53 protein-coding genes (2 of these 53 running past the window's edge) are annotated in these 56394 nt (G+C 64.1%); 20 read left to right on the top strand and 33 right to left on the bottom strand.

The genetic code is table 11. The annotated features are described in order from the left end of the window. From nuoC to AC05QJ_RS21545, 13 genes are all read right to left on the bottom strand, one after another. Positions 1-574: the 5' end (the start) of an NADH-quinone oxidoreductase subunit C/D gene (gene nuoC / locus AC05QJ_RS21605; RefSeq protein ID WP_476743314.1), read on the bottom strand. Its footprint begins 1208 nt before the window's first position; 574 of the gene's 1782 nt are visible here — the first part of the coding sequence; it begins with the start codon at positions 572-574; its stop codon lies beyond the left edge, outside the window. Between the two features lie 77 nt (positions 575-651). Beyond that, positions 652-1329, bottom strand: coding sequence for an NADH-quinone oxidoreductase subunit B (locus tag AC05QJ_RS21600; protein WP_476743313.1), 678 nt, complete (start codon positions 1327-1329; stop codon positions 652-654). Positions 1330-1339: 10 nt separating this feature from the next. Then, a complete protein-coding gene (locus AC05QJ_RS21595) occupies positions 1340-1753 on the bottom strand; it encodes an NADH-quinone oxidoreductase subunit A (RefSeq protein WP_009400986.1) in 414 nt (137 codons plus the stop codon). A gap of 355 nt (positions 1754-2108) precedes the next feature. After that, on the bottom strand, positions 2109-2774 hold the full coding sequence (locus AC05QJ_RS21590; protein WP_476743312.1) for a lysoplasmalogenase: 666 nt from the start codon (positions 2772-2774) through the stop codon (positions 2109-2111). Between the two features lie 149 nt (positions 2775-2923). After that, positions 2924-4249, bottom strand: coding sequence for an isocitrate lyase (gene aceA / locus AC05QJ_RS21585; RefSeq protein ID WP_476743311.1), 1326 nt, complete (start codon positions 4247-4249; stop codon positions 2924-2926). A gap of 523 nt (positions 4250-4772) precedes the next feature. Further along, complete coding sequence (locus tag AC05QJ_RS21580) at positions 4773-5537, bottom strand: secretin N-terminal domain-containing protein (protein WP_476743310.1); 765 nt, start codon at positions 5535-5537, stop codon at positions 4773-4775. A gap of 134 nt (positions 5538-5671) precedes the next feature. Further along, positions 5672-6103, bottom strand: coding sequence for a GNAT family N-acetyltransferase (locus AC05QJ_RS21575; RefSeq protein ID WP_476743309.1), 432 nt, complete (start codon positions 6101-6103; stop codon positions 5672-5674). Next, positions 6096-7262 (bottom strand): ribosomal protein uL16 3-hydroxylase, encoded by a 1167-nt coding sequence (locus AC05QJ_RS21570; RefSeq protein ID WP_476743308.1) that lies wholly within the window; start codon positions 7260-7262, stop codon positions 6096-6098. The genes AC05QJ_RS21575 and AC05QJ_RS21570 overlap by 8 nt, the downstream gene beginning before the upstream one ends. Before the next feature lie 82 nt (positions 7263-7344). Further along, positions 7345-8715 (bottom strand): adenylosuccinate lyase, encoded by a 1371-nt coding sequence (gene purB / locus AC05QJ_RS21565; protein ID WP_476743307.1) that lies wholly within the window; start codon positions 8713-8715, stop codon positions 7345-7347. Positions 8716-8861: 146 nt separating this feature from the next. Further along, on the bottom strand, positions 8862-9482 hold the full coding sequence (gene hflD / locus AC05QJ_RS21560; protein WP_476743306.1) for a high frequency lysogenization protein HflD: 621 nt from the start codon (positions 9480-9482) through the stop codon (positions 8862-8864). After that, entirely contained in the window at positions 9479-10603 is a 1125-nt protein-coding gene (mnmA, locus tag AC05QJ_RS21555) for a tRNA 2-thiouridine(34) synthase MnmA (RefSeq protein WP_476743305.1), read from the bottom strand. The genes hflD and mnmA overlap by 4 nt, the downstream gene beginning before the upstream one ends. A 69-nt stretch (positions 10604-10672) precedes the next feature. After that, positions 10673-11113 carry an NUDIX hydrolase gene (locus AC05QJ_RS21550; RefSeq protein WP_476743304.1) on the bottom strand — a complete coding sequence of 147 codons (441 nt, stop codon included), beginning with the start codon at positions 11111-11113 and terminating at the stop codon, positions 10673-10675. A 139-nt stretch (positions 11114-11252) separates the two neighbouring features. Beyond that, positions 11253-13478 carry an NADP-dependent isocitrate dehydrogenase gene (locus AC05QJ_RS21545; RefSeq protein ID WP_476743303.1) on the bottom strand — a complete coding sequence of 742 codons (2226 nt, stop codon included), beginning with the start codon at positions 13476-13478 and terminating at the stop codon, positions 11253-11255. Between the two features lie 418 nt (positions 13479-13896). Here AC05QJ_RS21545 and icd point away from each other — a divergent pair, with 418 nt between their 5' ends. After that, positions 13897-15153 (top strand): NADP-dependent isocitrate dehydrogenase, encoded by a 1257-nt coding sequence (icd, locus tag AC05QJ_RS21540; RefSeq protein WP_476743302.1) that lies wholly within the window; start codon positions 13897-13899, stop codon positions 15151-15153. A gap of 66 nt (positions 15154-15219) precedes the next feature. Here the strand turns inward: icd and cspD are convergent, their stop codons facing one another. Continuing rightward, positions 15220-15471: a cold shock domain-containing protein CspD gene (cspD, locus tag AC05QJ_RS21535; protein ID WP_476743301.1), complete on the bottom strand. Its 252-nt coding sequence runs from the start codon at positions 15469-15471 to the stop codon at positions 15220-15222. Between the two features lie 230 nt (positions 15472-15701). On the opposite strand from cspD, the gene clpS reads away from it, so the two are divergent. Beyond that, entirely contained in the window at positions 15702-16064 is a 363-nt protein-coding gene (gene clpS, locus AC05QJ_RS21530; protein ID WP_009400967.1) for an ATP-dependent Clp protease adapter ClpS, read from the top strand. Between the two features lie 30 nt (positions 16065-16094). Beyond that, complete coding sequence (gene clpA / locus AC05QJ_RS21525) at positions 16095-18365, top strand: ATP-dependent Clp protease ATP-binding subunit ClpA (protein WP_476743300.1); 2271 nt, start codon at positions 16095-16097, stop codon at positions 18363-18365. Positions 18366-18455: 90 nt separating this feature from the next. On the opposite strand, the gene infA is transcribed toward clpA, so the two are convergent. From infA to aat, 3 genes are all read right to left on the bottom strand, one after another. After that, entirely contained in the window at positions 18456-18674 is a 219-nt protein-coding gene (gene infA, locus AC05QJ_RS21520) for a translation initiation factor IF-1 (protein ID WP_002553999.1), read from the bottom strand. A 102-nt stretch (positions 18675-18776) separates the two neighbouring features. Beyond that, a complete protein-coding gene (locus tag AC05QJ_RS21515; RefSeq protein WP_476743299.1) occupies positions 18777-19484 on the bottom strand; it encodes an arginyltransferase in 708 nt (235 codons plus the stop codon). A gap of 55 nt (positions 19485-19539) precedes the next feature. Then, the gene (aat, locus tag AC05QJ_RS21510; RefSeq protein ID WP_476747984.1) at positions 19540-20235 is read right to left on the bottom strand and encodes a leucyl/phenylalanyl-tRNA--protein transferase; all 696 of its coding nucleotides are present in this window, start codon (positions 20233-20235) and stop codon (positions 19540-19542) included. Positions 20236-20602: 367 nt separating this feature from the next. On the opposite strand from aat, the gene ftsK reads away from it, so the two are divergent. The 6 genes from ftsK (at position 20603) to cysG (ending at position 28106) form a co-directional block, all read left to right on the top strand. Next, on the top strand, positions 20603-23008 hold the full coding sequence (ftsK, locus tag AC05QJ_RS21505) for a DNA translocase FtsK (RefSeq protein ID WP_476743298.1): 2406 nt from the start codon (positions 20603-20605) through the stop codon (positions 23006-23008). 63 nt (positions 23009-23071) lie between these two features. After that, a complete protein-coding gene (lolA, locus tag AC05QJ_RS21500) occupies positions 23072-23695 on the top strand; it encodes an outer membrane lipoprotein periplasmic chaperone LolA (protein ID WP_476743297.1) in 624 nt (207 codons plus the stop codon). An 18-nt stretch (positions 23696-23713) separates the two neighbouring features. Further along, positions 23714-25039 carry a replication-associated recombination protein A gene (locus AC05QJ_RS21495; protein ID WP_476743296.1) on the top strand — a complete coding sequence of 442 codons (1326 nt, stop codon included), beginning with the start codon at positions 23714-23716 and terminating at the stop codon, positions 25037-25039. Continuing rightward, entirely contained in the window at positions 25036-25410 is a 375-nt protein-coding gene (gene crcB, locus AC05QJ_RS21490; protein WP_476743295.1) for a fluoride efflux transporter CrcB, read from the top strand. The genes AC05QJ_RS21495 and crcB overlap by 4 nt, the downstream gene beginning before the upstream one ends. Before the next feature lie 29 nt (positions 25411-25439). Then, complete coding sequence (gene serS, locus AC05QJ_RS21485) at positions 25440-26720, top strand: serine--tRNA ligase (RefSeq protein WP_476743294.1); 1281 nt, start codon at positions 25440-25442, stop codon at positions 26718-26720. Continuing rightward, positions 26721-28106 (top strand): siroheme synthase CysG, encoded by a 1386-nt coding sequence (gene cysG / locus AC05QJ_RS21480; protein WP_476743293.1) that lies wholly within the window; start codon positions 26721-26723, stop codon positions 28104-28106. It abuts the gene before it with no gap. 119 nt (positions 28107-28225) lie between these two features. On the opposite strand, the gene AC05QJ_RS21475 is transcribed toward cysG, so the two are convergent. From AC05QJ_RS21475 to AC05QJ_RS21445, 7 genes are all read right to left on the bottom strand, one after another. Beyond that, positions 28226-29194, bottom strand: coding sequence for a glutathione S-transferase family protein (locus AC05QJ_RS21475; RefSeq protein WP_476743292.1), 969 nt, complete (start codon positions 29192-29194; stop codon positions 28226-28228). 113 nt (positions 29195-29307) lie between these two features. Then, complete coding sequence (locus AC05QJ_RS21470; RefSeq protein WP_476743291.1) at positions 29308-30303, bottom strand: glycosyl transferase family protein; 996 nt, start codon at positions 30301-30303, stop codon at positions 29308-29310. Continuing rightward, the gene (locus tag AC05QJ_RS21465; RefSeq protein WP_476743290.1) at positions 30300-30635 is read right to left on the bottom strand and encodes a TusE/DsrC/DsvC family sulfur relay protein; all 336 of its coding nucleotides are present in this window, start codon (positions 30633-30635) and stop codon (positions 30300-30302) included. The genes AC05QJ_RS21470 and AC05QJ_RS21465 overlap by 4 nt, the downstream gene beginning before the upstream one ends. After that, the gene (tusB, locus tag AC05QJ_RS21460; protein WP_476743289.1) at positions 30632-30922 is read right to left on the bottom strand and encodes a sulfurtransferase complex subunit TusB; all 291 of its coding nucleotides are present in this window, start codon (positions 30920-30922) and stop codon (positions 30632-30634) included. Before tusB ends, AC05QJ_RS21465 begins: the two co-directional genes overlap by 4 nt. Further along, positions 30922-31281, bottom strand: coding sequence for a sulfurtransferase complex subunit TusC (gene tusC, locus AC05QJ_RS21455; protein ID WP_476743288.1), 360 nt, complete (start codon positions 31279-31281; stop codon positions 30922-30924). The genes tusB and tusC overlap by 1 nt, the downstream gene beginning before the upstream one ends. Before the next feature lies 1 nt (position 31282). After that, a complete protein-coding gene (tusD, locus tag AC05QJ_RS21450) occupies positions 31283-31675 on the bottom strand; it encodes a sulfurtransferase complex subunit TusD (protein ID WP_476743287.1) in 393 nt (130 codons plus the stop codon). 89 nt (positions 31676-31764) lie between these two features. Beyond that, complete coding sequence (locus AC05QJ_RS21445; RefSeq protein WP_476743286.1) at positions 31765-33144, bottom strand: nucleobase:cation symporter-2 family protein; 1380 nt, start codon at positions 33142-33144, stop codon at positions 31765-31767. Between the two features lie 276 nt (positions 33145-33420). Here AC05QJ_RS21445 and atzF point away from each other — a divergent pair, with 276 nt between their 5' ends. The 4 genes from atzF to AC05QJ_RS21425 all read left to right on the top strand — a co-directional run bounded on the left by atzF (position 33421) and on the right by AC05QJ_RS21425 (position 40568). Next, a complete protein-coding gene (gene atzF, locus AC05QJ_RS21440; RefSeq protein ID WP_476743285.1) occupies positions 33421-35241 on the top strand; it encodes an allophanate hydrolase in 1821 nt (606 codons plus the stop codon). Positions 35242-35253: 12 nt separating this feature from the next. Then, positions 35254-38880 (top strand): urea carboxylase, encoded by a 3627-nt coding sequence (gene uca, locus AC05QJ_RS21435; RefSeq protein ID WP_476743284.1) that lies wholly within the window; start codon positions 35254-35256, stop codon positions 38878-38880. Between the two features lie 12 nt (positions 38881-38892). Then, entirely contained in the window at positions 38893-39618 is a 726-nt protein-coding gene (locus tag AC05QJ_RS21430) for a GntR family transcriptional regulator (protein WP_476743283.1), read from the top strand. 158 nt (positions 39619-39776) lie between these two features. After that, positions 39777-40568: a hypothetical protein gene (locus AC05QJ_RS21425; RefSeq protein WP_476743282.1), complete on the top strand. Its 792-nt coding sequence runs from the start codon at positions 39777-39779 to the stop codon at positions 40566-40568. 77 nt (positions 40569-40645) lie between these two features. Here the strand turns inward: AC05QJ_RS21425 and AC05QJ_RS21420 are convergent, their stop codons facing one another. Continuing rightward, positions 40646-42223, bottom strand: a complete 1578-nt coding sequence (locus AC05QJ_RS21420; RefSeq protein WP_476743281.1) for a hypothetical protein — start codon at positions 42221-42223, stop codon at positions 40646-40648. A gap of 178 nt (positions 42224-42401) precedes the next feature. Between AC05QJ_RS21420 and AC05QJ_RS21415 the strand changes: the two genes are divergently transcribed. The 5 genes from AC05QJ_RS21415 to AC05QJ_RS21395 all read left to right on the top strand — a co-directional run bounded on the left by AC05QJ_RS21415 (position 42402) and on the right by AC05QJ_RS21395 (position 45242). Next, on the top strand, positions 42402-42758 hold the full coding sequence (locus AC05QJ_RS21415) for a metalloregulator ArsR/SmtB family transcription factor (protein WP_476743280.1): 357 nt from the start codon (positions 42402-42404) through the stop codon (positions 42756-42758). Then, positions 42755-43225, top strand: coding sequence for an arsenate reductase ArsC (locus AC05QJ_RS21410; RefSeq protein ID WP_476743279.1), 471 nt, complete (start codon positions 42755-42757; stop codon positions 43223-43225). Before AC05QJ_RS21415 ends, AC05QJ_RS21410 begins: the two co-directional genes overlap by 4 nt. Before the next feature lie 22 nt (positions 43226-43247). Further along, the gene (gene arsH / locus AC05QJ_RS21405; RefSeq protein ID WP_476743278.1) at positions 43248-43961 is read left to right on the top strand and encodes an arsenical resistance protein ArsH; all 714 of its coding nucleotides are present in this window, start codon (positions 43248-43250) and stop codon (positions 43959-43961) included. Positions 43962-44008: 47 nt separating this feature from the next. Then, a complete protein-coding gene (locus tag AC05QJ_RS21400; RefSeq protein ID WP_476743277.1) occupies positions 44009-44488 on the top strand; it encodes an isochorismatase family protein in 480 nt (159 codons plus the stop codon). Between the two features lie 73 nt (positions 44489-44561). After that, positions 44562-45242 (top strand): phytanoyl-CoA dioxygenase family protein, encoded by a 681-nt coding sequence (locus AC05QJ_RS21395; protein ID WP_476743276.1) that lies wholly within the window; start codon positions 44562-44564, stop codon positions 45240-45242. Positions 45243-45499: 257 nt separating this feature from the next. Here AC05QJ_RS21395 and AC05QJ_RS21390 read toward each other — a convergent pair whose 3' ends face one another. The 8 genes from AC05QJ_RS21390 to AC05QJ_RS21355 form a co-directional block, all read right to left on the bottom strand. After that, positions 45500-46525: an HlyD family secretion protein gene (locus AC05QJ_RS21390; RefSeq protein ID WP_476743275.1), complete on the bottom strand. Its 1026-nt coding sequence runs from the start codon at positions 46523-46525 to the stop codon at positions 45500-45502. Then, complete coding sequence (locus AC05QJ_RS21385; protein ID WP_476743274.1) at positions 46522-48606, bottom strand: TolC family protein; 2085 nt, start codon at positions 48604-48606, stop codon at positions 46522-46524. Before AC05QJ_RS21385 ends, AC05QJ_RS21390 begins: the two co-directional genes overlap by 4 nt. A 14-nt stretch (positions 48607-48620) precedes the next feature. Further along, the gene (locus AC05QJ_RS21380; protein WP_476743273.1) at positions 48621-49949 is read right to left on the bottom strand and encodes a glycosyltransferase family 2 protein; all 1329 of its coding nucleotides are present in this window, start codon (positions 49947-49949) and stop codon (positions 48621-48623) included. Then, entirely contained in the window at positions 49949-51316 is a 1368-nt protein-coding gene (locus tag AC05QJ_RS21375; protein ID WP_476743272.1) for a TackOD1 domain-containing metal-binding protein, read from the bottom strand. The genes AC05QJ_RS21380 and AC05QJ_RS21375 overlap by 1 nt, the downstream gene beginning before the upstream one ends. A gap of 176 nt (positions 51317-51492) precedes the next feature. Next, positions 51493-51984, bottom strand: coding sequence for a hypothetical protein (locus tag AC05QJ_RS21370; RefSeq protein WP_476743271.1), 492 nt, complete (start codon positions 51982-51984; stop codon positions 51493-51495). A 289-nt stretch (positions 51985-52273) separates the two neighbouring features. Further along, complete coding sequence (locus tag AC05QJ_RS21365; RefSeq protein ID WP_476743270.1) at positions 52274-53500, bottom strand: MFS transporter; 1227 nt, start codon at positions 53498-53500, stop codon at positions 52274-52276. A 238-nt stretch (positions 53501-53738) separates the two neighbouring features. Further along, positions 53739-54509, bottom strand: a complete 771-nt coding sequence (locus AC05QJ_RS21360) for a class II aldolase/adducin family protein (RefSeq protein WP_476743269.1) — start codon at positions 54507-54509, stop codon at positions 53739-53741. Between the two features lie 22 nt (positions 54510-54531). Further along, the gene (locus AC05QJ_RS21355) at positions 54532-55371 is read right to left on the bottom strand and encodes a TauD/TfdA dioxygenase family protein (RefSeq protein ID WP_476743268.1); all 840 of its coding nucleotides are present in this window, start codon (positions 55369-55371) and stop codon (positions 54532-54534) included. Positions 55372-55582: 211 nt separating this feature from the next. Here AC05QJ_RS21355 and AC05QJ_RS21350 point away from each other — a divergent pair, with 211 nt between their 5' ends. Together AC05QJ_RS21350 and AC05QJ_RS21345 are read left to right on the top strand one after the other, a co-directional pair. Next, positions 55583-56263: a TetR/AcrR family transcriptional regulator gene (locus AC05QJ_RS21350; protein ID WP_476743267.1), complete on the top strand. Its 681-nt coding sequence runs from the start codon at positions 55583-55585 to the stop codon at positions 56261-56263. 103 nt (positions 56264-56366) lie between these two features. After that, positions 56367-56394, top strand: partial view of a sigma-70 family RNA polymerase sigma factor gene (locus AC05QJ_RS21345; RefSeq protein ID WP_476743266.1) — the start only. Its footprint extends 476 nt past the window's final position; only the first 28 of its 504 coding nucleotides appear in the window; the start codon lies at positions 56367-56369; its stop codon lies off the right edge, out of view.

The following is a 56394-nucleotide window of genomic DNA, read 5'->3' as shown; positions in this document are numbered from 1 at the left end:
GCGCGGCTTCTTCCTCGAGCTGCTGCTTGGCGAGGTTCAGGGTGAACGGGTCGAATTCGGTGGCGCGGGCCGGGAAGTCCTTGCGCAGCGGGTGACCTTCCCAGGTCGGTGGCATCATGATGCGGGTCAGGTGCGGGTGGCCGGGGAAGTCGATGCCGAACATGTCCCAGACTTCGCGCTCGTACCAGTTGGCATTCGGCCAGATACCGGTGACGGTCGGGACGCTCAGGTCGGTTTCGCTCAGGGACACCTTGATCATCACGTCGCTGTTCCGTTCCACTGAGAGCAGGTGGTAGAACACGGTGAAATCGGCGCCCGGCAGGCCGCGACGCTGGGTGCGCAGGCGTTCGTCCACGCCGTGCAGGTCGTACAGCATGCTGTACGGCTTGGGCAGGTTGCGCAGGAAGGTGAGCACTTCGATCAGGCGGGCGCGGGCAACCCACAGCACCGGCATGCCGGTACGGGTTTCCTGGGCGGTGAACGCCTCGGCGCCAAAACGATTGTTCAGTTCGACGACCACATCCTGGTCGTCAGCCTTGTAAGGCGGAATATAAATAGCGGTGTCCGCTGTCATGGTCTCGGTCGCTTTCGGTCAACGTAGAGAATGAAGCCAGGCCGCCGGTTCGCGTGAACGGGCGGCAGGTCGCTGGATCAGACTTCGTCGGGGCTGCGCAGGCTGGTCACCTGCATGCGCTGTTCACGACGCAGGTCTTTCTGGGCCGGCATCTCGGCGCGGTACACGCCTTGATCACCAACAACCCAGGAAAGCGGGCGTCGCTCCTGGCCAATCGATTCCTGCAACAGCATCAGGCCTTGCAGGAATGCTTCAGGGCGAGGCGGGCAGCCAGGCACGTAGACATCCACGGGGAGGAACTTGTCGACCCCTTGAACGACCGAGTAAATGTCGTACATGCCACCGGAGTTGGCACACGAACCCATGGAAATGACCCACTTGGGTTCCAGCATCTGCTCGTATAGACGCTGGATGATGGGCGCCATCTTGATGAAGCAGGTGCCAGCGACGACCATGAAGTCGGCCTGGCGCGGTGATGCCCGGATCACTTCGGCGCCGAAACGGGCGATGTCGTGCGGCGCGGTGAACGCCGTGGTCATCTCCACGTAGCAGCAGGAAAGGCCGAAGTTGTAGGGCCACAGGGAGTTCTTGCGACCCCAGTTGACCGCGCCACTGAGCACATCTTCGAGCTTGCCCATGAAGATGTTCTTGTGGACCTGGTCCTCTAGCAGCGAATCGGAGACGGTTTCCCGATCTCCGATGGGATACTGCTCGTTGGGCGCATCCGGATCGATTCTGGTGAGATTGTATTGCATTGCCAAAGCCTCATTGTTTCAGCTTCGCTTGCCGCTTGCGGCGACCCACGGGAGCCCAATCGAGCGCCCCGACCCGCCAAAGGTAGACAAGACCTGCCAACAGAATTGCTATGAAAACGAGTGCTTCGACGAATCCGGTCCAGCCGCTTTCGCGGACGGACACAGACCATGCAAAGAGAAAGAGGGCTTCGATATCGAAGATCACGAACAGCATCGCGACCAGATAGAATTTTGCCGACAGGCGCAGACGGGCGCCGCCGGTAGGCAGCATGCCGGATTCGAACGGTTCGTTCTTGCTGCGACCCCACGCCTTGCTACCGAGCAGGCTGGACAGGCCGAGCATGAAGGCGCAGAGGCCGACGACACCCAAAAGGAAGATGGCAAAGCCCCAGTTGTGGGCGATGAGTCCAGTCGAATCGGGCATGCTGAAAATCCTTAACAGAGGATGTGGTCTCTGAGCTTGAAAAGAAGTAGAGCAGTGACGATATGTCGCAGCGGAATCTATCGCGCTGATTTTATGGGTAAACCTGGTGCAAGTAAAATTTCTGCAGCAAATTTATTCGTAGCATTAAGAACAAAAGTCTTTCGTAACTCCCTGAAAGCCTTGTATTTCGGGCATTCCTGCCACTTTCATTAATTATGTTTCTTGTCAGGCGTAATGATTTGCAAGTTTCGAAATGATAATTGATATCATTTGGCGCCTGGCTGTTATTCCTACTGTTCAAGTCAACTACAAAGTTCATGACAGTTTGCCCGCAAGTTATTGGCAGTCCCCCGTTCTAGACGCTTTTCCCGGCGCTTGCCGCGCGCTGGGTCAATGCTTCGGCAGATAGACGCCCCGCCAGCACCGAGCCGGCGATCGCCCACTGTCCCAGCCAGTAGAACAGGATGATCAGGTAGGGGGCCGCCGCGAAGGGGCTGACGAAGCGATCGATGCCGATGAGGCTGTCCGACAGCACGAAGCTGGCTGCACCGAAAGCTGCCAGACCGCCGCAGGCGAGGGCGCGCCAGAGCATGGTGGTGATTGCCAGTGCATACAACGCGACCGGCACCAGTAGCTCGTCCAGGCCGTTCCAGGCCAGCAGGGCGAACAGTCCTGCCCCGCAGGTGATCGCGAGGAGCAGCGCTCCAGGCGCGGTTTCACGGGGCCTGCCCAGGTAGGCCCACAGGTACGCCAGATGCGCGCACAGGAACGCAGCCAGGCCGACCACGAGCTGGTCGCCTGGCCAGGCCAGTGCGATGTCGCCAATGAGGGAAAGGCCGAGTCCGATCATGATGCGCCGGCGGTAGGGTGTCGCCGGTGCGCTGCTCAGCCACAGAATCAAGGCCAGCACCGGAACCGGCTTGCTCGCCAGCGCCAGCCACAGGTCATCGCTGGCGGTCGCATATAAATAGAAGGCGCCACCCAGCAGGGCGACGGCAAGCAGCGTGATGGAGCGGGGCATGGCCGATCCTTGGTTGTTCGAACTGCACCCAAGCATAGCCGACGCCGGGGTATTGGCCATGGCATCGCAAAAGGCGGACAGAACAAGGCCCGGAACCCCATCACAGGTTCCGGGCCTTGGTGTTACCCGAATGTCACTAGCCGATCAGATCAGTGGAACTGCTCTTCTTCGGTGGAGCCGGTTAGTGCGGTGACCGAAGACTTGCCACCCTGGATCACGGTGGTCATGTCGTCGAAGTAGCCGGTGCCGACTTCCTGCTGGTGAGCGACGAAGGTGTAGCCTTTCGAAGCGTCAGCGAATTCCTGCTCCTGCAGTTTCACGTAGGCGGTCATGTCGTTGCGGGCGTAGTCGTGCGCCAGGTTGAACATGCCGTGCCACATGTTGTGGATGCCCGCCAGGGTGATGAACTGGTGCTTGTAGCCCATGGCCGACAGTTCGCGCTGGAACTTGGCGATGGTGGCGTCGTCCAGGTTCTTCTTCCAGTTGAAGGAAGGCGAGCAGTTGTAGGACAGGATCTGGTCCGGGTATTCCTTCTTGATCGCCTCGGCGAAGCGGCGGGCTTCGTCCAGGTCTGGTTTGGCAGTCTCGCACCAGATCAGGTCGGCGTATGGCGCGTAGGCCAGGCCGCGGGCAATGGCTTGATCCAGGCCGGCGCGCACTTTGTAGAAGCCTTCCGGGGTGCGGTCGCCGACCACGAATGGCTGGTCGTACGGGTCGCAGTCGCTGGTCAGCAGGTCAGCGGCGTTGGCGTCGGTACGGGCCAGGATGATGGTCGGTACGCCGGCAACGTCGGCTGCCAGACGGGCAGCGGTCAGCTTCTGTACGGCTTCCTGGGTCGGAACCAGTACCTTGCCGCCCATGTGGCCGCATTTCTTCACCGAGGCCAGCTGGTCTTCGAAGTGAACGCCGGCGGCGCCTGCTTCGATCATGTTCTTCATCAGTTCGTAGGCGTTCAGTACGCCGCCGAAACCGGCCTCGGCGTCAGCCACGATGGGCGCGAAGTAGTCGACGTAGCCTTCGTCGCCCGGGTTCTTGCCGGCTTTCCACTGGATCTGGTCGGCGCGACGGAACGAGTTGTTGATGCGCTTGACCACGGTTGGAACCGAGTCCACCGGGTACAGCGACTGGTCTGGGTACATGGACTCGGCCGAGTTGTTGTCGGCAGCCACTTGCCAGCCGGACAGGTAGATAGCCTGGATGCCGGCCTTGACCTGTTGAACAGCCTGGCCGCCGGTCAGGGCGCCCATGCAGTTGACGAAATCTTTTTCAGGGCGGAAAGCCGGGTGGGCACCCTGGGTGACCAGTTTCCACAGCTTTTCGGCACCGAGGCGAGCCAGGGTGTGTTCTGGCTGGATCGAGCCACGCAGACGCACGACATCAGCGGCGGTGTAGGTACGGGTCACGCCTTTCCAGCGCGGGTTTTCGGCCCAGTCTTTTTCGAGGGCTGCAATTTGCTGTTCGCGTGTCAGTGCCATGGAAATAAACCTCGTCGCATAGGTCTTGAAAAATGTTCGCTCTGTCGGCTGCGCTGTTTCGTACAGGGGCAGCACCGAATGCTCGCTGGTCAGAGACGCTGGCGATGAAGTCTGGTCTGGGATGGCGAAAGTGCAACGTTGAACGATGGGGCTCGAAGAGGAAGTGAGCCGGTCAGGCAGGCTGCCGGGCAGGTTGGCTCGTGGTTGCCGTACTGCGTCGACCTTGCTGTGCCGTGTACCGTTTGATGCGCTTCCGTCCCTCGGGACAACTTCGTTCCAGTCGCAATCTCGTCAAACCGCCTTGTGGGCTGTACAGACACGGAACGGCTTCGGGGGTAGGTCGAAGCGCGTCCCGAAGGCCCTTGCCAGGGCCCCTGATTAGCGGGAGCGGGGCCATCATGCCTCTGCGAAATGAGGTCGTCAAATGTTTTGTAGTGGTTTTTTCACTTCACTACATCTTTGGTCTAATACGACTCGTCAGTCAGTTTCAAGGCCGTTGGTCGAGGCCTTGAATTCTCTGGGTTCAGTCCAATTCGTCGACTTTGACCCGCAATGTCATGTTTTCACCCCGCTGAGTGCCGTAGGTGATGGCCGAAACAGAGCGGTCGGCCTGACTTTGGCCATTGACACCCGCCAAGGTAATCCATTCGCCGAGCTTGCCGGTGACCTTCGTGTCGGTACTTTGTACTTTCACTACATCGGGCCGTTCCTGGCTCATGCGGTCGTTGTTGGTGCTGATGTTCAGGTGAACCGTATCACCCGAGACGCTCGCGGTGACGTAGAAACCCTGGGTGACGTTGCGGTATTCGGTCTGGCTCTGCAGGCGGCCGTAGCTGTCGGTCTGGCTGCTGGTGATGGGGATGCTCTGGCCCACCTGGATCAGGGCTGGCGTGCCTTCACTGGCCTGGATCTGTTGCAGGCCGCCTTCACGATTGGCGGTTCCGTAGCGAATGACCCGGCCGTTGCCACGGTTGTCCTGGAAATTGCTGTCGTTATTGTCGACGCTGATCAGCAGGCGTTTGGGAGCGGTGTCCAGATCGCGAAGAAGGATGCGAAGTTCGTCGATCTTGCCGGGTTCGGCCTTGACAATCAGCTTGTTCTCGAACGCACTGACCGTGCCGTCCTTGCCCAGAAATGCTTGTGCGGTGGGAAGAATCTCGGCGCTGGTACGGTGGTTGAGGGGCAGGACTTCCGTGGCGGCCAGCGCGGAAAGGCTGAACGACAGAAGCAGGGAGGCGAGCAGGGGGCGTAGCGGCATGTCCATGATCTCCGCGGGTGGAGTGGACATGATGGCAAAGATTGTTTGCAGTCGGGAGGATTTGCGGTGGTTTTGTGGCCCTCATCGCCGGCAACGCCGGCTCCCACAGGATGGACTGCGGTGCACGCGATCCCTGTGGGAGCCGGCATTGCCGGCGATTGGGGTCACAACGGTTTCGAGTCCCGCACCATGTCTACATGAGGAATCCCGGCTTCGAGAAACTCCTCGCTGACCACGCGGAACCCCAGGCGCTCGTAGAACGCTGTGGCATGGACCTGGGCCGTCAGCATCTGCTGGCTCAGATCGCGGTTCTGCGCCTCGACGATTGCTGCCTGCATCAGCGCATCGCCGACTTTCAGGCCGCGCCAGTCCTTGAGGACCGACACCCGGCCAATCTGGCCATCTTGCAGCAGGCGGGCGGTGCCGATGGCGTAGTCATCTTCCATGGCCAGGAAGTGGATGGCGTCGTTGTCGTCCGAATCCCATTCCAGTTCAGGCGGAACGTTCTGCTCGGCGATGAACACGGCTTCGCGAATCCGGCGGATATCAGCGTTGTCCTTGTGCCAATCGGCGAGACGAACCTTGATCTTATTCATTGGCAAACCCCAGGCTTCCTTGCTTGACCAGCTGGCACACCAGTTCCAGGCCGACTTCGTCACCCAGCCATTCTGCCAGATTCTCTGCGTGCAGGGCGTCGGCGGAGCAGATCAGCTTGAGCAGCTCGCGCAGATGGCCCGGCAGCAGACGGCTCTGGCCGCTGGCGAACAGCAGCAGGTTGTCGTCGACTTCCGACCAGGCCATGCGTGCGCTCGGGTTGCGGATCAGGATCGCGCCTTGTTCCAGGCTGTCGATCAGTTCTTCCTCGCTGAGTTCTTCGCCGGTGACCATTTCCGGATAGCGCGGCTCGGTCATGAACTGGCCGAACCAGGTCAGCAGCAGACGCTCGTCGCCCATGTGTTCGTTCAGCAGGTTTTTCAGACGGCCGAGCGCGTCGTGCTGGATCTGGTGCGGATCGCTGACCGGCTGGGCATCGGCGTCGCTGTAGCGCTCTTCGTCGGACAGGAACTGGCTGAGGAAGTCGGTGAAGTGGGTCAGGACTTCTGCGGCGCTGGGGGCACGGAAGCCAACCGAGTAGGTGAGGCAGTTGTCTTCGGCGATGCCGTAGTGGGCCAGGCGCGGAGGCAGGTAGAGCATGTCGCCGGGCTCCAGGGTCCACTCGTCGCTCTGCTCGAAGTCGGCGAGGATGCGCAGGTCGGCATGTTGCAGCAGCGGGCTGTCGCTGTTGCACATCTGGCCGACTTTCCAGTTGCGCTTGCCGTGGCCCTGCAGCAGGAATACGTCGTAGTTGTCGAAGTGCGGGCCGACGCTGCCGCCGGGCGCGGCAAAGCTGATCATCACATCGTCGATGCGCCAGCTTGGCAGGAAGCGGAACTGCTCGAGCAGTTCGGCAACTTCCGGCACGAACTGGTCGACGGCCTGCACCAGCAGGGTCCAGTCGCGTTCCGGCAGGCTGCCGAAGGTGTCTTCGCTGAATGGGCCGCGGCGCAGTTCCCATGGCGTCTCGCCATGTTCGATGACCAGGCGCGACTCGACTTCTTCTTCCAGCGACAGGCCAGCCAGTTCGTCGGCATCGATCGGGCTTTCGAAGTCGGGGAACGCCTGGCGCACCAGCAGCGGTTTCTTCTGCCAGTAATCGCGCATGAACTCACGAGCGGTCAGGCCGCCCAACAGTTGCAGTGGAGTATCAGAATTCATGGTTAACCTATTGAAAAAAAGTAATTTTCTTTCAGCAATAAAAACGCCCGGCTCGGCCGGGCGTTAAAACGCGGGAGGCGGATCAGACGCGTTTGGCTTGCGCCGCCGCGTTGCCGATGTAGCTGGCAGGAGTCAGCTTCTTCAGTTCTTCGCGCGCTTCGACCGGCATTTCCAGGCCGTCGATGAAGGTCAGCAGCGCTTCAGGGCTGATGCCTTTGCCACGGGTCAGCTCCTTGAGCTTCTCGTAGGGGTTCTCGATGTCGTAGCGGCGCATGACGGTCTGGATCGGCTCGGCCAGGACTTCCCAGCAGGCGTCCAGATCTTCGGCGATGCGTGCGGTGTTGATCTCCAGCTTGCCGATGCCTTTCAGGCTGGCTTCGTAGGCGATCACGCTGTGGGCGAAGCCGACACCGAGGTTGCGCAGTACGGTGGAGTCGGTCAGGTCGCGCTGCCAGCGGGAGATGGGCAGCTTGCTGGCCAGGTGCTGGAACAGGGCGTTGGCGATGCCCAGGTTGCCTTCGGAGTTCTCGAAGTCGATCGGGTTGACCTTGTGTGGCATGGTCGAGGAGCCGATTTCGCCGGCAACGGTCTTCTGCTTGAAGTAGCCCAGCGAAATGTAGCCCCACACGTCACGGTCGAAGTCGATCAGGATGGTGTTGAAGCGGGCGATGGCATCGAACAGCTCGGCGATGTAGTCGTGCGGCTCGATCTGCGTGGTGTACGGGTTGAATACCAGGCCCAGCTCGTCTTCGATGAAGGCGCGGGCGTTGGCTTCCCAGTCGATCTGCGGGTAGGCCGACAGGTGGGCGTTGTAGTTGCCCACGGCGCCGTTGATCTTGCCCAGCAGCGGGACGGCGGCGACCTGTGCGATCTGGCGCTCGAGGCGGTAGACGACGTTGGCCAGTTCCTTGCCCAGGGTGGTTGGCGAAGCGGGCTGGCCGTGGGTGCGCGACAGCATCGGCACGTCGGCGAAGCGGTGGGCCAGTTCGCGGATGGACTGGGCGATCTGGCGCATCAGCGGCAGCAGCACGGTGTCACGGCCTTCGCGCAGCATCAGGGCGTGGGACAGGTTGTTGATGTCCTCGCTGGTGCAGGCGAAGTGGATGAATTCGCTGACCTTGGCCAGTTCCGGCAGCTTGGCAGCCTGCTCCTTGAGCAGGTATTCGATGGCCTTGACGTCGTGATTGGTGGTGCGCTCGATCTCTTTGACGCGCTCGGCGTGCTCGAGGGCGAACTCATCGGCCAGGCCGTTGAGCAGGGCGTTGGCTTCGGCGGAGAAGGCCGGAACTTCAGCGATCTGCGGGTGGGCGGCCAGACGCTGCAGCCAGCGGACTTCGACCAGGGCGCGGAAACGGATCAGGCCGTATTCGCTGAAAATGGGGCGCAGGGCCTGGGTTTTGCCGGCGTAGCGGCCGTCTACAGGGGAAACCGCAGTGAGCGAGGAGAGCTGCATGGGGTGTTCTCGGACAGTCAGGCTTTGAAAAGGGCGCATATCATACATGAAAAATGCCCCCGGGTCGGGTGGCTGACAAAAGGTATTGTCGGCCGGATCGTGCGTTGTCGCCGGCCGGCGCGAGCTTTGCGCCGGCCTTTCGTCATTCAGCTGCGCAGCATCGGGTACAGTTCGCTGAGCAGCTTGCGGCGGCTGAATACCAGTTGCCAGCGATGGCCGCCAAGCTGACGCCACAGGCGCGCGGCGCGGATGCCGGTCAGCAGCAGCGCGCGGATTTTCGCAGCGTTGTTCGGTTGCTGCAGGTGGCGCATGTCGCCGTGAACCTGGATGCGCTGGCGCAGGGTGCTCAGGGTGTCCTGGTACAGTGCGCCGCTGGAGGCGATGACGTTTTCGTGGGCCAGGCCGAAATGCTCGGCCTGGGACTGGATCTGCGGCAGGCGATTGCCGATGGTTTCCAGCATGTCGCCACGCTTGGCCAGCTGGCGCTCCAGGCCCAGCATCGACAGGGCGTAGCGCAGTGGCTCGCGCTGCAGGCTGCCAGGGTCGCGCTCCAGGGCGCTGGCGAGGGCACGGTAACCGTCGCGCAGGTTGATGTCGTCGCCGCCGAACACTTCCAGGGTGTCCTTGGGGTCGCGTACCAGCAGGCTGCCGAGCATGCAGCCGATGTTGGCTTCGCTGGCGGAACCGGTACGGGCAATGCGGTCCACCAGCACGGCGGCCTGGAAGACGCCGCCCAGGGCGATCAGTTGCTCCTGGATTCGGGTCATCCGCGAGCGCTCCAGGGTTCGGCGGTCTCGATCACGCCGCCGCCCAGGCAGATTTCACCGTCGTAGAACACCACGGACTGGCCGGGGGTGACGGCGCGCTGTGGTTCGTCGAAGACGGCGCGGTAGCCGCTTTCGGTGCGTTCAAGGGTGCAGTCCTGGTCGCTCTGGCGGTAGCGGACCTTGGCGGTCAGGCGGCGCGGCGCGGAGAGGTCGATCGGGTTGACCCAGAAAATCTCCGAGGCGAGCAGGGCGCGGGAGAACAGCCACGGGTGTTCATTGCCCTGGCCGACCACCAGCACGTTGCGCGCGAGATCTTTTTCCAGCACGTACCACGGCTCGTCGCCAGCGTCCTTGAGGCCGCCGATGCCGAGACCCTGGCGCTGGCCGATGGTGTGGTACATCAGGCCATGGTGGCGGCCGATGACCTCGCCGTCGGTGGTCTGGATCTCGCCGGGTTGTGCCGGCAGGTACTGCTTGAGGAAGTCGCTGAAACGGCGCTCGCCGATGAAGCAGATGCCGGTGGAGTCCTTTTTCTTGGCGGTGGCCAGGCCGTGTTTTTCGGCGATGGCGCGAACTTCCGGCTTCTCCAGCTCGCCGACCGGGAACAGGGTGCGGGCGATCTGCTCGCCGCCGACGGCGTGCAGGAAGTAGCTCTGATCCTTGTTCGGGTCCAGGCCCTTGAGCAGTTCGGTGCGTCCGTCGGTGTCGCGGCGGCGCACGTAGTGGCCGGTGGCGATCAGGTCCGCGCCCAGTGCCAGGGCGTAGTCGAGGAAGGCTTTGAACTTGATTTCACGGTTGCAGAGGATGTCGGGGTTGGGCGTGCGGCCAGCCTTGTATTCCTCGAGGAAGTGCTCGAAGACGTTGTCCCAGTACTCGGCGGCGAAGTTGGCGGTATGCAGCTTGATGCCAATGCGGTCGCACACGGCCTGGGCGTCGGCCAGGTCTTCGCGGGCGGTGCAATACTCGGTGCCGTCGTCCTCTTCCCAGTTCTTCATGAACAGGCCTTCCACCTGGTAGCCCTGCTCCATCAGCAGGAGGGCGGAAACGGAAGAGTCCACGCCGCCGGACATGCCGACGATGACGCGCGTCTTTTCGGGTTCTTGGAGAGCTGGTTCGGACATAGGTATGGGTGCGTATCTGGAAAAAGACGACGATTCTATCAGGCTGCGTCCGTCAAGGCGAAAGCCTGCTCAGTTGCGGATCAGCTCCAGGCTGTGCAGCGGGCCGGCCAGGTAATCCTCGATGCACTGCGGCACCAGTTCGCTGCGCCAGCGGGCAGGGTCGGCCGCCAGTTCTTCGGCCGTCATCCACACGGCGCGGACGATATCGGCGTCCAGCGCGCGCTCGGGGTGGTGCTTCACGGGCCTGGCGGCGAAGCAGATGCGCTGGTAGGTCACGCCGTTGCTGGGGGCGGTATAGAGGTAGATACCGACCACGCCGGTCAGTTCGACATCCCAGGCGGTCTCTTCGAGGGTTTCGCGCAACGCGGCTTCGAGCAGGGTTTCGTTGGCCTCCAGGTGGCCGGCGGGCTGGTTGAAGACATGCTTGCCGGCCTTGAATTCCTCGACCAGCAGGAAGCGGCCCTGGTCTTCGACAATGGTCGCAACGGTGATGTGGGGTTGCCAGGTCATGCTGGGTTCCTTTCGGAGTTGCAAGCTGCAAGGCGACGCGGCGCGCTTGAGCTTATGGCTTGACGCTTGAAGCTTGTGGCTTAAAAAGAAAACCCCGGTGCGTGGCCGGGGCTTTCCTCAGTGCTTCAAGCAGGCTTTCTTACAGTGCGGCGATCGCGCTGTTGAAGGTCTGGCTCGGGCGCATCACCTTGCTGGTCAGCTCGACGTCGGTGAAGTAGTAGCCACCGATCTCGGCTGGTTTGCCCTGGACTGCGTTGAGCTCGGCGACGATGGTCGCTTCGTTCTCGGCCAGTGCCTTGGCCAGCGGGGCGAAGCGTGCCTGCAGGGCGGCGTCTTCGGTTTGTGCAGCCAGTGCCTGGGCCCAGTACAGGGTCAGGTAGAAGTGGCTGCCGCGGTTGTCGATGCCGCCGACCTTGCGCGCAGGGGACTTGTTGCTGTCCAGGAACTGGCCTGTGGCCTGGTCCAGGGTGGCAGCCAGTACCTTGGCTTTCGGGTTGGCGTAGGCGTTGCCCAGGTGCTCCAGGGAAGCGGCCAGGGCCAGGAACTCACCCAGCGAGTCCCAGCGCAGGAAGTTTTCTTCCACCAGCTGCTGGACGTGCTTCGGTGCCGAGCCGCCGGCGCCGGTTTCGAACAGGCCGCCGTTGTTCATCAGTGGAACGATGGACAGCATCTTGGCGCTGGTGCCCAGCTCCATGATCGGGAACAGGTCGGTCAGGTAGTCGCGCAGCACGTTGCCGGTGACGGAGATGGTGTCCTGGCCGGCGCGGATGCGCTCCAGGGAAACCTTCATCGCTTCGACCGGTGCCAGGACACGGATATCCAGGCCAGTGGTGTCGTGGTCTTTCAGGTACTTCTGGACTTTCTCGATCAGCACGCCGTCGTGGGCACGTTTCTGGTCGAGCCAGAAGATGGCCGGGGTGTTGCTGGCGCGAGCGCGGTTGACGGCCAGTTTGACCCAGTCCTGGATCGGAGCGTCCTTGGTCTGGCACATGCGGAAGATGTCGCCAGCCTCGACGTCCTGTTGCAGCAGCAGGTTGCCCTTGCTGTCCAGAACGCGGATGACGCCGTCAGCCTTGGCCTGGAAGGTCTTGTCGTGGGAGCCGTACTCTTCGGCTTTCTGCGCCATCAGGCCAACGTTCGGCACGCTGCCCATGGTGGTCGGGTCGAAGGCGCCGTTCTGCTTGCAGTCTTCGATCACCGCCTGGTAGATGGTTGCGTAGCAACGATCCGGGATCAGGGCCTTGGTGTCTTGCAGCTGGCCTTCGGTGTTCCACATCTTGCCCGAGTCACGGATCATCGCCGGCATCGAGGCGTCGACGATCACGTCGCTCGGCACGTGCAGGTTGGTGATGCCTTTGTCGGAGTTGACCATGGCCAGGGCAGGGCGTACGTCGTAGACCGCTTTGACGTCGGCTTCGATCTGCGCTTGCTGCTCGGCAGGCAGGGTCTTGATGCGGGCGTACAGGTCGCCGATGCCGTTGTTCAGGTTGAAGCCGATTTCTTCCAGTACGGCAGCGTGCTTGTTCAGCGCGTCAGCGTAGTACTCGGCGACGATCTGGCCGAACATGATCGGGTCGGAGACTTTCATCATGGTGGCTTTCAGGTGCGCCGACAGCAGCACGCCCTGGGCCTTGGCATCTTCGATCTCGGCAGCGACGAAGGCGCGCAGTGCCTTGGTGCTCATGACGGCGCAGTCGATGATTTCGCCGGCCTTGACCGAGGTTTTTTCTTTCAGGACGGTGGTGGAGCCGTCCTTGCCCAGCAATTCGATACGCAGGCTGTCATCGGCTTCGATGAGTGCAGCTTTTTCGCTGCCGTAGAAGTCGCCGTGGCTCATGTGAGCGACGTGGGACTTGGAGTCGGCGGCCCAGGCGCCCATCTTGTGCGGGTGCTTGCGGGCGTAGTTCTTGACCGACAGCGGCGCGCGGCGGTCGGAGTTGCCTTCGCGCAGGACCGGGTTCACGGCGCTGCCCTTGATGCGATCGTAACGGGCCTTGGCTTCCTTCTCGGCGTCGTTGGTCGCGGTGTCCGGGTAGTCCGGAACGTTGAAGCCCTTGCCTTGCAGTTCCTTGATCGCGGCCTTCAGCTGGGGAACCGAGGCACTGATGTTCGGCAGCTTGATGATGTTGGCTTCGGGCGTGGTCGCCAGTTGGCCCAGTTCCGCCAGGTGATCGGCCACTTGCTTGTCGGCGCCGAGCTGTTCTGGGAAGGCGGAGAGGATACGGCCGGCGAGAGAGATGTCCCGGGTTTCTACCGAGATCTCGGCGGTAGCGGTGAAGGCTTCGACGATAGGCAGCAGGGAGAAGGTGGCGAGGGCGGGAGCTTCGTCGGTGAAGGTGTAGATGATCTTCGAACGGGTGGACATATTCGGGTTAACTCTCTGTTTTGCTGAGCGTGCTCGGAATCTCGGTGTGGCGCGCAGGGTAAGCGCTTCGCTCAGACACATCCATAAGCGGAAAGTCGAGGATTCCAGGCTGTGATGGTGGGTTGCATCAGTCGAGTGTCAAACGGCTGGGCTGCGGTAACAGCTCAGTCTTGTCGGGGCCGTGGGGCCTGTAGCGGACGTCTCGCCCCGAGTGACCCTTGAGTCACCGGCGCAGTATATCAATTCCTTGGTCCTAATCAGCAAGACGTACATGTCGGATGGCCATTTATAGACGAAAGATGTAGAGCTTTTTGCCGCTTTGTGACGGTTTTATGGGCAAGGTTTCCGTTCGTCTCCAACTGGGTTAGGCTCTGGAGATTGCATGAAGACTTCAAACCAAAAAAAAGCGGAGTGCAGCATGGGATACCAGAAAATCGAGGTTCCGGCAGTCGGCGACAAAATCACCGTCAACGCAGACCATTCTCTCAATGTTCCAGACAATCCGATCATCCCGTTCATCGAAGGCGACGGTATCGGGGTGGATGTCACCCCGGTCATGATCAAGGTCGTCGACGCTGCTGTCGAGAAAGCCTACGGCGGCAAGCGCAAGATCTCCTGGATGGAGGTCTATGCCGGCGAGAAGGCTACCCAGGTCTATGACCAGGACACCTGGCTGCCCCAGGAAACCCTCGACGCGGTCAAAGACTATGTCGTCTCCATCAAAGGCCCGCTGACCACTCCGGTTGGTGGCGGTATCCGCTCGCTGAACGTGGCACTGCGCCAGCAACTGGACCTGTATGTCTGCCTGCGTCCGGTGGTGTGGTTCGACGGCGTGCCGAGCCCCGTGAAGAAGCCGGGCGACGTCGACATGGTCATCTTCCGCGAAAACTCCGAAGACATTTATGCCGGCATCGAGTGGAAAGCCGGTTCGCCCGAGGCCAACAAGGTCATCAAGTTCCTCAAGGAGGAGATGGGCGTCACCAAGATCCGTTTCGACCAGGACTGCGGCATCGGTGTCAAGCCGGTTTCGAAAGAGGGCACCCAGCGCCTGGTGCGCAAGGCCCTGCAATACGTGGTGGACAATGATCGCAAGTCGCTGACCATCGTCCACAAGGGCAACATCATGAAGTTCACCGAAGGTGCCTTCAAGGACTGGGGCTACGAGATCGCGAAGAACGAGTTCGGCGCGGAACTGCTCGACGGTGGCCCGTGGATGAAGTTCAAGAACCCCAAGACCGGTCGCGAAGTCATCGTCAAGGACGCCATCGCCGACGCCATGCTGCAGCAGATCCTGCTGCGCCCGGCCGAATATGATGTGATCGCCACCCTGAACCTCAATGGTGACTACCTGTCCGACGCCCTGGCGGCGGAGGTGGGTGGCATCGGCATCGCGCCGGGCGCCAACCTGTCCGATACCGTGGCCATGTTCGAAGCCACCCACGGTACGGCGCCGAAATATGCCGGCAAGGACCAGGTCAATCCGGGCTCGGTGATCCTGTCGGCCGAGATGATGTTGCGCCACCTGGGCTGGACCGAGGCGGCGGACCTGATCATCAAGGGCACCAATGGCGCCATTCGTGCCAAGACCGTGACCTACGACTTCGAACGCCTGATGGACGGTGCGACGCTGGTGTCCTCTTCCGGCTTCGGTGAAGCGCTGATCAAGCATATGTAAGGCGCACGAAAAACCGGCCGACCCGAATGCCGGGGCGGCCGGTCAAGATGATCGTCGTGATCGGGATCAGGCGTTGGCGGTACTGGTCGCCGGGGCCTTGGTCTCCGAAGTGACGATGGCGTTCCTGATGTTCACCGCGTGAAGGCCCTTGGGGCCCTGGATGATATCGAAGGTCACGGCTTGTCCGGCTTTCAGGGTCTTGTACCCGTCCATCTGGATCGCCGAGTAGTGAGCGAACAGGTCCTCGGTCTTGCCTTCTTCATTGATGAAGCCATAGCCCTTGGCGTTGTTGAACCACTTGACTTTACCGCTTGCCATCCTCATATCCCTCTGCAAAGGACTCCATCACTGGAGTATCATCCACTCCATCCGCATATAACCTGCGAAAATTCTGGTTGACTGCGCGGATCTTTATCGACCACGGTGGGTTCTTATTGGTTGTAACACCGTTTTGCCGATAGTCAAGGTCAGGCGACGGGCCGTAAATTCGGTAGGTCAAAAGCGGTCAACCCACAATCTTAATCTGTCGAAATGATGAAATTCTTTCCATGCATGCACATAGCCAGATTCGACTAACATTCAATCAGGATCGCCCGCAATCGCATGAGGACGATGGTTCCGGTCTGGCGGTACAAGAGGCCAAGCCGGCACTGCAGGCGCCACCGATGTACAAGGTGGTTTTGTTCAACGATGACTACACGCCGATGGATTTCGTCGTCGAAGTGCTCGAGGTGTTTTTTAATCTGAACCGCGAGCTGGCGACCAAGGTCATGCTGGCCGTCCACACCGAGGGACGGGCAGTGTGCGGATTGTTTACCCGCGACATCGCCGAGACCAAGGCCATGCAGGTCAACCAATACGCAAGGGAAAGCCAGCATCCGCTACTCTGTGAAATCGAGAAGGACGGTTAATCGCCGACCACTTGGGTATGAGGTGAAGCTATGTTAAACCGCGAGCTCGAAGTCACCCTCAATCTGGCCTTCAAAGAGGCCCGTTCCAAGCGTCATGAGTTCATGACGGTTGAGCACCTCCTGCTGGCATTGCTGGATAACGAGGCAGCCGCAACGGTTCTGCGCGCGTGCGGCGCGAATCTCGACAAACTCAAACACGATCTGCAGGAGTTCATCGACTCCACCACACCGCTGATCCCCGTGCATGACGAGGATCGTGAAACCCAGCCAACCCTGGGCTTCCAGCGGGTACTGCAGCGTGCCGTCTTCCATGTGCAGAGCTCCGGCAAGCGTGAAGTGACCGGCGCCAACGTACTGGTGGCCATTTTCAGCGAGCAGGAAAGTCAGGCGGTGTTCCTGCTCAAGCAGCAAAGCGTGGCTCGCATCGATGTGGTCAACTACATCGCCCACGGTATTTCCAAGGTGCCCGGCCATGGCGAGCACCAGGAAGGCGAACAGGACATGCAGGATGAAGACGGTGGCGAAACCTCGTCGTCGGGCAATCCCCTGGATGCCTACGCCAGCAACCTCAATGAACTCGCCCGACAAGGTCGCATCGACCCGCTGGTCGGTCGTGAGACCGAAGTCGAGCGCGTTGCGCAGATCCTTGCCCGTCGGCGCAAGAACAACCCGCTGCTGGTGGGCGAGGCCGGCGTCGGCAAGACCGCCATCGCCGAGGGTCTGGCCAAGCGTATCGTCGATGGTCAGGTGCCAGACCTGCTGTCCCATAGCGTGGTCTACTCTCTCGACCTCGGTGCCCTGCTGGCCGGGACCAAATACCGCGGCGATTTCGAGAAGCGCTTCAAGGCGTTGCTCGGTGAGCTGCGCAAGCGTCCCCAGGCCATCCTGTTCATCGACGAGATCCACACCATCATCGGCGCCGGTGCGGCATCCGGTGGCGTGATGGATGCGTCCAACCTGCTCAAGCCATTGCTGTCCTCGGGTGACATCCGTTGCATCGGGTCCACCACCTTCCAGGAGTTCCGTGGCATTTTCGAGAAGGACCGGGCGCTGGCGCGGCGCTTCCAGAAAGTCGATGTCAGCGAGCCGTCGGTGGAAGACACCGTGGGCATCCTGCGCGGCCTGAAGGGGCGTTTCGAATCGCACCACAGCATCGAATACAGCGACGAGGCGCTGCGTGCGGCGGCCGAGCTGGCGGCGCGCTACATCAATGACCGGCACATGCCTGACAAGGCCATCGATGTGATCGACGAGGCGGGCGCCTATCAGCGGCTGCAGCCGGTAGAGGCGCGAGTCAAGCGTATCGAGGTGCCACAGGTCGAGGACATCGTGGCGAAGATTGCGCGGATTCCGCCCAAGCATGTCACCAGTTCCGACAAGGAGCTGCTGCGCAACCTGGAGCGGGACCTCAAGCTGACCGTGTTCGGTCAGGATGCGGCCATCGATTCCCTGGCAACGGCAATCAAGCTGTCCCGTGCGGGCCTCAAGGCGCCGGACAAGCCGGTCGGTTCCTTCCTGTTCTCCGGTCCGACCGGGGTGGGCAAGACCGAGGTGGCACGCCAGCTGGCCAAGGCGCTGGGCGTCGAGCTGGTTCGCTTCGATATGTCCGAGTACATGGAGCGGCACACCGTCTCGCGCCTGATCGGTGCACCGCCCGGCTATGTCGGGTTCGACCAGGGCGGTCTGTTGACCGAGGCCATCACCAAGCAGCCGCATTGCGTTCTGCTGCTCGACGAGATCGAAAAAGCGCATCCGGAAGTCTTCAACCTGCTGCTGCAGGTGATGGACCACGGTACCTTGACCGACAACAACGGGCGCAAGGCGGATTTCCGCAACGTGATCCTCATCATGACCACCAACGCGGGCGCCGAAACGGCGGCGCGCGCCTCGATCGGCTTCACTCATCAGGATCACTCTTCCGATGCCATGGAAGTGATCAAGAAGAGTTTCACCCCCGAGTTCCGCAACCGTCTGGACACCATCATCCAGTTTGGTCGCCTGACCCACGAAACCATCAAGAGTGTGGTGGACAAGTTCCTCACCGAGCTGCAGGCGCAACTGGAAGACAAGCGCGTCTTGCTGGAAGTGTCCGATGCGGCGCGCAGTTGGCTGGCGACGGGCGGCTACGATGCGCAGATGGGTGCGCGACCGATGGCGCGGCTGATCCAGGACAAGATCAAGCGGCCGTTGGCCGAAGAGATCCTGTTCGGGGAGCTGGCCGAGCATGGCGGTGTGGTGCACATCGACATTCGCGACGGCGAGCTGGTGTTCGACTTCGAAACCACGGCGGAAATGGCGTGAGTGCTGGCGCGGGGTTCGCCCCGCGCCGGTTTGCATGCCCGATGCAACGAAAAAGCCCGGCATGTGCCGGGCTTTTTCGTTGCATCGACTTCAGCGGGCGCGGTAGGTGATGCGGCCCTTGCTCAGGTCGTACGGCGTCAGTTCGACGCGGACCTTGTCGCCAGTCAGGATACGAATGTAGTTCTTGCGCATCTTTCCGGAGATGTGCGCGGTTACGACGTGCCCGTTTTCCAACTCCACGCGGAACATGGTGTTGGGCAGGGTGTCGACGACAGTGCCTTCCATTTCGAAGCTGTCTTCTTTCGACATGCAGTAAAGCCCTCGGTGTTCAGTAATGGCCGGGCGCAGAAGCACCCGGCTACAAAAAGTGGCGTGCATTGTGCCCGAAAAGTGGAGGTCAAGCCAAGGTTTTCAGTTAAGCGTGACCCAGCGCTGATTGATCAGCAGCTCGATAGGCCGGTATTGGGTCTTGTAGTTCATTTTTTTGCAGTTTTTGATCCAGTAACCCAGGTAAACCGCATCAAGGCCCAGGCGCAGGGTTTCGCCGATCTGCCAGAGAATGGCATAGCGACCGAGGCTGCGCCGCTCCTCGGTCGGCTCATAGAAGGTGTAGACCGCTGACAGTCCGTTGGGCAGCAGGTCGGTGACCGCGACGGCTACCAGCCGGCCTTCGAGACGAAACTCGTAGAATCGGGAGAAGGGCAGGTCGCGCACCAGGAAGGTCGAGAACTGGTCACGGCTGGGCGGATACATGTCGCCATCGGCGTGGCGTTGCTCGATATAGCGGCGATACAGCTCGAAATACTCTTCGTTGAACGCTGGCCGCGCAGGGGTGACGACCAGGTCGGCATTGCGCTTGATGATGCGCTTCTGCTGGCGATTGGGGGTGAAGCGCGCCGCCGGGATGCGCGCAGGCACACAGGCGTTGCAGTTCTGGCAATGGGGTCGATAAAGATGGTCGCCGCTGCGACGAAAGCCCATTTCCGACAGGTCCGCATAGACGTTGGCGTCCATTGGCTGGCTCGGATCGAGGAACAGCGTGGTGGCTTGCTCGTCAGGCAGGTAGCTGCAGGCATGGGGTTGAGTGGCATAGAACTTCAACCGCGCCAACTCAGTCATGATCAACCCCTCGGCAGGTGTTTTTTCTAAGTGTAAGCCAGCTCTGAAAACTCGCCTAGCAAACGGCCTGCTCACAGACCCAGGTGGCGCGATTGGGCTGGTCCAGATACTGGCGCAGGTAATCGGCGAAAGTCGCCCGGGCAATCGCCCGGGCCCCGAGGCTGTGCAGGTGATCGGTGGGCATCTGGCAGTCGATCAGGACGAACCCGGCCTGGCGAAGGTGCTCCACCAGGTTCACGAAGCCAACCTTGGACGCATTGTCGGCACGGCTGAACATCGATTCGCCGAAGAACAGCCGGCCCATGGCCAGGCCGTAGAGCCCGCCGACCAGTTCGCCGTCGCGACGCACCTCCACCGAGTGGGCGAAACCCTGGCGATGCAGTTCCAGATAGGCGGCCTGCATGCGATCGGTGATCCAGGTGCCGTCGGCGTAGGCGCGCGGGGCGGCACAGGCGCGGATCACAGCGTCGAAGCCCTGGTCGAAGCTCACCTGATAGTGCCCTTGGCGCATGAACTTGCGCAGCGAGCGCGAGACATGCAGTTCGTCGGGGAACATCACGGTGCGAGGGTCCGGCGACCACCAGAGGATCGGCTGGCCATCCTGGTACCAGGGGAAGCAGCCGTGACGGTAGGCCTGGACCAGGCGTTCCGGCCGCAAGTCGCCGCCAGCGGCCAGCAGGCCGTTGGGTTCGCGCATGGCCTTTTCCAGTGGCGGGAAGTCGAGAGTGTCGCGGTTGAGCCAGGTCAGCATCGTGATTCGGCCGGTCGCCGGTGTGCAGGGGAGGGCGCCCAGCATGACCCGAAAGCGCCTTGCGGGACAAGGGTGTGCAGGGCGCGTGGCAGAGGTGTTCACCGGTCGTCGAGGGTGGCCAGTGGCCGGTTGCGCAACTTAAGCGGGGGGCAGTTGTCCCAACTACGCAAAAACCCCGCATAAGCCTTTGTCACGAAAGAAAATGCGTGCTCAAATTGTTGGTATTGGAAATTGACCGGCTTTACAGCTCGATCCGCCGAGCCGTGATAGCGATAGGTCGGCAGTAATGTTAAAAGTAGTGATTTGTTGACCGTCCCCCTTGGTCAATCACGGTTGGACGCGCGAACAGCGCAGGAATAGACCAGTTTTGAAGAAAACCACAGCAACACCCAACCCCGAGCCACTCTGGCGCCAGCAGTTGCACTACAGGCTCAAGGAAGGTGCCCTGATCGCCATGGGTGCCTTGTGCCTCTATCTGTGGATGGCATTGCTGACGTACGACCAGTCCGACCCCGGTTTCAGCCACACCAGCAATGTTGAGCAGGTGCAGAACGCGGCTGGCCGTGCCGGCGCCTTCTTCGCCGATATCCTGTTCATGGTGCTGGGCTACTTCGCCTACATCTTCCCGTTGCTGCTGGCGATCAAGACCTGGCAGATCTTCCGCGAGCGCCACCAGCCCTGGCAATGGAGCGGCTGGCTGTTCTCCTGGCGGCTGATCGGCCTGGTGTTTTTGGTGCTGTCCGGCGCCGCGCTGGCGCATATCCATTTCCATTCCGCCCCGAGCCTGCCGGCCTCGGCGGGCGGAGCGCTGGGCGAAAGCCTCGGCGACCTGGCCAAGAACGCCCTGAACGTGCAGGGCAGCACCCTGATGTTCATTGCCCTGTTCCTGTTCGGCCTGACGGTCTTTACCGACCTGTCCTGGTTCAAGGTGATGGACATCACCGGCAAGATCACCCTCGACCTGTTCGAACTGATCCAGGGCGCCGCCAATCGCTGGTGGGCCGCGCGCAACGAACGCAAGCAACTGGTCGCGCAACTGCGCGAGGTCGACGAGCAGGTGCATGAAGTCGTCGCTCCCATCGTTCCCGATCGCCGCGAACAGGTGAAAGCCCGCGAGCGCATCATCGAGCGCGACCAGGCCTTGACCAGGCACGTGGCCGAGCGCGAGCAGCAGGCGCCGCCGGTGATCATGCCAGCCCCGGCCCCCGCTCCCGAGCCGAGCAAGCGCGTGCAGAAAGAGAAGCAGGTGCCGCTGTTCGTCGACAGCGCCGTGGAAGGCACGCTGCCGCCGATCTCCATCCTCGATCCGGCCGAAAAGAAACAGATCAACCGCTCGCCTGAGTCCCTGGCTGCTGTTGGCCACCTGCTGGAAATCAAGCTGAAGGAATTCGGTGTCGAAGTCTCCGTGGACTCGATTCATCCGGGCCCGGTGATCACCCGTTACGAAATCCAGCCAGCGGCCGGCGTGAAAGTCAGTCGCATCGCCAACCTGGCCAAGGACCTGGCGCGTTCCCTGGCGGTGACCAGCGTGCGCGTGGTCGAGGTCATCCCCGGCAAGACCACCGTCGGTATCGAGATTCCCAACGAAGACCGCCAGATCGTGCGCTTCTCCGAAGTGCTGTCGTCGCCCCAGTACGACGAGGCCAAGTCGCCGGTCACCATGGCCCTGGGCCATGACATCGGTGGCAAGCCGGTCATCACCGACCTGGCGAAGATGCCGCACCTGCTGGTGGCCGGTACCACCGGCTCGGGCAAGTCGGTCGGTGTCAACGCCATGATCCTGTCGATCCTGTTCAAGTCGGGCCCCGAAGACGCCAAGCTGATCATGATCGACCCGAAGATGCTCGAACTGTCCATCTACGAAGGCATCCCGCACCTGCTGTGCCCGGTGGTCACCGACATGAAGGACGCCGCCAACGCCCTGCGCTGGAGCGTCGCCGAGATGGAGCGGCGCTACAAGCTGATGGCGGCGATGGGGGTGCGCAACCTGGCGGGCTTCAACCGCAAGATCAAGGATGCCGAGGAAGCCGGCGAGCCGATCTACGATCCGATGTTCCGCCGCGAAAGCATGGACGACGTACCGCCAACCCTGACCACGCTGCCGACCATCGTGGTGATCGTCGACGAATTCGCCGACATGATGATGATCGTCGGCAAGAAGGTCGAAGAACTGATCGCACGGATCGCGCAGAAGGCCCGGGCAGCGGGTATCCACCTGATCCTCGCCACCCAGCGGCCGTCGGTGGACGTGATCACCGGCCTTATCAAGGCCAACATCCCGACCCGCATGGCGTTCCAGGTGTCGAGCAAGATCGACTCGCGGACCATCATCGACCAGGGCGGTGCCGAGCAACTGCTGGGTCACGGTGACATGCTCTACATGCCGCCCGGGACCAGCCTGCCGATCCGTGTCCACGGTGCCTTCGTCTCTGACGACGAGGTCCATCGCGTGGTCGAGGCGTGGAAGCTGCGCGGCGCGCCGGACTACAACGACGACATCCTCAACGGTGTCGAGGAAGGTGGTGGCGGCAGCTTCGATGGCGGTGGTGGCGAAGGCGGCGACGATGCCGAGACCGATGCGCTCTACGACGAAGCCGTACAATTCGTGCTGGAAAGCCGCCGCGCCTCGATTTCGGCGGTGCAGCGCAAGCTGAAGATCGGTTACAACCGCGCCGCGCGGATGATCGAAGCGATGGAAATGGCGGGTGTCGTCACCGCCATGAACACCAACGGCTCCCGTGAAGTCATCGCGCCGGGACCTGCGCGGGATTGACAGCCCCCTTCACCGGCGCTCAGTGATGGGCGCCGGTTCATTCATTCTGCAACGAGGATTGCCATGCGCCTGATTCGCATGTTGTTGGTTTCTGCTCTGAGCCTGTCCAGTGCTGCGGTCTTCGCCGCCGAGCAAGACGTGCAGCGCCTGAGCCAACTGTTGAACCAGTCGAAGACCATCGAGGCCGGTTTCTCCCAGCTGACCCTGGACGCCAGTGGTAGCAGCCTGCAGGAAACCACCGGTAACATGACGGTCCAGCGCCCTGGCCTGTTCTACTGGCACACCGATGCGCCGCAGGAACAAGTGGTGGTGTCCGATGGTGCCAAGGTCACCCTCTGGGACCCGGACCTCGAACAGGCCACCATCAAGAAGCTTGACCAGCGCCTGACCCAGACGCCGGCCCTGTTGCTGTCGGGTGACATTTCCAAGATCAGCGAGAGCTTCGATATCTCCTCCAAGGAGCAGGGCGAAGTCCTGGACTTCGTGCTCAAGCCCAAGACCAGAGACACCCTGTTCGATTCGCTGAGCCTGTCGTTTCGCAAGGGCCTGGTGAACAACATGCGGCTGGTGGACAGCGTCGGGCAGCGTACCGACATCCTGTTCAACAACGTGAAGGTCAACCAGCCGGTGCCCGCCGGCAAGTTCAGGTTCGACGTCCCGAAAGGCGCTGACGTGATTCAAGAGTAAGAGGTCGTACTGCCGTCCATGGACCTGTTTCGAAGTGAACCGGTTGCCCAGCCCCTGGCCGCGCGCATGCGCCCGGCCAACCTGGACGAATACGTCGGCCAGCAGCACCTGCTGGCGCGCGGCAAGCCGCTGCGCGAGGCCCTGGAGCAGGGCGCACTGCATTCGATGATCTTCTGGGGCCCACCCGGGGTCGGCAAGACCACCCTGGCGCGGCTGCTGGCGCAGTTCTGCGAGGCCCACTTCGAAACGGTGTCGGCGGTGCTGGCCGGGGTCAAGGAAATCCGCCAGGCGGTGGAAGTCGCCAAGCAGCAGGCTGCCCAGTACGGACGCCGGACCATTCTCTTCGTCGATGAAGTGCACCGCTTCAACAAGTCCCAGCAGGATGCCTTCCTGCCGTATGTCGAAGACGGCACGCTGATCTTCATCGGCGCCACGACCGAGAACCCGTCGTTCGAGCTGAACAACGCATTGCTGTCGCGGGCGCGGGTCTATGTGCTCAAGAGCCTCGACGAGGAGGCACTGCGTCGGCTGGTGCAGCGCGCGCTCAGTGAAGAGCGCGGTCTGGGCAAGCGGCACCTGAGCATCGGCGACGACGCCTTCAAGATGCTGCTGGCCGCCGCCGATGGCGATGGCCGGCGCCTGCTCAACTTCCTGGAAAACGCCTCGGACCTGGCCGAGGACGGCGGCGAGATCGGCGTCGACCTGCTGCAGAGCCTGCTGGGTGACAGCCGCCGCCGTTTCGACAAGGGCGGCGAAGCGTTCTACGACCAGATTTCCGCCCTGCACAAGTCCATCCGCGGCTCCAACCCGGACGCCGCGCTGTACTGGTTCGCCCGGATGCTCGACGGTGGCTGCGATCCGCTGTACCTGGCGCGCCGGGTAGTACGCATGGCCAGCGAAGATATCGGCAACGCCGATCCGCGCGCCCTGAGCCTGTGCCTGTCGGCCTGGGACGTACAGGAGCGCCTGGGCAGCCCCGAAGGCGAGCTGGCGGTGGCCCAGGCCATTACCTACCTGGCCTGCGCGCCCAAGAGCAATGCCGTGTACATGGGCTTCAAGGCCGCGCTGCGCGAAGCGTCCGAGCATGGTTCGCTGGAAGTGCCGATCCACCTGCGCAACGCGCCGACCAAATTGATGAAGCAACTGGGCTATGGCGAGGAGTACCGCTACGCCCACGACGAGCCGGACGCCTACGCGGCCGGCGAAGACTATTTCCCCGAAGAGCTCGAACCGCGACAGTACTACCAACCGGTTCCGCGGGGCCTTGAACTGAAGATCGGCGAGAAGCTCAGGCACCTGGCCGAGCTGGATCGCACCAGCCCTCGGCAACGGAGAAAACCTTGATCGCACTCGTCGCCGCTGTCAGCGCGGGAGGCATTGCCGGTACCCTGCTGCGTTTCGCCACGTCCAATTGGGTCAACGCGAACTGGCCTCGCCACTTTTATCTCGGTACGCTGGCGGTCAACCTGATCGGCTGCCTGCTGATCGGCCTGCTCTACGGGCTTTTCCTGCATCGCCCGTTCGTGCCGGTCGAGCTGCGCGCCGGCCTGATCGTAGGCTTCCTTGGCGGCCTGACCACCTTTTCGTCTTTTTCACTGGATACCGTGCGCCTGCTCGAAAGCGGCCAGGCGCCGCTGGCGTTCGGCTATGCCGCGATCAGCGTGCTGGGCGGCCTGCTCGCAACCTGGGCTGGCCTGGCGCTCACCCGAATCTGAACCAACACCACACATAACGAGAGAACGATATGCTCGATTCCAAACTGTTACGCGGCCAACTTCAGGAAGTGGCGGACCGCCTGGCCTCCCGTGGCTTCAGCCTGGATGTCGCGCGCATCGAGTCCCTGGAAGAGCGCCGCAAGACGGTGCAGACCCGGACCGAACAACTGCAGGCCGAGCGTAACGCCCGCTCCAAGTCCATCGGCCAGGCCAAGGCCAAGGGCGAGGACATCGCGCCGCTGATGGCCGACGTCGAGCGCATGGCCGGTGAGCTGGCCGCCGGCAAGACCGAGCTGGACCAGATCCAGTCCGAGCTGGACCAGATCCTGCTGACCATCCCCAACCTGCCCGACGCCAGCGTGCCGGTGGGCGAGGATGAAGACGGCAACGTCGAAGTGCGTCGCTGGGGCACCCCGCGCCAGTTCGATTTCCCGATCCAGGACCACGTCGCCCTCGGCGAGCGTGACGGCTACCTGGACTTCGAGACCGCCGCCAAGCTGTCCGGCGCACGCTTCGCCCTGCTGCGCGGCCCGATTGCCCGCCTGCACCGCGCCCTGGCGCAGTTCATGATCAACCTGCACATCAACGAGCACGGTTACGAGGAAGCCTACACCCCGTACCTGGTCCAGGCGCCGGCGCTGCAGGGCACCGGCCAGTTGCCGAAGTTCGAGGAAGACCTGTTCAAGATCTCCCGCGAAGGCGAAGCCGACTTCTACCTGATCCCGACCGCCGAAGTGTCGCTGACCAACATCGTCGCCGGCGAGATCGTCGATGCCAAGGAACTGCCGATCAAGTTCGTCGCCCACACCCCGTGCTTCCGCAGTGAAGCCGGTGCGTCGGGTCGTGACACCCGCGGCATGATCCGCCAGCACCAGTTCGACAAGGTCGAGATGGTCCAGGTGGTCGAGCCGTCGAAGTCCATGGAAGCCCTCGAAGGCCTGACCCATAACGCCGAGCGCGTGCTGCAGGCCCTGGAACTGCCGTACCGCGTACTGGCGCTGTGCACCGGCGACATGGGCTTCAGCGCCGTGAAGACCTACGACCTGGAAGTGTGGGTGCCGAGCCAGGACAAGTACCGCGAGATTTCCTCGTGCTCCAACTGCGGCGACTTCCAGGCCCGCCGCATGCAGGCCCGCTGGCGCAACCCGGAAACCGGCAAGCCGGAGCTGGTCCACACCCTCAACGGTTCCGGCCTGGCGGTTGGCCGTACCCTGGTGGCGGTACTGGAGAACTACCAGCAGGCTGACGGCACCATCCGTGTGCCCGACGTGCTGAAGCCGTACATGGGTGGCCTCGAGGTCATCGGCTAAATGGAGTTTCTGCCGCTGTTCCACAATTTGCGCGGCAGCCAGGTGCTGGTCGTCGGTGGTGGCGAGATTGCCTTGCGCAAGTCTCGCCTGCTGGCCGACGCCGGTGCGCGGTTGCGCGTGGTCGCGCCCGAGATCGAAGGGCAACTGGCCGAGCTGGCTCGGCACAGCGGCGGCCAGCTTCTGGACCGTGGCTATCGGGAAAGCGATCTGGATGACTGCCAACTGATCATCGCCGCCACCGACGACCCGGCGCTCAATGCCCAGGTCTCGGCGGATGCCAAGCGGCGCTGCGTGCCGGTCAATGTCGTGGATGCGCCGGCCTTGTGCTCGGTGATCTTCCCAGCCATCGTCGACCGTTCACCGCTGGTGGTGGCGGTCTCCAGTGGCGGTGATGCCCCGGTGCTGGCGCGGTTGATCCGCGCTCGCCTGGAAACCTGGATTCCCGCCGCCTACGGCGAACTGGCCGGCCTGGCCGCGCGTTTCCGTGACCGGGTCAAGAGCCTCTACCCGGACGTCAACCAGCGTCGTGGTTTCTGGGAAGAAGTGTTCCAGGGCCCGATCGCCGAACGGCAACTGGCCGGGCAGGGCGCCGAGGCCGAGCGCCTGTTGCAGGCCAAGGTGGACGGCAAGCCCGAGCAGACTGCCGGCGAGGTGTACCTGGTCGGTGCCGGGCCGGGCGATCCGGACCTGCTGACCTTCCGTGCCCTGCGCCTGATGCAGCAGGCCGACGTGGTGCTCTACGACCGATTGGTCGCCCCGGCGATTATCGAAATGTGCCGGCGCGATGCCGAGCGCATCTATGTCGGCAAGCGTCGCGCCGATCATGCCGTGCCTCAGGACCAGATCAACCAGCAACTGGTGGACCTGGCCCGTCAGGGCAAGCGTGTGCTGCGGCTCAAGGGTGGCGATCCGTTCATCTTCGGTCGGGGTGGCGAGGAAATCGAGGAACTGGCGGAGCAGGGCATCCCGTTCCAGGTGGTGCCCGGCATCACCGCTGCCAGCGGTTGCTCGGCCTACGCCGGGATTCCGCTGACCCACCGCGACTATGCGCAGTCGGTGCGTTTCGTCACCGGTCACCTCAAGGACGGCACCAGCAACCTGCCCTGGGATGACCTGGTGGCGCCGGCCCAGACCCTGGTGTTCTACATGGGGCTGGTGGGGTTGCCGACCATCTGTGCCGAGCTGATCCGCCATGGCCGTGCCGCCGATACGCCGGCAGCGCTGGTCCAGCAGGGCACCACCAAGAACCAGCGGGTCTTTACCGGCACCCTGGCCGACCTGCCGCAACTGGTGGCGGAGCATGAGGTTCATGCGCCGACACTGGTGATCGTGGGCGAGGTGGTGCAGTTGCGCGACAAGCTGGCCTGGTTCGAAGGCGCTCAGTAAGCGTACGCGGATTTCGTGGGAGCCGGCGTTGCCGGCGATGAGGCAGGCACTGGCAATGATGTTGCCTGGTCTGGCGCATCGCCGGCAACGCCGGCTCCCACGAGCCTCCTGGTCGGTCTTCAGATACCGGGTTTCTCCCAAATTCCCCGCCCAACCAGCCTTTCCCGATCATGCGCCTTGCCAAAGTCCTGCAGCGGCCCCTTCGGCACGATGCCATTGGGATTGATGGTCTTGTGGCTCATGTAGTAATGGCGCTGGATATGTTCCATGTTCACCGTGTCGGCCACGCCCGGCCACTGATACAGCTCCCGCAGCCAGTTCGACAGGTTCGGATAGTCCTCGATGCGTCGCAGGTTGCACTTGAAGTGACCGTGGTACACCGCGTCGAAGCGCACGATGGTGGTGAACAGGCGGATATCCGCTTCGGTCAGGTATTCCCCCGCCAGGTAACGCTGGCCATCCAGTAGTTTTTCCAGGCTGTCCAGCTCGGCGAACAGGGCATCGAAGGCTTCTTCGTAGGCGCTCTGCGAGGTGGCGAAGCCGGCTCGGTAGACGCCGTTGTTCACCGCCGGATAGATGCGCTCGTTGAGCGCGTCGATCTTCGCCCGCAGCGGTTCGGGGTAGAGGTCCAGGCGGTTGCCGGTCAGTTCGTCGAAGTCACTGTTGAAGATGCGGATGATCTGCGACGACTCGTTGTTGACGATGCGCTGCTCCTGCTTGTCCCACAGCACCGGCACGGTGACGCGCCCCGTGTAGCTCGGGTCGTCGCGGGTGTAGCGCTGGTGCAGGAAGTCGAGGCCGTCGAGTTTGTCGCCGGTGGAGCCCTGGCTTTTGTCGAAGGTCCAGCCGTGTTCGCCCATCAGCCAACTGACCACAGAGACGTCGATCAGGCTTTCCAGGCCCTTGAGCTTGCGCAGAATCAGTGTGCGATGTGCCCAGGGACAGGCCAGCGACACATAGAGGTGATAGCGTCCGGCTTCGGGGGCGGGCAGGGCATTGCGGCGTTGGGCGCTTTCACGCTCGAAGGCGCCGTCCTTGCTGCTTTTGTACCACTGGTCATGCCAGCGTCCATCGATCAACAGGCCCATGGTGGGGCTCCTTGGCAATTGGTATAGAAGTTGGAGCCCAGTGTACGGACTTCAGTTCGAACGAATAGCGCAAAGATCCCGGGTGTTTGATCGATGGATTCGATGGATCGCGATCAGGCCAGGCGTGTTGCCCAGTATTCACGAGCCTTGGCGAAGGCGTCGTCCTGGCTGTGACCCAAACCGCGCAGGGCCAGGGCCATGGTCGCGATCACCGCCATTTCGCCGTAGCTGTCGCTGGCCTCGCCGTCCCAGACCCGCAGCAGGTGATCCGGCTCAAGGCTGGCCGGTTTCACATGGCGCTGGGCCGACATCTGCGGCCATTCCTCGTCCCAGTCCGCGCCGCCGGCAGTACCGTAGAGGTGGCTGGTGGCGTCCGGGTTGATCTCGATCTCGCCGCCGTCGCCCTTGACCACGATGGCGGTGTCGCCCAGCAGGCGGCTGGCTTCGCGGTGTACCGCCTGGTAGCCGGGATGGAAGATGCTTTGCAGGCCGCAGCGCGCACCCAGCGGATTGAGGACCCGGGCCAGGGAGTGGATGGGCGAGCGCAGGCCGAGGGTGTTGCGCAGGTCGATCATGCGTTGCAGGCGGGGCGCCCAGTCCTGCAGCGGGAAGAAGGCCAGGTTGTGCTGTTTCAGCGCAGTTTCCACTTCTGCCCAGTTGCGGCACAGCGGGATGCCGACCAGGTCCAGCACCTGTTCGGTGTACAGGCGCCCGGCGGTATGGGCGCCGCCGCCGTGCATCAGGATGCGTACGCCATTGCTCGCCAGGCAGCGCGCCGCCAGCAGGTACCAGGGCAGGTGGCGTTTCTTGCCGGCGTAGCTGGGCCAGTCGATATCCACTGCGATGGGCGGGGCATCCAGGCGTGCGCGCAGGGCTTCGGTGAAGCCGGCCAGCTCTTCCGGGCTTTCTTCCTTGTGCCGCAGGAGCATCAGGAAAGCGCCGAGCTGGGTTTCCTCGACCTTGTCGTCGAGCAGCATGCCCATGGCCTCGCGGGCTTCCTCGCGGGTCAGGCCGCGGGCGCCGCGCTTGCCTTTGCCAAGAATGCGCACGAACTGGGCGAAGGGGTGTTCTTCCGGGGTTTCGGTGACAAGCGGGCGTGGCTGGGTCATATGCAGTTGGTCGGCTTGGGCAGGCCCGCCAGCTTGGCGGCGAGTTTGGCGGGAGTGCCGTTGAACAGGCGGTTGAGGTGCAGGCTGTTGCCCTTTTCCGGGCCGAGCTTGAGGGCCACGTACTTGATCAGCGGGCGGGTGGCAGGCGACAGCTGGTACTCCTCGTAGAACAGGCGCAGCAATTTGAGGATTTCCCAGTGATCGCTAGTAAGCACGAGTGACTCTCGATCAGCCAGAGCCTGGGCGACTTCCTCGGACCAGTCGCACAGGTCGACTAGGTAGCCGTCCTTGTCCAGGCCGATGTCGCGGTCTTTGACGATCAGGATGCTCATAGCCAGCTGTTGACCTTGTCGTAGTTCAGGGACAGCGCGACGAAGGCCGGGTAGTCGACGGCGGATGCCGGACTGTCGGTGATGCCCCGCGCCAGCAGGTCTTCTTCGAGGGCGAACAGCCGCGAGGCGATGGTACTCAAACCGGCCAGCGGTGCGCTGCCCGGTTGCAGGGCGTAGACCGCGTCGCCGCACAGCAGCAGGCCGTCGTCGGGGCCGAGCAGGCGCAGGCAACTGGTCAGGCGGTTGTCGCCGAAGGGTGAGTGGGCAATGACGTGAAGGGTACTCATCAGAGGGTTACCACCTGGTCGAAACGGTCGATCAGTGCCGCCAGGGCGACATCATCCAGCACCTGCACCGGCAGGCTCAGGGTGTCGACGCTCAGGCCGCGCTCGCGCAGGCTGCTGGCGGCGACGAACAGCTCCTCGACACCGAACATCGGCAGGGCCTGGAGGTTGGCCGCGAGGTTTTTCTGTTGCAGCAGCGCCGGTTGCTGATGGGCGGCGAGCTGGAAGACGCCGTCATCGAGAAACAGCAGGCCCAGCGGCAGGTCGAAGGCGCCGCCGGCGAGGGCGATATCCAGCGCTTCACGGGCTGAAGGGCCGCTCCAGGGCGCCTGGCGGCTGATGATCAACAGGGACTTGGACATTTCAATCGCCTCCGAAGCAGACCAGGCGGTCGGCGATCTGCGCAGCTTCATGCAACTGGCCCAGGCCCGACAGTTCCCAGGGCGCCGGCAGGTTCACCGCCGGGCGCTGGTAGCGGTTGGCTTCTTCTTCATTCAATACGCCACGACGCAGGGCGGCGGCAATGCACACCACGGCGTCGAGCTGGTGATCGGTAATGAAGGCGCGCCACTGCGCCGGAATATCGGCTTCGTCCTGGGGCGTGACGATATTGGCCGAGGCGCTGTGCACGCCGTCCTGATAGAAGAACAGCCGGACAATCTCATGCCCGCCGGCCAGGGCTGCCTGGGCGAAGAGCAAGGCCCGGCGCGAGGAGGGCGCGTGGCCGGGGGAAAAAACCGCGATGGCGAACTTCATGGCTGGCTCTGTGGGAAAAAACTGCGGGAATGATAAAACAAAAAGCCCGCAGCAGGCTGCGGGCTTTCGCGGGCGTAGGCAGGCGGGCGTCAGTCGGCGCGCTTGGCTTCCGGCAGGAACCAGTTGAGCACCAGGGCACAGATGCCGCCGGTGGCCACGCCCGATTCCAGCACGTTGCGCAGTGCCGCCGGCATGTGCGCGAGGAACTCCGGCACCTGAGCAACGCCCAGGCCCAGGGCCAGGGAAACGGCGATGATCAGCAGGGCGCGGCGGTCGAGGCTGACGCTGGCGAGGATATTGATGCCGGACGCGGCGACCGCACCGAACATCACCATGGCAGCGCCGCCAAGCACCGGCTCAGGCACGGCCTGGATCACCCCGGCTACCGCCGGGAACAGGCCCAGCAGCACCAGCATCAGGGCGATCCACACGCCAATGTGGCGGCTGGCGATACCGGTCAGCTGAATCACGCCATTGTTCTGGGCGAAGATCGAGCTGGGGAAAGTATTGAACACGCCGGCCAGCAGCGAGTTGGCGCCGTTGACCAGCACCCCGCCCTTGATCCGTTGCATCCACAGCGGGCCTTCCACTGGCTGGCGCGAGACCTTGCTGGTGGCGGTGACGTCACCGATGGCTTCCAGCGACGTGACCAGGTAGATCACCAGCATCGGGATGAACAGCGCCCAGGAGAAGCCGAGGCCGAAATGCAGCGGCACCGGCACCTGGAACAGTGCGGCTTCGTGCATGCCGGTGAAGTCCAGGCGGCCCAGGTAGCCGGCCAGGGCATAGCCGACGGCCAGGGCGATAACGATGGCGCAACTGCGCATCCACACCAGCGGAATGCGGTTGAGCACCACGATGATCGCCAGCACCACGCCAGACAGCAGCAGGTTCTCGCCGTTGGCGAAGGTGCCGTTGCCCATGGCGGCGAAACCGCCGCCCATGCTGATCAGGCCGACCTTGATCAGGGTCAGGCCGATCATCAGCACGACGATGCCGGTCACCAGCGGGGTGATCAGGCGCTTGACGAACGGCAGGATGCGCGAGATGCCCATCTCGACGAACGAGCCGGCGATGACCACGCCGAAGATCGCCGCCATCACCGCTTCCACTGGCGTGCCTTGCTTGACCATCAGCGCGCCGCCGGCGATCAGCGGGCCGACGAAGTTGAAGCTGGTGCCCTGCACGATCAGCAGCCCGGCGCCGAACGGCCCGAAGCGGCGGCACTGGACGAAGGTGGCGATGCCGGAGATGACCAGCGACATCGACACGATCAGGTTGGTGTCGCGGGCCGACACGCCGAGGGCCTGGCAGATCAGCAGGCCGGGGGTGACGATCGGCACGATGATCGCCAGCAGGTGCTGCAGCGCGGCCAGCAGGCCGATCACCAGGCGCGGGCGGTCTTCCAGGCCGAGGACCAGTTCGTTGGCCTGCGCCGGCGTGCCGGGTCCTTGTTCGATTGAGCTCATGGAGGTTGTGCCCCGGGAAAAAAAGGAGCGCATTCTACGGGCGCCGAGCGGTTTGGGGTAGTGCAAGCACAGCCGCTCACTCACCTGTGTGGAAGAGCTTGTTCGCGAAGCAGTCCCGAGAGCACCACAACCAAGCACCCCGCACCACCATGCAGCAGCCCTAGGACTAATCCTACGGCCATTTGTTAGCTAACTGCTTGATATAGATGATATTTGGTCACTTGGCCCGACCCTTGCTCCAACGAATCCAAACTTGGATACAAGATGGAGCACCCGATGCAAGCCCTCTCTCTGCATACTCTCGGCTGGACGCTCGGTGACTGGCAGAACGCCTATCAAGCCGGCGACCTGACCCCGGACGTCCTTTTCGAACTGCTCCAGCAATTGCCGGAAAGCGACCCGGCGTGGATTTCCCGGGTCTCGCCGGAGCAGTTGCGCACGCGCCTCGACGCGTTGGCTGCGCAACGGGCGGCGGTCGATGGCGACCTGGCGAAGCTGCCGCTGTACGGCGTGCCCTTCGCCATCAAGGACAACATCGATGCTGCCGGCTGGCCGACCACCGCCGCCTGCCCGGAGTTTGCCTATGTGGCCAGCGAGGACGCCACGGTGGTGGCCCGCCTGCAGGCCGCTGGAGCGGTGCTGATGGGCAAGACCAACCTCGATCAGTTCGCCACCGGCCTGGTCGGCACCCGCTCGCCCTATGGCGCGGTGCCCAACAGCTTCGATCCGGCGTATGTCAGCGGCGGCTCCAGTTCCGGTTCGGCGTCGGTGGTGGCGCGGGGGCTGGTGGCGTTTTCCCTGGGCACCGACACCGCGGGTTCGGGCCGTGTGCCAGCGGGCTTCAACAATATCGTCGGGCTCAAGCCGACCAAGGGCCTGCTGTCCAACAAGGGCCTGGTGCCGGCCTGTCGCACGCTGGACTGCATTTCGATCTTCGCCCTCACCGTGGCCGATGCCGAGCAGGTGCTGTCCCTGGCCGCCGGTTTCGACCCGCTGGACGCCTATTCGCGACGCAACCCCAACCGCGCTCCGGTGGCGATCGGCAATGCGACACGGCTGGCGGTGCCGGACAGCCTGGAGTTCTTTGGCGACAGCGGCAACCAGGCGGTGTACCTGCGTGCCCTTGAACGCCTGCGCGAGCTGGGTGCGGAACTGGTGACCGTCGATTTCGCACCCTTCCGTGAACTGGCCATGCAGCTGTACCAGGGCCCCTGGGTTGCCGAGCGCACGGTGGCGGTGTCAGGGATGCTGGTGTCGGCACCCGAGGCGATCAACCCGGTGGTGCGCGGCATCGTCGAGAACGGCCTGGGCTTCAGCGCCTGCGATGCCTACAACGCCGAATACCTGCGGGCGCAGTTGAGCCGCGCCATCGAGCAGGCGCTGGAGGGCTTCGACGCCCTGGTGGTGCCGACCTCGCCGACCCTGCGCACGCTGGACGAGATGCAGGCCGAGCCGGTGCTGTTCAACAGCCAGTTCGGCACCTACACCAACTTCACCAACCTTGCTGACCTCAGTGCCCTGGCGCTCCCCGCCGGCCTGCGCGAGGACGGCCTGCCGGCGGGGATCACCCTGATCGCCCCGGCCTGGCACGACCATGCCCTGGCGTCCCTGGGCAAGCGCTGGCAACAGACGCTGGGCTTGCCGCTGGGTGCCACCGGCCGGCCGCTGCCGCCCGCCGCGCCAGCGTCCCAGGCGCCCGGCTGCGTGCGCCTGGCGGTGGTCGGCGCGCACCTTACCGGCATGCCGCTGAACTTCCAGTTGCGCACCCGCGACGCGGTGCTGGTGGAGCAGACCCGGACCTGCGCCGATTACCGCCTCTACGCATTGCCCGGCACCGTACCGCCCAAGCCAGGGCTGGCGCGGACCGCCGGCGGCGACGGCAGCCAGATCATCGTCGAGGTCTGGGACATACCGCTGGCGCGGTTCGGCGAGTTTGTCGCGGAGATTCCACTACCCTTGGGGATCGGCAATGTGCAACTGATCGACGGTCGCTGGGTGAAAGGATTCATCTGCGAAGCCTGGGCGCTGGAAGGTGCCGAGGACATCACTGCCTTTGCCGGCTGGCGGGCTTTTCTCGCCAGCCGCAAACCCGCTTAAGGAGAGAGCGCAATGTTCCACACCGTTCTGATTGCCAATCGTGGCGAAATCGCCGTACGCGCCATTCGTACCCTCAAGAGGCTCGGTATCCGCAGTGTCGCGGTGTACTCCGACGCCGACCGCAACGCCCAGCATGTCCGTGACGCCGACCTGGCCATTGCCCTCGGTGGCGAAAAGGCCGCCGACAGCTACCTGCGCGCCGGGCGCATCCTCGAGGCGGCCCGTGAGTCGGGGGCCCAGGCCATCTATCCCGGCTACGGCTTTCTGTCGGAAAGCGCCGAGTTCGCTGAAGCCTGCGAGGCCGAAGGCATTGCCTTTATCGGCCCCAGCGCCCTGCAGATCCGCGAGTTCGGCCTCAAGCACCGCGCCCGCGAACTGGCGGCGCAGGCCGGTGTGCCGATGGCGCCCGGCACCGGTCTGCTGGGCAGCCTCGACGAGGCGCTGACGGCGGCCCATGCCATCGGCTATCCGGTGATGCTCAAGACCACTGCAGGCGGTGGTGGTATCGGCCTGACCCGCTGCACCGACGCCGAGGCCCTTGCCAGCGCCTACGACAGTGTCAAGCGCATGGGGCAGCAGTTCTTCAGCGATGCCGGGGTATTCCTCGAGCGTTTCGTCGATCAGGCCCGGCATGTCGAGGTGCAGCTTTTCGGCGACGGCCAGGGCAGGGTGGTCGCCCTTGGCGAGCGCGACTGTTCGCTGCAGCGGCGCAATCAGAAAGTGGTGGAGGAAACCCCGGCGCCGAACCTGCCGCAGGCCACCCGCGAGCGCTTGCATGCTGCCGCAGTGAAGCTGGGCGAGTCGGTGGCCTATCGCAGCGCCGGCACCGTCGAGTTCATCTACGATGCCGCCCGCGACGATTTCTACTTTCTCGAGGTCAACACCCGCCTGCAGGTGGAGCACCCGGTGACGGAGATGGTCACCGGCCTGGACCTGATCGAGTGCATGCTGCGGGTTGCCGCTGGCGACGAGCTGGACTGGGACGCCCTGCAACGGCCACCACAAGGGGCGTCCATCGAGGTGCGGCTGTATGCCGAAGACCCGCTCAAGCACTTCCAGCCAAGTCCGGGGGTGCTTACCGAGGTGCATTTCCCCGAGCATGTGCGGGTCGATACCTGGGTCGGCAGCGGCAGTGAAGTGTCGGCCTTCTATGACCCGATGCTGGCCAAGCTGATCGTCCACGGCGCCGACCGCGGCGAGGCCATCGCCCGTCTGCAACAGGCTCTGGACGCTACCCGCCTGCACGGCATCGCCACCAACCTCGATTACCTGCGGGCGGTGGTCGCGGCGCCGTGTTTCCAGCAAGGGCAGGTGTGGACCCGGCTGCTGGACAGCTTCGCCTATCAGCCGCAGGCCATCGAAGTGCTCGAACCGGGCACCTGGTCCAGCGTGCAGGATTTTCCGGGCCGCCTCGGCTACTGGGACGTCGGCGTACCGCCGTCGGGCCCGATGGACGACTTCGCTTTCCGCCTGGCCAACCGGATCGTCGGCAACCATGAAAGCGCGGCGGGCCTTGAGTTCACCCTGCAAGGGCCGACCCTGCGCTTTCACAGCGACAGTGTGATTGCCCTGGCCGGCGCCGATTGCCCGGCCACCCTCGACGGCGAGGCGGTGGCGTACTGGGCGCCGGTGGCGGTCAAGGCCGGGCAGGTGCTTGCCCTGGGCCGTGCCACCCGCGGCTGTCGCACCTACCTGGCGGTGCGCAACGGCCTGGACGTGCCGGTTTACCTGGGCAGCCGTTCGACTTTCGTGCTCGGTCAGTTCGGCGGTCATGCCGGGCGCACGCTTCGGCCCGGCGACATTCTCGCTGTCTCGCGACCGGAGCTGGCGGCCTGTTCCACGCCGGCACCGGTCAGCCCACCCCAGGCGCTGGATGCCAGCCTGATCCCCAGCTACGGCCAGACCTGGAACATCGGCGTGCTCTACGGCCCCCACGGTGCGCCGGACTTCTTCACCGAGGGCGCCATCGAGGAATTCTTCTCCGCCGAGTGGGAGGTGCACTACAACTCCAACCGCCTCGGCGTGCGCCTGTCCGGCCCCAAGCCGCGCTGGGCCCGGCCCGACGGCGGCGAGGCGGGGCTGCATCCGTCCAATGTGCACGACTGCGAATACGCCATTGGCGCCATCAACTTCACCGGCGATTTCCCGGTGATCCTGACCAAGGACGGCCCCAGCCTCGGCGGCTTCGTCTGCCCGGTGACCATCGCCAAGGCCGAATTGTGGAAGGTCGGCCAGGTCAAGCCCGGCGACAAGTTGCGCTTCCACCCCATCAGCTTCAAGCAGGCGCAGAGCCTGGAGCAGGCGCAACTGGGGAGCATCGAGGCGCTGGCGGCGATTTCCGCCGTGACCCTGCCGGTGCCGAGCCTGCGGCCGGACCGCACGGTGTCCGCCACAGTGCTCGCCGAACTGCCGGCCAATGACACGCGTCCACGCGTGACTTATCGCCAGGCCGGCGACGCCTATGTGCTGGTGGAATATGGCGACAACGTGCTCGACCTGGCCCTGCGCCTGCGGGTCCACCTGCTGATGGAAGCGCTCAAGACCAGCCCTGTTCCTGGCCTTGAAGAACTGGCGCCGGGCGTGCGCTCGCTGCAACTGCGCTACAACAGCCGCGTGCTGCACCAGTCGGCACTGATCGAGCACCTGCTGCGGCTGGAGACACAACTGGCGGAGGTCGACCGACTGAAAATCCCCACCCGCGTGATCCACCTGCCCATGGCCTTCGAGGACAGCGCCACCCTCGGTGCCGTGCAGCGCTACAGCGAAACCGTGCGCAGCGAGGCCCCGTGGCTGCCGAACAACGTCGACTTCATCCAGCGCACCAACGGCCTGGCCCGCCGCGAAGATGTGCGCGACATCCTGTTCGACGCCAGCTACCTGGTGCTCGGCCTGGGCGATGTCTACCTGGACGCCCCCTGCGCAGTGCCGCTCGACCCGCGCCATCGTCTGCTCAGTTCCAAGTACAACCCGGCCCGGACCTTCACCGCCGAAGGCACGGTGGGCATTGGCGGCATGTACCTGTGCATCTACGGCATGGACTCGCCTGGCGGCTACCAACTGGTGGGGCGGACCCTGCCGATCTGGAACCGCTTCTGCCGCAACCCGCAATTCAAGGATGACCAGCCCTGGTTGTTGCAGTTCTTCGACCAGGTGCGTTTCTACCCGGTCACCGAGGCGGAGCTTGACGATTTCCGCGAGGCGTTCCGCGAAGGGCGGGCGTCGATCCGCATCGAGGAAGAGGTGTTCGATTTCGCTGAATACCGGCACTTCCTTGAGGCCAACGAAGCCGATATCGCCGCGTTCCAGGCCCGACAGAAGCAGGCTTTCGATGCCGAGGTCATGCGCTGGCGCGACACCGACGAAGCGTTGGCGGCCGACGCGGTACAGCCCCGTGAAGAGCCGGACGACTATGGCGATGCCCACGTGGTCAGCGCCGAAATGTGCGGCAGCGTGTGGAAGATCCTCGTGCAGCCGGGTGAGTCGGTGGAAGCCGGAGCGCCGTTGATGGTGGTCGAGGCGATGAAAATGGAGCTTGCGGTATTCGCCCCGGTCAGTGGTACGGTGCGCGCCGTGCGCTGCCAGCCCGGCAAGGCAGTGGTGCCGGGCGATGCCCTGATGTTGCTGGACCCCGTGGCCTGAGGAGTTTCGATCATGTTGCCCACCCCTGAAAAAAAGGCCGCCCGCGAGCGGCCGGAGAACCTCGCCGAGGGCATCTATCAGCAGCTCAAGGAGGACATCTTCGAGTTCCGCCTGCTGCCGGGCGACCGCTTCAGCGAGGGCGATGTTGCCAAGCGCCTGGCGGTCAGCCGCACGCCGGTGCGCCAGGCGCTCTACCACCTGGAGCGCGAGGGCTACCTGGAGGTGCACTTTCGCAGCGGCTGGCAGGTGCGTGCCTTTGACTTTGCCCGCTTCGAGGAGCTGTACGACCTGCGTATCGTTCTTGAACTGGCGGCGGTGCGCCACCTGTGCGCCGCCCAGGTCGAGCTGGCCGAGCACCTGGCGCATCTGGCGCGTATCTGGCTGGTGAGCGAAGACCAGCGCCTGGACGACGGGCGCACGGTGTCGAAGCTGGACGAGGAGTTCCACTGTGCGCTGGTGGCGGCTACCGGCAACCGGGAAATGGCGCGGGTGCACCGGGAGGTGACGGAGCAGATCCGCATCATCCGGCGCCTGGACTTCACCCAGTCGCCGCGGGTTGCGGCGACCTACGAGGAGCACGGCGACATTCTCGACGCCATCCTCCAGCGCCGCGCCGAACAGGCATGTCAACTGCTCAAGGCCCATATCGACGTGAGCAAGGCCGAGGTACGCAAGATCACCTTGCACATGCTCCACAGTGCGCGGCAGCGGCTGGCGATCAAAGTGGTGGAGGGCTGAGGGACCGCCGGGGCCGCACGGCGGCCCCGGTTGTCGTCGCGCCTGGACACCGACGGTTTTTCCGTCCGCTGGAGCAGCGGGTCGATCGGGTGATGGCCGGGCGCTATTACTGTGCTTAAATCTCCCTCTTCCAGCCTTGAGCATCCATTGGAGTCGCTATGCCTGCGTTATCAGATCTGAACTGGAATATCGTACGCGCTACTTCCCCTATTCTTCGTCTGGAGGCGAACCCCGGGCTGCCCGATGTCCGCAAGAAGCTCGACCTGATCGCTCAGGCACTGCGCCAATACAACCTTCTCGACAATGCCGCGGTGGTGAACGTCGCCACGCGGCTGGGGCTCAATATCGGCGTGGCGACCTGGGCGATCCTGACGCCACCGGTCGAGCGCAACAACCGCTACGAGGCGGACATCAGCCAGGACTTCCTGGTCAACGGCCAGTACTACGCGGGTTTCGAGCGCAAGGTAACCATTCATTGCAGCCTCCGCCATCTCAAGGACAACTACTACATCGCCTACAACGACGCGACGGCGCCGGGGGCGGTGCTCAACACCATCGCCTACTGCTCGACCGCGGATTTCGAGGCGGGTATGGCCGAGTTCGCGCAGAAAATCTGTGACCGGCTCAATGCCCCTGTCGCGCCGGGGGCGTTTCTCTACAGCACGCTACCGGTCTATGTGCCCACCGTCGGGCCGCGCTTCGAATCCGATAGCGGCGCCGGGACTTCCTGTCACAGCTACGCGGTCGCCACGCCTGGCAGCGCCGTTACGCTCAACGCTGCGGATCACGCATCGTTCAAGATCGTCTTGCGCGGGGTCTATTCGCCGGAGTATGGCGCTGCGGCGAAGAACCAGGCGCGTACGGAGTGGGCGAGGATCAGTGCCCTGCCGGATATTCAGGCCATCGTTCCCCACTATGAGCGGGCAATGTTCGACAAGGCGCTCGCCTAGGCGCTGGACGAAAGACCTCCGGGCCCGCCCACGCGTATGCCGCAGGGGCGGGCCGGTTGACGCGGCCCGGCCCGGACTCAGTGGCGGATCTGCGACGGGCTGGATTGCAACAGCCACTGGCTGCGGCGGTTTTCCAATTGCGCCTCGAGGATCGACAGGCCCTTGTCCTTGACGGATTTGCGGTCGCGCTCGAACACGTCGTTGAGGTAGCTGACCAGGTTGCGCGACTCGGACACCGAGCGCGGTGTGCTCACGTCGTCGGTCACCTCGGCGTTGACATAGGTCCGAACCCGCTCGCTCTGGCTGGCTTCCTGCCTGACGCTGGCGTCGATCAGCTTGTTCTTGCTCCAGGCCAGGTGAGTGCTGCTGCTGGCCTGGTCGCTGATCTCGTGATAGCGGTAGTTCTGCGACTGGTAGTCACGGCCCAGGGCCAGCGCGACCTGCGGGTTGAGGCTCTCGTGGTAGGCGGCGTTCAGCGAGGCTTGCTGCTTCTGTTCCACCGAGCGGTTGGTCTGGGCGCTGCCGCGCACGGTGGTGGCCTGGGACACCTGGTAATCGAAGCGATCGGTCTCGGCCGGCAGCAGCGGGTTGACCGATCTGGCGGTCTGGCTGATGGAGGCGGTGAAGTCGGCCAGGCCGCTGAGCAGCACGCGATCCTTCTCGCCCAGCACCGCCACGCGGTCGGTGGTCCTGCCGCCGCCGTCGGCGCTGTTGAGCTGGGTGAAGGCATCCTTGAACAGGCTCACCAGGTCCTTGTCGGCCTTGCCGCGGCGTTGTGCGGCATCGAACTGGGTCAGGTAGTTGTCGATCGCCGCCTGGCGCTGGGCGCCGCTGCCCAGCAGCGTGGCGTCGCGGGTGTCGAGGTTCAGCTTCACGTTGCCGGACGGGCCATTCAATTCGAGGCTGCGGGCGTTGTCGTCGAGGTTCAGGTCGAAACTCATCTGTTCGCCGCTGGAGGTGTCGAGGCGGGCGCTCATCTGCAGCGAACTGAACAGCGCGGGGTCGAGCTTGACCAGTGCACCCAGTTCCAGTTTTGGCGGCTCCTGGGTCAGGCCGTCGATGGCCTTCTGGAAGCTGTCGGTGAGCGAAGCCAGGCCTTTGAGTTCGTTGGTCGACAGTTCGCCGCCTTCCACCTCGGCGCTGACCGCCAGGCCGTCCTCGTTGCTGGCCAGCGTGAGGTTGACCGTGGCGCCGGAAAGGGTGGTCAGGCTCAGCTTCACGCTGCTGCCCGGTTCCTGGAGCAGACGGTCGCCTTGCACCTTCAGTGCCTCGGCGCTGGGTTCGGTGCTGTCGGAGTAGGCAAACGCCGACTGCGAAACCGACTGGCCGCCGTTGGCCACCAGTTGCTCCAGCAACGCCGCGCCGATGCCCTGGAAGCGACTGTTGAGCGAAGAGGACTGCACGCCGCTCAGCAGGCTGACGCTGAGCTTGTCCAGGCCGTCCTGTTGCAGCGCGTAGCGGACCTGGGCACCCAGCACGCCACGGGACGAATAGGTGTGGCCGTCTTCGTTGCTGGTGGTCTGGCCAAGGCTGACGGTGGTGCTGGGAATGGTTGCGACCTGCTCCACGGCGGTGATGCTGGCAGTGCTGGCCGTGGTCGACTGTGGCGCGGTGTAGACAGGCGAAATGCGCAATCCTGCGATGCTCGGGCTCATGCTCGGTATCCGTAGTTTCCGTACTGGTGCCCGCTGTATCGGCGGCTCGGACGTGAGCTTGAAGAGGATCTGCGGGAAGGTGCCGGGATTCAATATATGGTTTACCGGATATGCTCCGAAGCGTATATTCGTTTTTCCAGATATTCAGGCCGCCCAGCGCGGCCCTTCGGATGGAACCATGCCGGAAATCCTCACACCCCTCATTGTCTTCAAGTGCCTGGCCGATGACACCCGGGCCCGCATGACCCTGCTGCTGGCCCGCCAGGGCGAGCTGTGCGTCTGCGAGCTTACCTGCGCGCTGGACCTCGCCCAGCCGAAGATCTCCCGCCACCTGGCGCAACTGCGTGAGGCCGGAATCCTTGCGGATCGCCGCCAGGGCCAGTGGGTCTATTACCGTCTGCATCCGCAGTTGCCGGCCTGGGTGAGCAACATGCTCAGTGACGTCGCCCGTGCCAGCCAGGACTGGCTCGATGCCGATTTGCAGCGCCTGGCGGCTTCGGACCTGCGACTCGGTCAGGCTGGGTGCGCGTCATGAACCTGCTCTTCATGTGCACCCACAACAGTTGCCGCAGCATCCTGTCGGAAGCCGTGTTCAATCACCTTGCCCCCGCCGGCCTGCGGGCCGTGAGCTCCGGCAGTTTCCCCAGCGGCACCGTCAACGCCCGCGCCCTGCTGACCCTGGAGGCCGCTGGCATCAGCACCGAGGGACTGGCGAGCAAAGCCTCGCAGGCGTTCGAACAGGCGCCGCCCGACATTGTCATCACCGTGTGCGACCGCGCTGCCGGCGAAGCCTGCCCGCTGTTCTTCGGGCCTGCTCTCAAGGCCCACTGGGGGCTGGCTGACCCGTCGGCGTTGAGTGGCAGCGAGGCGGAGATCGAGGCGGCGTTCCAGGTCACGCTGGCTACCATCGAGCGCCGGGTGCGGGCCTTTCTTTCCCTGCCGCTGGCGCGCATGGACGCGACCGAACTCAGTGCGGCGCTGATCCGCATCGGCACCCTCTGATTCCACTGCCAAGGAGACCGTCATGAGCGACAACCTGCCCAACGTCCATCCGCAACTGCTCGAAGTGCCCGCACTGGAGTGTCTCGAACCCGCTGCGCCGTCTACCCACAAACCGCGCATCCTGCTGCTCTATGGCTCGACCCGCGAACGCTCCTTCAGCCGCCTGCTGGTGCAGGAGGCCGAGCGGCTGCTGCTGCAGTTCGGCGCTGAGACGCGGATATTCGATCCCTCCGGGCTGCCCCTGCCGGACGACGCTCCGGACAGCCATCCCAAGGTGCTGGAACTGCGGGAGCTGATGCAGTGGTCCGAGGGCCAGGTCTGGTGCTCGCCCGAGCGCCATGGCGCCATGAGCGCGGTGTTCAAGGCGCAGATCGACTGGGTGCCGCTGGCCATGGGGGCGATCCGCCCGACCCAGGGCAAGACCCTCGCGGTGCTGCAGGTGTGCGGCGGCTCGCAGTCGTTCAACGTGGTCAATCAGTTGCGGGTGCTGGGCCGCTGGATGCGCATGTTCACCATCCCCAACCAGTCGTCGGTGCCGAAGGCGTTCCTGGAGTTCGATGAGGCCGGGCGGATGAAACCGTCGTCGTTCTACGACCGGCTGGTGGACGTGATGGAGGAACTGATGAAGTTCACGCTGCTGTTGCGCGATCGCCAGGATTACCTGGTAGACCGCTACTCCGAGCGCAAGGAGTCGGCCGAGGCACTGTCGCAGCGGGTCAGTCAGCGTTCGATCTGACGGGATATACTCGGCGTCTTTTTCCAGACCCACCGAGAGACCCGCCCATGCGTCAGGTGTTACTCATCGTCGATATCCAGTCCACCTTCAGCCCGCCCGAATGGCTGGTGGACCGCGCGCGCTGGCTGGCGGCCAAGCTGCCGGCGATCGCTTCGGTGGAGTTGCACGATGAACAGGTGACGCCGTTCGACCGGCAGTTGGGCTGGCATCCGGCGGCGGAAGACGAAAGCCTGGTTGAAGTGGACCGGGTGTTCGTCAAGCATGGCTATGGCCAGACCGCCGAGGCGATCGCCTACCTGCGCGAACTGGGTGTGGAGCGGGTGCTGGTGTGCGGCATGCAGACCGAGACCTGCGTGCTCGCCGCCGGCTTCGCGCTGTTCGACGCGGGGTTGAACCCGACACTGGTCACCGACCTGACCGTGGGATCATCGCTGGACCGTTCGGGGCAGATGGGCATCGAGTTGTGGAAGCATCATTTCCGCCAGGTCACCACGACGAAAGAACTGGTGGCCGCGCTGGAGGCCTGATGCACGTCATGGCGCACGGAAAGCGACCCGCTATTCTCGCGGCAGCGCACAGGAACAGGATATCGAGAGCCCCATGACAGACCGGGAACAGCTTCATCGAGACGGCTACGTGTTGTTGCGTGGCGTGATTCCGGCGCCGTGGCTGGACGAGCTGCGCGCCACGTTCGACGCGGGATACGTACCGTCGGGCGAGTGGCCGGTGCCCCGCGGCTGGGACTGGCGCCACGCGCAACTGGACGAGGACGCCCGGGTGCAGGCGGTATGCCGCTTGCCGGCAGTGCTGGCGGCGGTGGGGGTGTTGATCGGCGAACGCTTCTTTCTCGCCCAGGTGGAGGGCCGGGAACCGGTCGCGGGTGGCGGGCATCAGCGCTTGCACCGGGATGCCCATGGTCAGCGGACAGGGGACCGTGTCACGGCCATGGCCTTCTTCGACGACTACGGACCGCACAACGGTGCGACCCGGATCGTTGCCGGCACCCATCGGCAGACGGCGGACGAAGCGCCGTACGACCTCGATGACGAGTCCGGCGCGGTGCAGATCTGCGGCGCGGCGGGGGATATCCTGGTGTTCGATGTCGATGTGGTGCACGGCGCATCCCGGAATCCGAGCGGGGCACGCCGGCGTTCGCTGTTGATCAACTATGCGGCAGCGCCGTTGTATCCAGCGCTGCTGTCCACCGTTGCCCTGCGCAATGTGCGGATGGACACTGCCGAGCAGTTCGAGCCTGCGGATTACCCCGTTGCCGGGGCCTGAACCTGTGGGAGCCGGCGTTGCCGGCGATGGCGTCATTGCAGCCGGCACAATTGCCTGGCCAGGCCTCATCGCTGCATGGGTCTCTACCTGGCTCTTTTGACGGGTGGAGACAACAAAGCGCTTGGCGGGAGGCTGGGTCAGGGCTGCCATGCACCTGTCGATGGATCTTCAGCGCTCTTGAGATCGAGCGCCGCCCGTGCGGCGCATCGCCGGCAACGCCGGCTCCCACATTTTGCTGCAACGCGCCATGGCCTGACTCAGATCGCCCAGCCGAACAGCTTGAAATGCTGATTGGGAAAGCGCACCCGCACCGGTAGCGAGTCGATTCGCCACTCGCTGGCCAGGGGCTCGGTGAACCGCGCCGGTACCATCAGCCCGCGCGCCGGGCTGCTGAACGGCTTGCGCAGATCACTCGGCAGCGGGTTGGCGCTTTCCGCCGGGTTGATGACTTCGGCCCCCACCCATTCGCCGTTGGGCAGGCGCACATCCAGTGCCGAGCCCGGTGTGGAGTGCTCCACGTCCTTCGGGTCCAGGTACACCCACAACTGTGCCGGGCCCTCGCGTTCCAGGCGCATCAGCAAGGTGCCGGGGCCGACGTTCTCGCCCGGTGCGGCGATCACTTCGGCCACCCGGCCGGCCTCGCTGGCGTGCACGTCCATCCGCGCCAGTTGCTCTTTCAGCCACTGGCCCTCGCGCTGCTGTTGCTGTTCGTAACTGCGGTTCTCGCCCGTCGTCAGGCTGCGCTCGAACGCCAGCAGCTCGGACTGGCGGCTGTCCAGTGCATTCTGCGCCTCGAGCATTTCGCCACGGGTGGCCGCGCCCTGTTGCAGCAGCCAGCGGGTATCGCTGACCTTGCGTGCGGCGCGCTCCACCAGGCTCTGCAACACGGCACGGTTGCTGGCGCTCAGGTCCGCGTTACTGGCTGTGGCGGTCGGGCCGGGTTGCAACAGGCTCAGGCGCAGGCGCCACTCGGGGTTGTCGAGTTCCACCAGTGGCATGCCGGCCTGCACATGATCACCGGCCTGCACCCGCAGTGCGCGGATCTCGCCGGGCTGCATGGCGCGCACGTCGAGGGTCGGCAGGCGCACCAGCGCCGGGGCCTCGACCCGCAGCAGGGCCAGGCCGTAGCGTCCCACCAGCCACAGGGCCGGCAGCAGGATCAGGAACAGGATCAGGTACCAGCGCAAGCGGAAGGCCAGGCGTTTGCCGGGGGCATACAGGACCTGCATGCCGTTGTCCTGGGTCGGGTGGTGTTCCTTGGGGCTGTTGAATTTGATCTTCATCGGCTTCTCGGGTAGTCGGTCCAGGATTGCCAATCGATGCCGCTGACGCCGGCGGGCATCAGGGCGCGTTGCCACTCGGTGGCCTGGGCTTGCAGTTGCGGGGCTGAGGCACCGCGCCAGCTCAGATCCTCTGGCTGGTCGCGTTCGACGCTCTGGGCAAGGCGCAGGTGCAGCGTCGGCCACTGGCGGGCAATGTCCAGAACGCGGGCGGCACTGCTGCGCGGATTGCGCGAATAGACCATCAGGCTGATCTCGCCGACATCCATGTGCTGCAACTCGCACGGCACGCAGGGCGTGCGCCGGGCCTGGTCCTGGAACCAGCGCGGATGGCTGGACAGGTGCAGCGGCCAGGGACTGGCGGCGCGGGCCTCGCGCAAAGTGTCGAGCCAGTCGCGCAGGCGCTGGTCGGGGACCGGCCAGCCCAGTTGCTCGACCTCCAGGTCCAGGTGCAGGCCGTCGAAGGGCAGGCGGTCGAACTGCTGGATCAACCTGAGCAGCGCCGGGCGTTGCGCGGGCGTGATCCAGCCCGGGTCGCCCAGCAGCAGGTTGACCTGCATGCCGGCGACGTGGGCGTCGCGCAGCAGTTCGCCGAGAGCCGTGCGGGTACTGGCCAGATCGCTGACCTGCGCGGCGTCCAGGCCGACATTGATGATGCGAATGCCGGCCTGCCTCAGCGCCCGCAGTTCCGCGTCACGGGATGCGGGGGCGAGCAGGGCCTGGCTGTGCCACAGGTAGGCGCCCTGGCGCCACTCACGGGCGGTTTGCGCCTGCTCTGGCGCGAGAGGCTGCCAGTGCAGGCGTTCACTGCCCAGCAGCGCTTCGAAGCCCGCGCTGTCGTCGCCGAACAGGCGCAGGGCGGCATCCTGCAACCAGGCCGCGTGCCAGGCGGCGATCTGGGCGAAGCCGGCGTTGTAGTGATCCACTTCGGCCTGGAGCAGGCGCAGGCTGGCTTCGCCCGCATCCAGCCCGGTGCGCTGGCGGCGCTCCTTGACGATGCGGTCCACGGCGCTGCGCCGTTCGCTGCGCCAGACATATTCGTTGGCATTGCGCCGCTGTTGCTCCAGCACCTTGCCCAATTCGCGCAGCAGGGCGCCATGCTCCCGTTCCCTGGCCTGCACGGCGGCCTGGTACCGCGCCTCGCCTTCGCGGCTGCGGGCCGAGCCGTAGTCGAGCAGGTCGAGCGGTGCGCTGAAGGTGACCCCGGCGCTGAGGCCGCTGCCGTTCTCGCCGGCACCGCTGCGTTGTTCCACGCTCTGGGTGACGTTGAAGTACGCATCGATGGCGCTGTACCAGGGGCGTTGCCGACCTTGCTCGGCGAGGTTCAGGTCGGCATCGCGGCGGGCCAGGCGCGGGTTGTCGTCCAGTTGCGCCCGCCAGGCGTCCAGCGGCCGGGGATGGCCGGCCAACGGGATGGCTACGGGTGTGGCCCGCCCATCCAGGTCCACCCCGAGGCTCTGCAGGCTGGTGCGGATGTCGCTCAGCAGGTCGGGTTGCAGGGCACAGCGGCGAGTGACCGCTGTCCATTCACTGCGCATCAGTTCGGCGTCGGAGGGCAGGATCCACTGGCCGTCGAGGCGTGTGCGCAACTGCTCGGCGGCGCTGGCGGCGGCCGCCTCGACACCCTGGCACAACTGCTGTTCCTGGGTGGCCCGCCACCAGTCGGCGTACGCGCTGCGCACCGCCAGGCGTTGGCGGGCACGCTGATAACCCTGCTCGATCTGACCCAGGCGCACATCGCGTTCGCTGGCCCGCACCGCGTCCAGGCGGCGGGCCAGGCTGCCGAGCAAGGGGTAGCGCACGCCGATGGCGGCGCTGCGACCGTAGTAGTCGTCGCGCAGGTCATCGGTGACCAGTTCGTGGTAGCGCCCGGCGTTGGCGCTGCCGAACACCTCCCAGCCGCTTTCGCTTTCACGCTGGTCGCGAGCGGCGTAACGGGCTTCAAGCTCGGCGTTGCTGGCGCCACCGCTACGGGCTTCACCGGCCTGTTGCAGGGCCTGTTCAAGGGTTAGCGGAGCTGCGGTGGCCAACAGCGGGGCGCAGAAGGCCAGCGGCAGCAGACGAAGTGCTGTTTTCGTGATCATGGATAAGGAACGCCTTAGAACCGGTTGGCCCGCTTGAGCACCCACCAGGGCGCCATGCTCGATTCTTCGTGGCCGCGGCGCAGGGTCTCGTTGAGGATGGCGATCACGCTCCAGCAGCGCAGGGCGTACATCGCCAGGGGATAGAACGGCAGGATCCACACCAGCGCCAGATCCTGCCGCGGCCGCTCGCTGACCATCAGCATCAGCCCCAGGTAGAGCAGGCTGCTCATCACCAGATAGAGCGCGTAGATCAGCAGCGAATAGAACAGCAGTGCCGTCGGCGGCAGGATGAACAGCGCCACCAGGCTGTAGCCGAGGATGATGAACGGCAGCACCAGCTGGAAGAACAGGCCGCTGATCAGCAGCATGAGGAAGTTCGGCCAGCCCAGCAGGCGCGGGGTGAAGGCGTGACGGTGCTTGCGCAGGTAGATGAACAGCAGGTCACCGTCCCAGCGCAGGCGCTGGTCGAGGAAGCCGCGCAGGGTCGCCGGCGCGTCGGTATGGCCGATGGCGCGTGGCTCGAAGGGAATGCGCAGTCGGTAGCGACGGAAGTAGCTCTTGATCCGCAGGGTCAGGTCGAGGTCTTCGGCGGTGTGGGTATCCCAACCGCCGATCTGTTCGAGGAAGCTGCGACGGAACGCACCGAAGGCGCCGGAGACGTTGTTGACCAGGTTCCACTCGGCCAGGCCGATCTTGCACATGTGGATCGATAGCAGGTACTCCAGCGCCTGGATCCGGGCGATCCATGATTGCCGGGCATTGCGCACCCGCAGGCTGCCGGCCACGGCGGGCACCTTGGGGTCGGCGAAATGGCGGACCATGCGCACCACCATGTCGTTGTCGAACGAGGTGTCGCCGTCGACGTTGATCAGGATCTCGCCGGTGCTCAGCGCCAGGCCACTGTTGAGCGACGACACCCGCCCGCCACGCTGCCACTTGGCGATGGGCCGCAGTACCCGGTTGGCCGGCAGGCGATGTTCGGCCTTGAAGCGTCGCACCACCTCGGTGGTCACCCGGTTGGCGGTGGCGCCGTCGATGATCGGGATGATTTCGATCATCCCTGGATAAGTCTGTTCGGCGAGGCTGCGCAGGGTCAGCTCGACGTCCTTGCCCTCGCTGTAGCAGGTGATGATGCACGACACCCGCGGATGCCAGGCGGCGTGCCGGGGCACGGTGGTGTGCTCGCGGACGAACCAGCGCAGGGTGCCCAGCAGTACCAGCAGGTTCAGTGGTACTTCCAGCAGCAGGAAGTACGGGAACACCATCAGAAACAGCCGCCAGTGGCCATCGGGCCCGCGTATTTCAGCGAGCCAGGTATCGAGGTGAGCGAGCAGGGCATCCATCAGAGTGCTCCTGCCAGGCGCGCCATCAGCAACTCGGCGTCTTCCTTTTCGACCAGCTCGTTCGGTGCCACGCAGCCGCTGGTGGTGAGCACGATGTCTTGCAGGTCCTGGCCGACAAACAGCTCGCTGATCTGGTTCAGCCGCTCGGTGACCCGCTGCAGGCCGATGTTGTCGGTGCACATCAGCAGCAGCCACAGGTGTTCTTCGCTGGTGCGGGTGCAGCGGTCGGTGTCACGGATGGCGACCTGAATGCGTTCGATCAGGGTGTCGAGCAGCGCGTGGCCCCGTTGCGGGCCGAGGCGTTCGAGCGCCTTGCCCAGGTTGCGAAAGCGCACGCCGAGCACGGCGAAGGTCGGTGCGCCGTGGCGGGCGATCAGTTCAAGCTGCCAGTCCAGCAGGGTCTTGAAGGCGTTGACCCCGACCAGCGACAGGCCGCCGAAGTACTGGTCGAAATCGCGCTCCAGCCCTTGCCGTGCCGCGAGCAGGCCGGCCTCCGACAGGTGCAGGTCGTGGAGCTGCCGCACCAGCAGGTCATCCGGCGTGTGCTGCTGGCCGCAGTCCAGGCAGCGGGCCTGGATATCGGCATCGACGAAGAATGCCGAGCAGGCCTTGCAGCTGTAGTTTTCCAGCGGCCGGTCGTAGTCGGTGCCGATGTGCCGCAGCCGGGTCAGGCAGTTGGGGCACAGCAGCACGCCGTCCTTGAGGTACTCGGCCTGGGCGCCGACATGGCCGCAGGTGAAGCAGTGCAGGGACGGTTCGCGGACGATCTCCAGCGAAGTGCATTCGACGCACACGTCCACGTAGTTCAGGTGGCCGCTGCCGCAACTGCGACAGAGGCGAATGCGGTCCACCAGGCGGTGGCTGTCCAGCAGGTTGCGCTGAATCAGGCTTTGCACCAGGGCGTGGCCGTTGAGCAGGTCATCGCCCAGCGCATCGATCAGCGGGTAGTGGTACAGCGCCGGCGATTGCGGTGCCCGCAGCGCTTTCAGATTGCCGGGGGCGCGCAGCCAGAGGTAGGCGAGCAACTGCGCTTCCGGGCCCTCCGGTGCCCGTCCGCGATTGAACACGGCGAGGCGCTCGCACCATTGCTGCCAGGCCTGTACCGGTTGCTCGGGCAGCGGGCCGTCGGTCAGGGCCTGGGTGAGCGGGTGTTCGCTGGCGCAGAAGATCAGGTTAAGGGCGTAGGCACGATGGCGCCGGAGCTGCTGTGCCCAGTCGGCGTTCTGTTCGGGGCTGCCGGTGAGCACCAGAACGTCGGCCGGTTGCTCGGCGAGCAACAAGGCGAGGCTTTCGAAACGGACGATGGAAGCGGGAACTGCGAAGTGGCCGGGGCCTAGGGCGACAATGCGCGGGTTGGGTACGGTCATCGGGCATTCCAGTGGCGTGGTCTGGAAGGTCCGACTATCGATTGGCGCGCAAAGTTCTACAGCCAGATTAATTTGTACAAGTATTCAGGCCTGACTCCGGATCGCCGCAACGGCTCGCAGAGAAGCCTGCGCTGATGCTGTGGTAGCCGGAACCCGCCCGGCTACCCTCGGCATCCTTAGCTCATGGTCACGCCGAGTTTGCTCATCAGGCTCAGCATTCTGTCATCGGCACTGATCGATGCCTTGAAGTCCGCGTACAGCCGGTCGTTCAGCCCGGGAATGGTCTTCACCACGTTGTAGCGGGCGCTGAGACCGCTGAGGCCGTTCTTTTCGTAGGCGGCGAGCAGATGCGTCTGCAGGCCCTCCGAATACTCTTTCAGCTCCGAGGCGGACGCAGCGGAGAACGCGGCCGTTTTCGGATCGCCCGCCGGGTCGCTGCCGTTCAGGCTCAGACCAAATCCGCTCATCCAGCTGGGGATCGCATAGGCATCCACGGGCAGGCTTTCATTCGTGCTGCTGGCGGCAGCCGATTTCGCGCTGGCAGCCGTGGTCGGGGCAGCCGATGCCTGGGTTTGCTGGAAACTCGATTCTTGCGAGTCGTCGATGCGCTTCTTCTGCGCCGTGGACGACGGCGGGGTGAAGTGAACGGGGGTGACGTTGACTTTCATTGGCAGCTCCTTGCAGTGCAGCGCTCATTCGTTCGGGTGAATCAGCGCCTGGTCATGATTCCATTTATGAACAGCGTGTCGGGAAGGGAGCAGGATCCGTGCCAGCGAGCAGCGGCAATGGCGGGTGATGGGCAATGGCAGATGAAGAGTGCTTGTGACCCTGGGCAGCGGCACTGGATTGCCGGGTGGCGGCAGCGTCGTGCCGCCATCCGCCAGTAACGGTGTACTGCGTCAGTGGCGGGTTGGCGGGCTCGAACGCTTCAAACGAATGCCATGCCCGCCCGCCGGTTCAGCAGGCCTGAGCCGCCAGACGATTGCTGACGTTGCGCCCCAGCACGAACACCGTGACAAACCCGCAGCCTACCAGGGCCGTGGCCAGGCTCAACAGGACCGCACTGCCCATCTGGTCGACGATCTGCCCGCCGAAGAACGAGCCCAGCGCGATGATCACCTGGAACATGGCGACGAACAGCGGCATGCCGCGTTCGACGTCCTTGGGGGCGACGACGAACATCCAGATGCTGGCGCAGGCCGGGAAGGCGCCGAAGGCGAAGCCCCAGAGTGCGATCAGCATGGCGGCGCCGGTCAGGCCGGTGGCGAAGTGCGGGAACAGCGCGGTGCTGACGCCGATCAGCACGGCCACCAGCAGCAGAGTGTGGCGCACGCTGCGGTTGGCGGCGAAGCCGGCGAAGATGTTGCCCGCCACCCCGGCCATGCCGTAGAGCAGCAGCAGGGAGCCGATGGTCGGCCCATCGAAGCCGGCGTTCTGCTTGAAGAATGGCGCGACATAGGTGTACGCCGCAAAGTGCGCCAGGCCGATCAGCAGGACCGCGATCAGCCCCACCCGCGCCTGCGGGTTGATGAACAGCGCCGGCAGGTCACTGACGCGAATGGCCTTGTCCGGGTTGAGCCGCGGCAACAGCAGGACCTGCGCCAGCAGCACCGGAATGCCCAGCAGTGCGGTGGCGAGGAAGGTCATGCGCCAGCCCATCAGGCCGCTCAGCCAGGTGCCGACGGGCACGCCCAGTACGGTGGCCAGCGTCACCCCGACCATGATGATCGACGTCGCCTGGGCCACCCCCACGCCGCGGGGCGCGAGGCGTCCGCTGAGGGCGATGGCGGTCGCCCAGAAACCGCCGATGCTCACCCCCAGCAGCACGCGACCGAACAGCAGCAGGCCGAAGCTGCTGGCACCGGCCACGATGCCGTTGGCGAGGATCATGATCAGCGTCAGGCCGATCAGCAGGTAGCGCCGGTCGAGGGCGCCGATACCTACCGACAGCAAGGGCGCGGCGAGGGCGGCCATGATGCCGGGCAGGGTCACCATCAGTCCGGCTTGCCCGGCACTGATACCGAGGTCGCTGGCGACATCGTTGAGCACGCCGACCGGCAGGAATTCGCTGGTGACCAGGGCGAACGCGCCCACTGCGACCGAGAGAATCGCCAGCCACTGCTGGCTGACACTCTGTTGATTATGTTCGGGAAGGCCGTGGGGGGCCTGGCTGGCGCTTGGCATCGTGATGGGTTCCAAGGGGGGAATGGCGCCTGAGGGCAGGCGAACAGGAGCGGGGAAAAACGGAAGGCGATTATAGGAGCGGGGGTCGGCAGGCCGACAGGCGGGCCCTTCGATAGTAATCATCAGCGTGATCGATGAAAGGCCTGTGGGAGAGCGCTCGCTCCCACAGGCCCAGGCAAATCCAAAAGTGATGTCTTGTTTCATTGGAACGGGCGCAGGCTCCTGCAAGGGCCAGGCTTTAATCCAGCACTGCCGGATCGCGCCGGATCTCCTCCCGCGCCATGGCTTCCCAGAGGAACGGGAAGCCATTGGCATCGGTCCGTTCCCCGGTCGCCCGCACGACGGCGGCCGGGAGCGGCGAGCCACCGCCCAGCGTCTCGACGCACCAGGCCAGGCGGCTGCGCCATTCCAGCGTTATCGCCCGCAGGTGTGCCTGGCGAATGCCGTTGGCCACCAGCAGCACGCCATGGTTGGCGAGCAAGGCCCATTTCTGCGTGCCCAGCGCCTCCACGACGGCGCGACCCCGTTCGAGGTCTTCCACCGTGCCGCGGTATTCGTCGTAGAACACCGGGTCGGTGTCGACCAGGGCCGAGGTCTGGTCGTAGATCGGCGGCACGCGCCCGACTGCCGACCACACCGAGCCCCATTGCGGGTGGTTGTGGATCACCACGCCGACATCGTGTCGCGCCGCGTGCACGTCGATGTGCAGGTTGATGGCGGGGGTGATGTTCCAGTCGCCTTCGATCACCTGGCCATGCCGGTCGAGGCGCACGATATCCGAGGCGGTCAGCTCGCTCCAGGTGAGCTCCCAGGGATTGGCCAGGTAAGTGCCGTCGACCTGGCGAACGGTGATGTGCCCGGCGATATGGTCGTTGTAGCCCTCGCGGGAGAGGACCCGGCACAGCAGTGCCACGCGCTGGCGCGGGGTCAGCTCGGGGAGCAGCGCATGGCGGCCTGGCCGGGGAATGTAGCGGGCCAGCAGGTCTTGGTTCAGTTCATCCTTCAACATGGCAATGGTCTCCTGGCGTGGGTCAGGCGTGGTGAGCGCCGTGTGCGAACACCGAGGTGCGGTGCATGCGTCGCTGGTGCGGCTGATAGTCCAGGATGGCGTTGTGCAGCACGCTGCGGTTGTCCCACAGCACCATGTCACCGACTCGCCAGCGATGGCGGAAACCGAAGTGCACCTGTTGGCAATGGGCGTGCAGGTAACCGAGCAGCGCATCGCTTTCGAGGCTGGGCAGGCCATCGACATGGGTGGTGTAGGTCGGGCTCAGGTACAACGCCTTGCGCCCTGAAACCGGGTGCTCGATCACCAGCGGGTGCAAGTGCCGGCGGTTCATCGCGATGACCTCGACGTAGCGCTCATGGGCGACGACGTTCTGCCGCAGCGCCGCCGTCATCGGCCCGTTCATGTCGTGCCAGGCGCTCAGGCCGTCGAGGTACTGCTTCATGCGCGCGGACAACTGGTCGTAGGCGCTGGTCATGCTGATCCAGCAGGTATCGCCGCCACTGGGTGGCAGGATCTGCGCGTGGGTCATGGTGATGATCGGCGGGCTGGGCAGAAAGCTTTCGTCGTGGTGCCACATATCGGCGCGATCACCCTGGCGGGAATCGATCACCGTGATCTGCTCGAAACCTTCGCCCAGGTTGGGGTAGAAAGTGTGGACTTCCGGCTCGCCGAAGTGGCGAGCAAGGGCCAGGTGCTGCTCGGGGCGCAGCGCGGGAACCGGCAGGACCAGGGCTTCGTGTCTGACCAGCGCCGCCTCGAGTGCCGCCAGCGTTTCTGGCAACACCACCGAGGCGGGATCGAGATCGAGGACTTCGGCACCCAGGTGTGGACCAAGGGGCCGGACAGTGAAAGAGGACGACATGGGCAATCTCCCGATAGGGCTGAATATCCGATCTTGTAGGGCGCTTCATCGCGCGTTTGTACGTTGTCTGATCGACGGGAATGATCATACTCAGCGTGCCAACGGGCAGAAATTCGCATTCCGGGGATGCCGTTAGTTTCAATCAAGCTATTGATTTAATTGATAAATATCGTGGATTAGAGCCAGTCAGGAACACAGCACTCAGGTTTTCATGAGCAAAAAAGGCAGTGAACCGAAGACGCGCCCGGGGACGACGCGAGAGCCGCTTCCCGCGTTGCGCAAGCGCCCGGCGCAATCACGCTCGCGAGCCCTGGTGGCGGCGGTGGAGCAGGCGTGCCTGCGGATTCTCGATGAAACCGGCGAAGCCTCGCTGACCGTCGCCCGCATCGCGGAAATATCGGGGGTCGCGGTCGGCTCGATCTACCAGTACTTCCCCAACAAGGACGCCATCGTCGCCTTGCTCTACGAACGTGTTCTCGACGAAGAAGCCGAGGCGTTGCTCAGGGTGCGCGAGCGGCTGGTGGGCGTGCCGTTGAAATCGGCGTTGCGCGAGATCCTGGCCAACATCATTCGCGTCGAAACCCGCCTGTTCAAACTGAACAAGGCTTTTCACCTGCGTTACCACTCGGCCCTTCACCTGGGCATGTGGCGTGGTCCTTACCAGACGACAGGGGAGTTCATCGAAGCCACCTGGCTGCCGCTGTTGCAGATGTACGAACACGAGATCACCACGACGCATCCGGCCCTGGCGGCGTATTTGCTGGGGCAGGGGTTACGCAGTGTGATCCGCTCGGTACTGGAGGACGTGCCGGGGTATCTGGAGGATCCGGGGTTGCTGGAGAGCCTGGTCTGCATGGCGGTGGGATGTCTGCGGCCTTCGGCGGCCGACTGAGCGCAGGTTTGCGTGCAGGCGGGCGGAGGCCCTTGGTCCTTGCATAAAATCGTCCGACTTCACACAATGCGATACATTCCCATTTGCGTATCGGTTGCATTCCATGTCGACGCTCGACCCGGCAGCGCTTC

It is taken from the genome of Pseudomonas sp. TUM25319 (assembly GCF_056388475.1).
Note: the sequence above shows the minus strand (reverse complement) of the source record. Positions and strands in the feature narration are given on the sequence as shown.

Coding starts and splice junctions, on each gene's coding strand:
- AC05QJ_RS21600 (WP_476743313.1), bottom strand. CDS start 1,329: ATGCAATACAATCTCACCAGAATCGATCCGGATGCGCCCAACGAGCAG.
- AC05QJ_RS21595 (WP_009400986.1), bottom strand. CDS start 1,753: ATGCCCGATTCGACTGGACTCATCGCCCACAACTGGGGCTTTGCCATC.
- AC05QJ_RS21590 (WP_476743312.1), bottom strand. CDS start 2,774: ATGCCCCGCTCCATCACGCTGCTTGCCGTCGCCCTGCTGGGTGGCGCC.
- aceA (WP_476743311.1), bottom strand. CDS start 4,249: ATGGCACTGACACGCGAACAGCAAATTGCAGCCCTCGAAAAAGACTGG.
- AC05QJ_RS21580 (WP_476743310.1), bottom strand. CDS start 5,537: ATGTCCACTCCACCCGCGGAGATCATGGACATGCCGCTACGCCCCCTG.
- AC05QJ_RS21575 (WP_476743309.1), bottom strand. CDS start 6,103: ATGAATAAGATCAAGGTTCGTCTCGCCGATTGGCACAAGGACAACGCT.
- AC05QJ_RS21570 (WP_476743308.1), bottom strand. CDS start 7,262: ATGAATTCTGATACTCCACTGCAACTGTTGGGCGGCCTGACCGCTCGT.
- purB (WP_476743307.1), bottom strand. CDS start 8,715: ATGCAGCTCTCCTCGCTCACTGCGGTTTCCCCTGTAGACGGCCGCTAC.
- hflD (WP_476743306.1), bottom strand. CDS start 9,482: ATGACCCGAATCCAGGAGCAACTGATCGCCCTGGGCGGCGTCTTCCAG.
- mnmA (WP_476743305.1), bottom strand. CDS start 10,603: ATGTCCGAACCAGCTCTCCAAGAACCCGAAAAGACGCGCGTCATCGTC.
- AC05QJ_RS21550 (WP_476743304.1), bottom strand. CDS start 11,113: ATGACCTGGCAACCCCACATCACCGTTGCGACCATTGTCGAAGACCAG.
- AC05QJ_RS21545 (WP_476743303.1), bottom strand. CDS start 13,478: ATGTCCACCCGTTCGAAGATCATCTACACCTTCACCGACGAAGCTCCC.
- icd (WP_476743302.1), top strand. CDS start 13,897: ATGGGATACCAGAAAATCGAGGTTCCGGCAGTCGGCGACAAAATCACC.
- cspD (WP_476743301.1), bottom strand. CDS start 15,471: ATGGCAAGCGGTAAAGTCAAGTGGTTCAACAACGCCAAGGGCTATGGC.
- clpS (WP_009400967.1), top strand. CDS start 15,702: ATGCATGCACATAGCCAGATTCGACTAACATTCAATCAGGATCGCCCG.
- clpA (WP_476743300.1), top strand. CDS start 16,095: ATGTTAAACCGCGAGCTCGAAGTCACCCTCAATCTGGCCTTCAAAGAG.
- infA (WP_002553999.1), bottom strand. CDS start 18,674: ATGTCGAAAGAAGACAGCTTCGAAATGGAAGGCACTGTCGTCGACACC.
- AC05QJ_RS21515 (WP_476743299.1), bottom strand. CDS start 19,484: ATGACTGAGTTGGCGCGGTTGAAGTTCTATGCCACTCAACCCCATGCC.
- aat (WP_476747984.1), bottom strand. CDS start 20,235: ATGCTGACCTGGCTCAACCGCGACACTCTCGACTTCCCGCCACTGGAA.
- lolA (WP_476743297.1), top strand. CDS start 23,072: ATGCGCCTGATTCGCATGTTGTTGGTTTCTGCTCTGAGCCTGTCCAGT.
- AC05QJ_RS21495 (WP_476743296.1), top strand. CDS start 23,714: ATGGACCTGTTTCGAAGTGAACCGGTTGCCCAGCCCCTGGCCGCGCGC.
- serS (WP_476743294.1), top strand. CDS start 25,440: ATGCTCGATTCCAAACTGTTACGCGGCCAACTTCAGGAAGTGGCGGAC.
- cysG (WP_476743293.1), top strand. CDS start 26,721: ATGGAGTTTCTGCCGCTGTTCCACAATTTGCGCGGCAGCCAGGTGCTG.
- AC05QJ_RS21475 (WP_476743292.1), bottom strand. CDS start 29,194: ATGGGCCTGTTGATCGATGGACGCTGGCATGACCAGTGGTACAAAAGC.
- AC05QJ_RS21470 (WP_476743291.1), bottom strand. CDS start 30,303: ATGACCCAGCCACGCCCGCTTGTCACCGAAACCCCGGAAGAACACCCC.
- AC05QJ_RS21465 (WP_476743290.1), bottom strand. CDS start 30,635: ATGAGCATCCTGATCGTCAAAGACCGCGACATCGGCCTGGACAAGGAC.
- tusB (WP_476743289.1), bottom strand. CDS start 30,922: ATGAGTACCCTTCACGTCATTGCCCACTCACCCTTCGGCGACAACCGC.
- tusC (WP_476743288.1), bottom strand. CDS start 31,281: ATGTCCAAGTCCCTGTTGATCATCAGCCGCCAGGCGCCCTGGAGCGGC.
- tusD (WP_476743287.1), bottom strand. CDS start 31,675: ATGAAGTTCGCCATCGCGGTTTTTTCCCCCGGCCACGCGCCCTCCTCG.
- AC05QJ_RS21445 (WP_476743286.1), bottom strand. CDS start 33,144: ATGAGCTCAATCGAACAAGGACCCGGCACGCCGGCGCAGGCCAACGAA.
- atzF (WP_476743285.1), top strand. CDS start 33,421: ATGCAAGCCCTCTCTCTGCATACTCTCGGCTGGACGCTCGGTGACTGG.
- uca (WP_476743284.1), top strand. CDS start 35,254: ATGTTCCACACCGTTCTGATTGCCAATCGTGGCGAAATCGCCGTACGC.
- AC05QJ_RS21430 (WP_476743283.1), top strand. CDS start 38,893: ATGTTGCCCACCCCTGAAAAAAAGGCCGCCCGCGAGCGGCCGGAGAAC.
- AC05QJ_RS21425 (WP_476743282.1), top strand. CDS start 39,777: ATGCCTGCGTTATCAGATCTGAACTGGAATATCGTACGCGCTACTTCC.
- AC05QJ_RS21420 (WP_476743281.1), bottom strand. CDS start 42,223: ATGAGCCCGAGCATCGCAGGATTGCGCATTTCGCCTGTCTACACCGCG.
- AC05QJ_RS21415 (WP_476743280.1), top strand. CDS start 42,402: ATGCCGGAAATCCTCACACCCCTCATTGTCTTCAAGTGCCTGGCCGAT.
- AC05QJ_RS21410 (WP_476743279.1), top strand. CDS start 42,755: ATGAACCTGCTCTTCATGTGCACCCACAACAGTTGCCGCAGCATCCTG.
- arsH (WP_476743278.1), top strand. CDS start 43,248: ATGAGCGACAACCTGCCCAACGTCCATCCGCAACTGCTCGAAGTGCCC.
- AC05QJ_RS21400 (WP_476743277.1), top strand. CDS start 44,009: ATGCGTCAGGTGTTACTCATCGTCGATATCCAGTCCACCTTCAGCCCG.
- AC05QJ_RS21395 (WP_476743276.1), top strand. CDS start 44,562: ATGACAGACCGGGAACAGCTTCATCGAGACGGCTACGTGTTGTTGCGT.
- AC05QJ_RS21390 (WP_476743275.1), bottom strand. CDS start 46,525: ATGAAGATCAAATTCAACAGCCCCAAGGAACACCACCCGACCCAGGAC.
- AC05QJ_RS21385 (WP_476743274.1), bottom strand. CDS start 48,606: ATGATCACGAAAACAGCACTTCGTCTGCTGCCGCTGGCCTTCTGCGCC.
- AC05QJ_RS21380 (WP_476743273.1), bottom strand. CDS start 49,949: ATGGATGCCCTGCTCGCTCACCTCGATACCTGGCTCGCTGAAATACGC.
- AC05QJ_RS21375 (WP_476743272.1), bottom strand. CDS start 51,316: ATGACCGTACCCAACCCGCGCATTGTCGCCCTAGGCCCCGGCCACTTC.
- AC05QJ_RS21370 (WP_476743271.1), bottom strand. CDS start 51,984: ATGAAAGTCAACGTCACCCCCGTTCACTTCACCCCGCCGTCGTCCACG.
- AC05QJ_RS21365 (WP_476743270.1), bottom strand. CDS start 53,500: ATGCCAAGCGCCAGCCAGGCCCCCCACGGCCTTCCCGAACATAATCAA.
- AC05QJ_RS21360 (WP_476743269.1), bottom strand. CDS start 54,509: ATGTTGAAGGATGAACTGAACCAAGACCTGCTGGCCCGCTACATTCCC.
- AC05QJ_RS21355 (WP_476743268.1), bottom strand. CDS start 55,371: ATGTCGTCCTCTTTCACTGTCCGGCCCCTTGGTCCACACCTGGGTGCC.
- AC05QJ_RS21350 (WP_476743267.1), top strand. CDS start 55,583: ATGAGCAAAAAAGGCAGTGAACCGAAGACGCGCCCGGGGACGACGCGA.